Source organism: Ruminococcus sp. CAG:57, from assembly GCF_000435935.1.
Lineage (GTDB): Bacteria > Bacillota > Clostridia > Oscillospirales > Ruminococcaceae > Hominimerdicola > Hominimerdicola aceti.
The window spans coordinates 4,130-49,983 of sequence record NZ_FR890711.1 but is presented as its reverse complement, the minus strand read 5'-3'; the positions used below and the strand labels follow the sequence as shown (position 1 = coordinate 49,983).

Sequence of the window (45,854 nt, the reverse complement as noted above, 5' to 3'; positions counted from 1 at the left end):
GGATACGGCAGCCATACTTAGTTGCAACGCAGTCGAACCAACCCATTCTTCTAGGTCTGCCTGTTGTTGCACCAAACTCTCCGCCGTCGCCGCCTCTCTTTCTCAGCTCGTCAGCCTCATCGCCGAATATCTCAGAAATGAATGCACCTGCACCAACTGCGGAAGAATAAGCCTTAACAACAGTTACGATAGTCTTTATCTCATAAGGAGGTATACCTGCACCGATAGCACCGTATGCTGCCAGTGTAGATGAAGATGTTACCATTGGATAGATACCGTGGTCAGGATCCTTCAGTGAGCCAAGCTGACCCTCAAGAAGAACGTTCTTGCCCTCTTTGATAGCGTTCCAAAGGAAAGCAGATACGTCGCATACGTATGGTGCTACCATTTCCTTATACTCCATAAGAGTGTTGAAAAGCTCATCAGCGTCGATAGGAGGCTTGTGATAGAGATGTTCAAGAAGAATGTTCTTTGTTTCAAGAACTCTCTTGATCTTTACCTTGAGAGCCTCTTCGTCAAACAGCTCCTGTACCTGGAAACCTATCTTTGCATATTTATCAGAATAGAAAGGTGCGATACCCGATTTTGTTGAGCCGAAGCTTGCCTTTCCGAGTCTTTCCTCTTCGTACTGGTCAAACAGAACGTGATATGGCATTACCATCTGCGCTCTGTCGGAAATAAGTATCTTAGGCATTGGAACGCCTTCGGAAGTTACCTTTTTAAGCTCATTGAAAAATACAGGGATATTAAGTGCAACACCGTTGCCGATAATATTTGTTGTGTGATCATAGAATACGCCGGAAGGCAAAGTGTGCAAAGCGAACTTTCCGTAGTGATTTACAATAGTATGTCCTGCGTTAGCACCGCCCTGAAATCTTACTACTATATCAGACTTTTCAGCAAGCATATCGGTAAGCTTGCCCTTACCCTCGTCGCCCCAGTTTGCGCCGACAATCGCTCTAACCATTTAATTTTATCCTCCTTGCCATAAAACAGCAAAATTAGTAGCAGATATTTATTAAAATCAATACTGCCACTAGAATATTATAGCACAAAACATTCTATATGTAAAGGCACTTTTAAACATTTAACACTTTTATAACATTTAGCGTATTACCATACTGCTATGATAAAGAATAAAAAGTTTTAATATATCTTGCAAAAATCAGATTTGTGTATTATAATATAGTGTAACGGCTCGTGCTGTGAGATAACAAAATAAAATACGAGGGGATAACGATGACAAAAAGAAAACAATGTGCGGCTCTTGCGCTTGCATTGACGCTGACAATTTCTATGTTTGGCTGTGAAAAAGACAAAGAAACAACACAGTCGTCTGCGGTGTCGCAGATAAAGACAAGCGACTCAGCTCAACCAAGCAATGTGAAGGTCAAGGAATACAAATTTCCGGAGTTTCTGAATAAAATAAAAAGCCTTGACGAGCTTTCACGAAAGCTTTATACAAGCTTTGACAGCACTCAGTATGTTGCCGAGGTTGAGGAGCAGCCTTTTGAGGGATATAAATGTGAAAAGCTTCTTGCAGATCTTTTCTTCACTTATCGTGACGGCAGAGCAGTGGGACTTCTTGACAAGTCCGGAAACGTTGTGCTTGAAGCTGATGAGTACACTGAAATAACTGTGGTGAGCAATGGTATTTTACAGCTTTCTTATGATAAAGAGCGCAACGCTCCTATGCAGTATATGAAATATGACAGCGACGGAAATTTAAGTGACTATAAGCATAAGAAATTCTCCGCTGACAGCCTTTATACATATGAGTCGCAGGCTGATGACAGCGGCACGGACGCAGTTTATTCACTTATGATTCCTGACGGTAAAAATGTTGTGTCATCAGACGGCTCGGATAAGTGGGATTTTGTTGAGAAGATATCAGCCGACAGCATAGATACAAATAAGGCGTACAAAGGCTTTTATAAGCTCACAAAGAATGGCGGCATATACTATGCTTGCTTTGATGACTTTTATAATTATGATATCTACGAGGGCGCATATGCAAAGGTTTGTGTGAAAGTAGGCGGAGAATACGGAGAATGCTATCTTGCCGATCATGATGATTACAACGAGCTTGTGAAAATGATAGACAGCTTCGGCAACGCTTCATACAGGACGGCTCCGTCTAAAGATCCGGGACTTGATTTTATACAGATAACTCTAGGACTTAAAGAGAACACCAAAACAGAGATAACTATTTCCTCTGACGGCTATTGCCTGACGGACACCATAGAAGCTGCTGAGGGTGAGGCTGTGAACAAGTATTTCTCCTATCTTGACAAGGAAGATTTCGCAGATCTTATACTTTGGTGTGAACAGGTGCTTGCTGAGGAGTATCAAAAATAGATTTAAACTTTTTATAAATAATTTGCAGGATAGCGTAAATTTCCTGCAAAAATTGTTTTTTTAGCTCTTGCAAGTTGTTGACATTAGGTAGAACTTGTGCTATTATATTAAAGGTGTGGCGGTTTTCCTGCATATTTTTAATGAACACTGCAAATACTTCTCCTGTGACGAAAGTTACTAATGAAGAACGGGAGGTATCTGAGTGTCTGAACAAGAAGAAAATGTAGAGAGCGAAAAGCTTGCTGAGGATATAAGGCAGATAAAGGAAATGGGTTCTGTCACATTGCCAGACGCAAAGCACGTTATACACTGCCTGAACATTATCGGTCAGGTGGAGGGGCATTATATTTTGCCTGCACAAAACAAGACCACCAAGTATGAGCATATCATACCTGCCCTTGTTGCTATCGAGCAGGATAGGAGCATAGAGGGTCTTGTGATAATCCTCAACACTGTGGGCGGAGATGTGGAAGCAGGACTTGCCATTGCAGAGCTTATTGCTAGTATGAAAACGCCTACTGTGTCAATGGTTGTGGGCGGAGGTCACTCCATAGGCGTGCCGTTGGCGGTGTGTGCGAAAAAGTCATTTATAGTGCCAAGCGCCACAATGACTATACACCCTGTTAGAATGAACGGGCTTGTGCTGGGAGTACCCCAGACGCTTTCTTATTTTGACAAAATGCAGGAAAGGATAGTTCGCTTTGTGTGCGATAATTCAGCCATAAAGCCTGAGCGTTTCCGTGAGCTTATGATGTCAACGGGCGAGCTTGTAATGGACGTTGGTTCTGTTATCGACGGGGAGCAGGCTGTAAAAGAGGGGCTTATCGACAGGCTCGGAGGGCTTTCCGAGGCGATAGACTGCCTTTATGATATGATAGAAAACAGTTCTGAAAAGGAGAAAGCTGAAAATGTTTCAGACAATAATCGACCTTTATGACGTATTCAGGACTGACGTAGATATCGGAGAAGAGTTTGAGGATGATGATACTGCTGTGGACACAGACCCGGCACATTATCTCAGCCGTGACGGCTTTTATCTCTGACAAACAACAAAATTTCGGAGGACAGCAATGGGTATCATCAATGCGATTTTTCAGGCTATAATTCAGGGCTTGACGGAGTTTCTTCCAGTTTCAAGTTCAGGACATCTTTCACTGTATCAGCATTTTACAGGAAACAGCGGAGAGGGAGCTTTGTTTTTCTCGGCGATACTTCACCTTGGCACGCTGGTAGCAGTATTTGTGGCTTTCAGGAAGACAATATGGGATATGATAAAAGAGCTTGGCGTTATGATAAAGGATATTTTTACAGGCAAGTTCACTCTTAAAAATATGAATCCTCCAAGGCGTATGATAGTTATGATAATTGTTTCCTGCTTCTGCCTTGTGCCGTTCCTGCCATTTAAGGGCTGGTTTGAGGGCATTGCAGAGGATTCAAGCATTTTCGCAGAGGGTCTTTGTTTCCTTTATACATCGGCGATACTTTTTATGTCAGATCGTTGTGTAAAGGGTAAAAAGACTCAGGGCGATATAGCTTATAAAGACGCAATAACGGTCGGACTTTTTCAGGGAGTTGCACTGTTGCCTGGCGTTTCAAGATCAGGCTCGACTATCTCAGCGGGACTTTTCTCAGGCATGACCAGAGAAACATCGGTAAAGTATTCTTTCATTCTGGGCATACCTGTTATACTTATGAGCTGTCTGCTTGAAGTCAAGGACGCAGTTTCAACACGTGCTGATATAGATTGGGTTAGCTGTGCAGTTGGATTTGTAGTAGCCGCATTTGTGGGACTTTGTGCTATCAAGCTTGTAAACTGGCTCGTTAAAACGGATAAATTCAAGGTGTTTGCTTATTATACCCTTGTGCTTGGCGTCATAGTCCTTGTTATCTCATTTATCGAGATGTGCATGGGTCACCCTATATCCTTTGCAAAGTAATGACATAAGATAATACAGTTTCTGTGAAAAAGCTTGAAATTCTGTTTTCAGGCTTTTTTGTGGGTTATAAAGGCAAATAACATTTTGCCTTTATTTGCTTAAATAAGACAAATACCGAAAGGAATGGTAAAATAAATGGCAGCTCAAAAGAAAGGCTCAAAGCCTGCGCCAAAGCAGACAGCGGCAAAGAAAAAGCCCGCACAAAAGCCTGCGCAAGCTGCAAAAAAGAATACAAAACAGCAAAAGCCTCAGAGCAAGCCGCCACAGTCAAATTCCATGACAGCAGTGAGAGAAAGAGAGAACAGACGCTTCTGGTCTTACATACTTTTCTTTTTTGGCATACTTGAATTGCTTATCACGTTCGTGGAGGGGGACGGCTTGTGGAAATGGCTCCATGAGCTGAACCGAGGACTTTTCGGCGTGACAGTATTTCTGTTTGCACCTATGATAATCTATGTTGCACTTATGATAGCTTCAGATGTGACACACAACAAGGTCATAGCGAAGGTGGTGGAGGGAAGCGTTCTTATGCTTCTTATAAGCGGCATGGCTCAGATAATCCAAGTGGGCTCTGTGGACGGAAGTTCGTTCTGGCTCAAACTTGTGGGGCTTTTCAATGATGGAAAACAGCTCCGTGGCGGCGGACTTGCAAGCGCATTGCTTGGCTGGCCTTTGCTTTCGCTTTTCAAGAGAGTTGGCGCAGGTATCGTTATCGTGCTTGTGGCGTTCACTTTTATAATGCTGCTTACAAATGTTACGCTTCCGCAGCTTCTAAAGGCAGTTTCAAAGCCTTTTATAAAGAGCTATGAAGCGGTGAACGAGGAGCGTATCGAGCGTGCGGCTCAGCCTCCGAAGCCTCCAAGAGAGAAGAAGGAGCCAAGGCGTAATGGTAGGGTTGATATTGCAAAATTCTATCCTGATGATGGCCCTGATACTGCGGCGGAAGCCTTTGTGCCTGTTGCAGAGGCGGAAGAAGCTACCGACAAGGTAGACGCTTCAAAGATAGATATGCCGGTCCACCCTGTGAAAGCTCCTGTGATAACACATGAAAAGCTTGAAGAAACGGCTAAGACTACCGATAATGAGGAGCTTAAAAAGATAATAGAAAACGCCATAGGCGACAGCAGAGAAGAAAAGAAGTCCAAGGACGAGCCTGTTAAGCCACCAGTAGTGAATGTTGATAAGAACGGTCAGACAACGTTCTTTGAGAAAGATAATAAAATATCCGCTTACGTTTATCCGCCTGTGGATATACTCAAATATGCTAAAAATCCTGTGGCTTCCGAGATAGTCCAGCAGGAGATACAAGAGAAATCTGCGAAGCTTGTGGAAACGCTTGAAACATATGGCGCTAAAACAAGGATCGTGGGCATACATAGAGGTCCGTCCGTTACAAGATATGAGCTTCAGCCTGCAGCAGGCGTAAGAGTGTCGAAGATAACGGGTCTTGCAGACGATATCGCACTTAACCTCGCGGCAATGAGCGTTCGTATCGAAGCTCCTGTGCCGGGCAAGGCGTGCATAGGCATAGAAGTGCCGAACGATCATAGAGATACGGTTTCTCTCCGTGAGCTTATCGACAGCGAGGAATACAGAAAGGCAAAGGGCAAGCTTACCTTTGCAGTGGGCAAGGATATCGAGGGTAATATCATTATCGGCGATATCGCCAAAATGCCGCATATGCTCGTTGCAGGTACAACAGGTTCAGGTAAGTCTGTTTTTACAAACTCTATCATACTTTCTATACTTTACCATGCGTCGCCTGACGAAGTAAAGCTTATTCTTATCGACCCTAAGAAAGTCGAGTTTCCTATTTATAATAAGATACCTCATTTGCTTATCCCTGTTGTTACCGAGCCTTTAAAGGCGGCTGGTGCGCTTGGATGGGCGGTAAATGAAATGAACAAGCGTTATCTTATGTTCGAGGCGAACAATGTAAAGAACTTGCAGGAGTTTAACGACATGGTTCTTGAAGAACGCAATAAGCCTGCCGAGGAGCAGGACGAAGTCCGTGCAAAGATCGACCTGCTGCCACAGATAGTTATTGTGGTCGATGAGTTCGCCGATCTTATGATGGCTGCGAGAAGCGAGGTAGAGGATTCAGTTTTAAGACTTGCACAGCTCGCTCGTGCGGCAGGAATACATATGATAATCGCAACACAGTCCCCTAGGGCGGACGTGTTGACAGGACTTATCAAGTCAAATATCCCATCGAGAGTTTCTCTCAGTGTATCCAGCAACGTTGACTCACGAGTTATACTTGATGAAAGCGGTGCAGAGAAGCTTCTTGGAAACGGTGACCTGCTTTATAAGCCTGTTGGCGTTAAAAAGCCTATAAGAATGCAGAGCGGCTATGCAGCGACTTCTGAGATAAGAGAGGTTGTAAACTTCCTCAAGAACGAGCATACCGCAGAATATAGCGACGAAGTTATCGCAGAGGTGGAGGAGAATACTCCACAGCCAAAGGACAGCGGTTCGGCAGGCAGCGATAATGTTTCCGTAAATCCTGATGATGACCTTGTAAATCAGGCAATATCCATAATTGTGCAGACAAATAACGCTTCCACCGCGTTCTTGCAGAGAAAGCTAAAGCTCGGTTTCCCTAGAGCCGCCCGTATCATGGACGAGATAGAGGAAATGGGCATAATAGGACCACAGGAAGGCTCTAAGGCACGAAAGATAAACATAACAAAAGAAGAATGGGCTGAAATGCAGGCAAGAAGATAGCTCAGGCGGAAAGGGATAACATGGCAGGCAGATCTGCGAAAAAGAAAAATTCGACAGCACCGCTTAAAAAGGCGGTAACGCTCATAGCGGTTTTTGTGGTGCTGCTTTTTACAGTGCTTGACCTGACAGGGTTAGTTTCTTTCGACAACTTGCTTATCAAGGCAGGCGTTGAGGACAAGCCGGCGGAACACGCTCAGACAGAGGTGCATTTTATCGATGTTGGTCAGGGCGACAGCACCCTTGTGATATCACAAGGCGAGGCTATGCTCATTGACAGCGGCGATAAAGATGACAGCAATAAAATAGAAAAATATCTTGAAAAGCAGGGAGTGACAGAGTTAAAATATCTCATTGCCACCCACCCTCACGCTGACCATATTGGTGAAATGAGCGAGATAATAGACCAGTTTCAGGTGGATAAATTCATTATGCCGAAAGTCAAGGCTGATATGACGCCCACCACAACGATATATGAGAAAATGCTCAAAAGCATAAAGGCAAAGGGCTTGAAGATAACACAGGCAAAGCCTATGGAATTTGAGCTTGGAAGCTGTAAGGTGAAGCTTTTCACACCCAAAAAGGATTATGATGATCTTAATAACTATTCCACACTTGTGAAGATAACAGACGGTGAGAACAGCTTTCTTATCACGGGGGATTGCGAGACCACTGAGGAGAAAGATATACTTTCTCAGGGTTATGACGTTTCTGCAAAGGTGCTTAAAGCAGGTCATCATGGCAGTTCCACTTCTTCGGGGGTCGATTTTCTTAACAAGGTCATGCCGAGATATGCTGTTATATCCTGCGGTAAGGGCAACAAGTATGGTCACCCACACGAGGAAACTGTCACAAGGCTGAAAAAATATGCTTCCCATTTGTATGTCACTGCAGATGTGGGAACGATAGTTTTCAGCTCAGATGGCGAGGGGTTGAGCGTTTCTGCTGAAAAGGGAGAAAAGTGATATGGAAGAGATTTTTATAGTTGACAGGATAGAAAACGGCTATGCCGTGTGCGAAACTGAGCAGGGAGAAAAAAAGGATATACCGCTTTCTGGAACAAAAGACGTTCACGAGGGTGACGTGCTTATCTTAAAGGACGGCGTTTATATCCCAGATAAGGACAAAACAGAAGCAAGAAGAAAAAGGATACTCGCCCTACAGGAGGATCTGTGGGCTTAAATATATGCTGAAAGGTATAGATAGAAATGGAAAAAGATTTATTTACGCTTATCAATGAAAAGCTTTCAGGCTTATCAAAGGGACACAAGCTTATTGCGAACTACATTCTCTCCCACTATGACAAAGCGGCTTTTATGACGGCTCAGAAGCTTGGAAAAACCGTGGGCGTCAGCGAATCAACGGTGGTAAGATTTGCCTCGGAGCTTGGCTATGACGGCTATCCTGCCCTTCAAAAAGGCTTGCAGGAGCTTATGAGAAACAAGCTTACAACTGTTCAGAGAATAGAGGTCACTTCCGACCTTATGAGCAGTGACAACGTGCTTGAAAGGGTACTCAACCTCGACATCGACAAGATAAGGCGTACTTTGGAGGAAACCTCAAAGGAGGACTTTAACAATGCCGTTGACACTATCGTATCCTGCAATACCCTTTACATAATGGGTACGAGAAGTGCAGCTTCTATCGCTTCGTTCCTTGCTTATTATCTTGGACTTATTTTCCCACATGTAAAGCTTGTTCAGAGTACGACTACTTCCGAGCTTTTTGAAAAGATAATGAGAATAGACGAAAAGGACGCCATGATAGGCATATCTTTCCCGAGGTATTCAAAGCAGACTGTCAAGGCTTTGAAGTATGCAAAGAGCAACGGTGCGAACGTTATAGCTATAACAGACTCAAAGGCTTCGCCTATCGCAAAGTATGCAGACAGCCTGCTTCTTGCAAGAAGCGATATGGCTTCGTTCGTTGACTCTCTCGTTGCACCGCTGAGCCTTATAAATGCACTTATCGTTGCGGTATCCATAAGAAATATCGACAGAGTGTCCCAGACCTTTGAACGTCTTGAAAAGGTATGGGCTGAGTATGATGTTTACGCAAAAAGCGAGGAAGATACACAGTGAGAAGATTTGACGCAGTTATAGCAGGCGCAGGTGCGGCAGGAATGTTCTGCGCAGTTCAGCTTGGCTGGCGTGGAAAGAGCGTTGCTGTTATCGAGCATAGCGGCTGTCAGGGCAGAAAACTCATGATAACAGGCAAGGGCAGGTGTAACGTCACAAACAACTGTACCGCTGACACTGTTATGAAAAATATCCCACGCAACAGCAAGTTCATGTATTCAGCACTGAGCAGATTTGCACCTGAGGACGTTATGAGCTTTTTTGAGTGTCTTGGTGTGGAGCTTAAAACTGAGCGTGGCAACAGGGTGTTCCCTGTGAGCGACAACGCAAAGGATATCGTAAAAGCACTTGTGAAAGCCTGTGAGGACAGTGGTGTGCAGTTTATCGACGATGAGGTAAAAGAGCTTATCATAAAGGATGGCAGAGCAGAGGGCTTTAAATGCGAGCATGGGGATTATTACGCAGACAGCGTTATCGTTGCAACTGGCGGAAAGTCCTATCCACGGACAGGCTCAACAGGCGACGGCTATAAGCTTGCCAAGTCTGTGGGGCATAAGGTCACGGCAATAACTCCGTCACTTTGCCCTGTAGTCACTTATGAGCGTGAGGAATGTGCTTCTGCAATGGGGCTTTCCCTTAGAAACTGCACCTTGACGCTTCGTGAAGAGGACAGAGATAAACCACTTTTCCACGAGCTTGGGGAAATGCTTTTCACACACTTTGGTCTGAGCGGACCGCTTGTACTTTCGGCTTCGGCTCACCTTGGTGATATGAACAAGTCAAGGTATTATATGGATATCGACCTTAAACCTGCGCTGAGCCATGAACAGCTTGACAGCAGGATACTTCGTGATTTCGGTGATTTTCCAAACAGAGATTTTCAGAATTCACTGGGTAAGCTGCTGCCCTCGAAGATAATACCCCTTATAATAAAAAGGTGCGGCATCGATCCTGAGAAAAAGGTCAATCAGATAACCCGTGAGGAGCGTGAAAGGCTTGTTTCCACAGTGAAAAAGCTAACGTTCACAGTGAAGTGTATGCGTCCTGTGGAGGAGGCTATAATCACTCGTGGAGGAGTTGATGTTTCGCAGATAGACCCACGGTCAATGGAGTCAAAGCTGTGTAAAGGACTTTACTTTATCGGTGAGGTGCTTGACGTTGACGCTTATACAGGCGGTTTTAATTTGCAGATAGCGTTTTCCACGGCGTATAGCTGTGCGGATAAAATAGGATAAGGAGATTTTGATATGGGAATAAACGTGGCTCTCGACGGACCTTCCGGAGCAGGAAAGTCCACTATCGCAAAGGCGGTAGCGAAAAAGCTTGAATATGTATATGTAGACACAGGTGCGATGTACCGCTCTATAGCTTATTATGTTATAAGCAAGGGTGCAGACCTTTCTGACCCTGAGCAGATAAAACCCCTTCTTGGTGAGATATCCATAAAGCTTTGCTACACAGAAGCAGGGCAAAGAGTAATGCTCAATGACGAGGACGTTTCAGACAAAATAAGAACGCCTGAGATATCCATGGGTGCGTCAAAGGTGTCTGCTATACCTGAGGTAAGAGAATTTCTGCTTGAACTTCAGAAGAATATCGCAAAGGAAAACAACATCATCATGGACGGCAGAGATATCGGCACTGTGGTTTTGCCAAACGCTGAAGTGAAGATATTCCTCACAGCCGCTCCTGAGGCAAGAGCAGAAAGACGTTTCAAGGAACTTCAGGAAAAGGGCGACAAGTCTACATATGACGAGGTATTGCAGGATATAATCCAGCGTGACTATAACGATACTCACAGAGAGATAGCTCCTCTCAAAAAGGCTGAGGACGCCGTTGAGGTGGATTCTACTGAGTTGACTCTTGAAGAGTCTGTTGAGGCTATCTACAAGGTAATAACTGACAAGACTAAAAAAAAAGAGCGTAAGATAAAAGAGATAATGCCTGTCAGACCTGTGAAAAAAGAACACAGGCTTGGTCATTTCCATATGTTTTGGTACACAGTGCTGAGATATATCGTTATCGGACTTTATCATCTGTATTTTAACATCACTTTCGAGGGTACGGAAAATATCCCAAAGGACGGCGGGAATATATTCGCTTCAAACCACAGAAGCTATCAGGACCCTGTTTTTATCGCACTGCCAACAAAAGTGCCGCTGTCTTATATGGCTAAGGAGGAGCTTTTTCATCAGAATGTGTTCTTCACTCTGCTTATAAAAGCGTTCGGAGCATTCCCTGTTACAAGAGGAAAGGGCGACACTCAGGTAATAGATACATCTATCGAAAAGCTTGAAAAGGGCAGAAACCTTGTCATCTTCCCTGAGGGAACACGTTCAAAGGACGGCAAGGTAGGAAAGGGCAAAACAGGCGTTGCATTGGTGGCGGCTGTGGCTCAGGTGCCTGTGGTCCCTGTTGGTATCAATTTCGAGGGCAAGCTCAAATTCAGAAAGCGTGTAGTTGTAAGATTTGGCAAGCCTATAGTGCCTGGCGAGATAGGCGTTACAGCTACCGACCCTCATTCTCTTAGGACTATCAAGAACGAGATCATGAAAAATATCACGGAGCTGGTACATTAAATGTTAACAAAGTGTAAAATTTGCGTTGCAAAGACCGCAGGTTTCTGTTTTGGTGTAGACAGAGCCGTAAAAATAGTGTATAATGAATTAGATAACCGAAATAATGTTGTAACGTTAGGCCCAATCATTCACAATCCAAACGTAGTTTCTGACCTTGAAGCAAAAGGAGTTTACTCCACCGATGTGGATAAGGTCACGAAAGACCAGACAGTTGTTATCAGATCCCACGGAGTTGGACTGGACGTGTATGAAAAGCTTGCAAAGGTAGGTGCGGAAGTAATTGACGCTACCTGTCCCTTTGTGGCAAGGATACACAAGATAGCAGCCGAAAAATCGGGCGAGGGATACGTTATTCTTATCGCAGGTGATGAGGCTCACCCGGAAATAATGGGTATAAGAGGTCATTGCAGCGGAGAGAGTTATGTGTTCAGTTCATGTGACGATTTTGAAAATTTGGTGAAAGAGAAAGATTTTTCGTCAAAAAAGGTTGCAATTCTGGCTCAGACAACGTATAATAAGAATATGTGGAGAAAGTGCGAAGAGCTTTTTGAGAGGTATCTGCCTGAGGCTGTGGTGTATAACACCATATGCAGTGCCACTTCTGAAAGACAGAAGGAGGCGGCGGAGCTTGCGAAGGCTGCCGACATAATGATAATAGTCGGAGGGCTGCACAGCTCCAATACTCACAAGCTTAAAGCCATATGCGATGAATATTGCAAATGTTGGCTTGTGGAGGACGCCGAAGGACTGAGGGCATGTGATATTGACTTATCAGGTGCAAAATTTATCGGGATTTCTGCTGGTGCATCGACGCCGGCTTATATAATCAAGGAGGTACAACAGACCATGAGTGAAATGTTGAACAATGTTGACGAAGAATTTAATTTTGAGGAGGAACTGGAAAAGACTCTGAAAAAAATACATACGGGAATGAAGGTTGAGGGCGTTGTCACCGATATCAATAACGGTGAAGTAGCCGTAGATATCGGAACAAAGCACACAGGCTATATTCCTGCATCTGAACTTACAGATGATCCTACTAAGAAGCCAGAGGATATCGTAAAGGTAGGCGACAAGATCGATCTGATCGTTCTTAAGACAAATGACCAGGAGGGTATCGTTACACTTTCTAAGAAGAAGGTTGACGCAGTTCTTGGTTTCCAGAAGATAGTTGAGGCTAAGGAAGCTGACGCTACACTTACAGGTACAGTTACAAACGTTGTTAAGGGCGGTGTACTCGTATCAGCTAACGGTGTTAAGGTATTTATCCCTGCTTCACAGGCAGCTCCAAGAAGAGATTTCGATCTTAACGATCTGCTCAAGCAGTCAGTAAGCTTCAAGATCCTTGAGGTAAACGAGGCTAAGCAGAGAGCAGTTGGTTCTATCCGTGCAGTAGCAAGAGAGGAAAGAGCAGCAGCTCAGGCTAAGTTCTTTGAGACAGCTCAGATCGGTTCTGAGGTAGAGGGTACAGTTAAGTCTATCACAGATTACGGCGTATTCGTAGATCTCGGTGGTGTTGACGGCCTTATTAGAAGAATGGATCTTTCTTGGAACAGGATCAAGCACCCTTCAGACGTTGTTTCCGTTGGCGATAAGATCACTGTTACTATCAAGGATATCGACAGCGAAACAAAGAAGGTTTCATTGACATATAAGAAGGCTTCAGAGAATCCATGGGAGATCTTCAAGGCTAACTATGAGGTAGGTCAGGTAGTTAAGGCTACTGTTGTTTCTATCACAAGCTTTGGTGCTTTTGCACAGATCATTGACGGTATCGACGGTCTTATCCACATCTCTCAGATCGCTAACCAGAGAGTAAACAATGTTGCAGATATCCTTTCTGTAGGTCAGGTAGTTGATTGCCAGATCACAGAGATCGATCTCGACAAGAAGAGGATCAGCCTGTCTATGAGAGCTTTGCTTCCTGCTGATGACGAGGCTTCTGAGGACGCTGAATAAGCAATAAAATTCATGGGGGCGAGTGATCGCCCTCGTTTTTTATTTTCAATGAAATAACGGCAGCTTTGTTCTGCCAAAAAATCCTTAGAAAAAACTAAAGATTTACCGAAAAGACTTAACTTTTTGATTCGTATGTGGTATAATAATATCAGATCAAATAAAGACGAAAGGTTAAATTTATGGATGAAATAAAAAACACGGCAGTGAAAAAACGCAAAAAGAAAAGATCCACTAATCCTGCTGTCAGAGTTCTCAAAATATTAGGCACAGCTTTGCTGTCGATATTCCTGATACTCATTATCACCTGTTCTATATTTGCAACAGTTCTGACTATTTACGTTCTTAACTTTGCAGATACCACAACAACTATCAGTCTTGACAAGACGGAAACAAGCAACATTTCGAGATTTTTGTCTGTCAACCCTGACTATGATGAAGATGATGAGGATTCACAGGAGTATGACCTTTATTATGCTCTGAAAAACAGCAATAAGCACGTTGTATGGGCTGATCTTGAGGATATCCCTCAGTATGTTCAGGACGCTTTTGTGTACACCGAGGACGAGAGATTTTATTCTCATGACGGCGTTGACTTCAAGAGAACGTTCGCTTCATTTGTCAATGTATTCATACCGATATACGGCGGCAGACAGATAGGTGGTTCGACTATCACTCAGCAGACTATCAAGAACATCACGGGTGATGACTCCAGAGATTCTATCCATGGTATCGAGCGTAAGATACGAGAGATCTTCCGTTCTATCAACGTGGAAAAGACCTACACAAAGGAAGATATCCTCCAAAGCTATCTTAACCTTGTGCCACTGACAACTCAGGAGTATGATATCATCGGAGTTCAGGCTGCTGCAAACTTCTATTTTGGCAAGGACGTAAAGGATCTTAACCTTGCTGAGGCAGCTTCACTTGCGGGTATGACAAGCTGGCCTGCTGCAAACAACCCATATGATAATATGAAAAACAACAAGCTCAGACAGAAGTATACGCTTGATCATATGCTCGATAACGGTGCAATTTCTGAGCAGGAATATAACGAAGCCCTCAACTATGAGCTTAAAATAACAGGCGATATAACCTACACAAGCTCAACTATCTATGAGGACGAAACAAAAGATCAGGGTCCGACATCTTATTTCATGGACGCTGCTATCAATCAGACTATACAGATAATCGCTGACTATTATGGCATTTCATGGGATGACGCTTCCGCAAGACTTTATGACGGCGGATTTACTGCATATACCACTGTTGACAGAAGTATGCAGAAGAAGGTGGAAAAAGAAATGCAGAAGCAAAGTAATTTCACCACCTATGAAATGAACAAAAAGGACGATACTCTGTGGTCAGGCTTTATCGCTATGGACTACCAAGGCAACGTTAAGGCTATCGTCGGCGGACGTGATAAGAAAAAGGAGTCGAGAGTTTATAATATTGCTACTGATGCCAAACGTTCACCAGGTTCTTGTATCAAGCCTATTGCGTCATACGCTCCAGCGCTGGATCAGGATCTTATGACATGGTCAACCCTGTTCACTGATGAGCCTATCACTATTAAGGTAAAGGGCAAGGACCAAAAGTGGCCTGTAAACTATTCTGAAACAGGCGACAGTGCAAACTGGTCTTATCAGCAGCTTACAACTGTAGAAATGCTCACAAGGTCGCTTAATACGCTTCCTGCACAGCTTATCAAAAAAATGACACCTGCTTATTCCTATAACTTCCTTAAGGAAAAGCTTGACATCACTACGCTTGCAGACTCCGACGCTGACTATTCACCAGTAACTGTCGGCGGTCTTACAAATGGTACTAAGCTTGAGGAGCTTGTGGGTGCTTATATGATATTCGGCAATGGCGGTAAGAAGTATGACGTTACCTACGTTTCAAAGGTAGAGGACGCTGACGGAAACGCTATCTATGAAAAGAGCGACGGATACAAGCAGGCTATCAGCGAGTCTACCGCTTACGTTATGAACAGAATGATGCAGAATGTTATAACTCAGCAGGACGGTACTGGTAGATATGCTAAGCTAAACAATACTGACCTTGTCGGTAAGACAGGTACTTCATCTGACTGGTTTGACCTCTCATTTGTAGGCTGTACTCCTGACTACGTTTCAGGTATCTGGATAGGTTATGAAAACCCTGCCACTATCCCTACGAACGAGTATCAGAATATCGGTGCGATTTGGAAGAACGTTTTTGGTGATATCGCTGAGAATGAGAAGCATAAGTCATTTGACAAGACTTTCAAAATGCCTGATACAGTTGAAAAGCTCACCTACTGCACAAAGACAGGTAAGCTTGCGTCAAATTCATGCTATAGCACGGCAACTGGATATTACAAGAAATCCAACGAGCCTGAGTATTGTAGCGGAAATCATTAAAATTAAAGCCTCCATAACTCTATGGAGGCTTTTTTGAAAGGAAATCATTATGGAAAATAAACTGCGAATGTGCGTTCCATGCCATTTCGGGCTTGAAAGCGTGCTTGCATATGAGATAAAAAAGATAGGCGGTGAAAATCTTACCACAACTGACGGCAAGATAAGCTTTGAAGGTGGCTTTGACGTGCTTGCAAAGGCAAATCTTTGGATCGCCACAGGAGAGCGTGTACTTATCGAGCTTGGCAGCTTTAGAGCAGAAAGCTTTGAACAGCTTTTTGACGGTGTTATGAATCTTCCGCTGGAGAACTTTATCGGCAGGGAAGACGCTTTCCCTGTTAAGGGTCATGCCCTTAATTCAAAGCTTCATTCTATCCCTGATTGTCAGAAGATAATCAAAAAAGCCTGCGTTAAAAGACTTGAAAAAGCCTATGGCATAAGCTATTTTGAGGAAACTGCGGCGAAACATCAGATACAGTTTGCTATCCATAAGGACATTGCGACTATCTATCTTGATACATCAGGTGTAGGACTTCACAAGCGTGGCTACAGAAGAAATTCCAACGACGCACCTATCAAGGAAACACTTGCCGCAGGTATAGTTGACCTTGCAAGAGTTCGTGCGGACTCAGTTGTGGTGGATCCTATGTGTGGTTCAGGTACATTTCTTATTGAGTCGGCATACAAGGCACTGAAAGTTGCACCTGGTCTGAGAAGAAATTTTGCGGCAGAGCAGTGGTCACAGATACCTGAAACAGCGTGGCGCAATGCAAGAGCCGAGGCTATGGACGCTATTGACAGGCAGGGTGCATTCAAGGCATTTGGCTTTGATGTTGATGATATGGCGGTTGAGCTTACAAGAAACAACGCTAAAAAGGCAGGAGTAGGCTCAAAGCTTACAGTAAAACAGCAGGATATCTCAAAATACAGCCAGATAGAGGGTTCAATAACAATTGTTAATCCCCCATATGGCGAGCGTATGCTTGAAATAAAGGAAGCCGAGGAGCTTTATAAGAAAATGGGACAAAGACTTTGCCCGTCAAAGGAGAACCCATGCTATATAATCTCCCCACATGAGGAGTTTGAGGTGTTTTTCGGCAAAAAGGCTGACAAAAAGCGCAAGCTTTACAACGGCATGATAAAATGTAATCTGTATATGTATTTCAAGTGAGGTGCGTGGTGGGTTTGAAAATATCAGAACTTGACGGAATCGTATTCGATATGGACGGCGTTATTTTCGACAGCGAAGTAATAGGTCTTGAAAGCTGGGAGCGCCTTGGAAAGAAATATGGTCTGACCAACGTTCACGAAAATGCTATGAAGTGCATTGGCAGAAGCACTGTTGATACAATGGCTATCCTAGAAGCCGCATATGGTGACAAAGTGTCAATACCCGAACTTTATGATGAAGCAAAAGCCATTTGTGCAGATATTATCGCTGAGCGTGGTTTGCCTCTGAAAAGCGGAGCAAGGGAGTTGCTTTCTTACCTTAAAGAGCGTGATATAAAGGTAGGACTTGCTTCATCAACGTCTTACAAAGGGGTTATCAAAAATCTAAAGGGAGCAGGTCTGCTTGATTATTTCCATGTGATTATTGGCGGAGATATGATAAAACATTCAAAGCCACAGCCTGAGATATATTTACTTGCCTGTGAGAAGCTGGGAGTAAGGCCTGAGAAAACTGTTGCTGTAGAGGACTCTTACAATGGCATAAAGGCGGCTTACAATGCGAAAATGATACCAATAATGGTGCCAGATCTTATTGCACCGACAGATGAGATATTGTCAATGGTGTACAAGAAAATGGACAGTTTGGACGCTGTCCTTGAATATTTTAAAGCATAAACAAAACCCCTCGGCTTACCACCGAGGGGCTTTCATTTATGTCAGAAAGATTACTTTGTCATTGCTGCAACTTCGTCAGCGAAGTTCTCTTCCTTCTTCTCTACGCCTTCGCCTCTCTCGAAACGAACGTACTCAACAACGTCGATCTTGCCGCCAAGCTTCTTAGCTACAGACTCAACGTACTTGCCAACAGATACCTTATCATCCTTAACGAATGCCTGCTCAAGGAGGCAGTTCTCAGAATAGTATTTTCCGATCTTACCGTCAATGATCTTGTGCTTAACCTGCTCAGGCTTGTTAGCCATCTTAGGATCCTCAGCCATCTGAGCCAGCATGATCTCTCTCTCCTTGTCAAGAGCGTCAGCAGGAACAGCCTCTCTGTTCAGGTATGCAGGATTCATAGCAGCAACCTGAAGTGCACAGTCCTTACCAGCAGCAAGGAGCTCAGCATTGTCAGCTGCAATGTCAGAATCAAGCTTTACCATAACGCCGATGCTACCTGCACCGTGAACGTAAGGAACAAGAATGCCTTCCATTCTCTTGAATCTTCTGATTACCATGTTCTCTCTGATCTTGATGAACAGATCCTGAAGTGTCTCTTCAACTGTCTTGTCACCACCGCTGATCTTTGTTGCCTTAAGTGCGTCAACGTCAGCAGGGTTTGTCTCGATTACTGTATCAGCAACTGCTGCAACGAAAGCCTTGAACTCATCATTGTTAGCAGCAAAGTCTGTTTCGATGTTTACTTCAAGAACGCAGCCTACGTTGCCCTTAACTACAGCTGTGCAGATACCCTCTGCTGCAACTCTGCCGCTCTTCTTAGCCTGTGTAGCAAGTCCCTTTTCACGGAGAAGTGTTACTGCCTTTTCCATATCGCCGTCAGCTTCTACAAGAGCCTTCTTGCAGTCCATCATGCCAACGCCTGTTGCTGTCATAAGTTCTTTGATCTCTGCTACGGATACCTTACCCATTATTATTCCTCCTAGTGTTTTATATCGAAATAGGCAGACAAATATACTATAAATGCCTGCCTGAAATTTCAGCTCTTATTCAGCAGCCTCGTCAGCTTCTTCCACCTTATCTGCCTCTTCAGCGGACTCAGCGTCCTCACCCTGTCTGCCTTCGATTATAGCGTTAGCCATGCAACCAGCGATAAGCTTAACTGCTCTGATAGCGTCATCGTTACCTGGGATAACATAATCAACATCGTCAGGATCGCAGTTTGTGTCAACGATAGCTACTACAGGTATGCCAAGCTTCTTAGCCTCTGCTACAGCGATCTTTTCCTTTCTTGGGTCAACAACGAAAAGTGCGCCTGGAAGCTTCTTCATGTTCTTGATACCGCCCATGAACTTTTCAAGCTTTTCTATCTCAAGCTTCAGCTTAACAACTTCCTTCTTAGGGAGAAGGTCGAATGTGCCGTCCTTTTCCATTGTGTGGAGCTGCTCAAGTCTCTTGATTCTCTGCTGGATCGTCTTGTAGTTTGTCATCATACCGCCGAGCCATCTTGCATTTACATAATGTGCATTAGCTCTCAGTGCCTCTTCCTTGATAGAATCTCCAGCCTGCTTCTTTGTACCTACGAAAAGTACCTCTTCGCCATTAGCTGAGATGTCACGGATAAACATATAAGCTTCTTCAAGCTTCTTAACGGTCTTCTGAAGATCGATGATGTAAATTCCGTTTCTTTCTGTGAAAATGTATGGAGCCATTTTAGGGTTCCATCTTCTTGTCTGGTGACCAAAGTGTACACCAGCTTCAAGAAGCTGCTTCATTGATACTACTCCCATTGTAGTAACCTCCTGTTTGGTTTTAGATTTCTGCTTTTGCAGATGTTTTTATCCTCCGGACGGCTTTACTTGCTTTCACCTGTCTTACGGCAGGACCAACGGCAAAAACCTGTCCGTGCGAATTGCTTTAATATTATATCATATTTTCTATTTCATTTCAAGAGCTTCCGACAATTTATTTTAACAAATTTTCGATTTTTACAGTTCTGCTCTTTGTGCATACTGCACTATCGTTGAATTTTACAAGTATGGTATCTTCGCCGATAAGCTCGATATCCGAGCATTTTATGATAATATCCTCATCTCTGCCCATGATACCGAAAGCCCTTGGTTTGCCATAGACGATCAGTGAAACTATATTCGCTCTCTGAGTATCCATTTCTATATCATCAACATAGCCTATTTTCAGTCCTGTTCGCATATTGACGACCTCTTTATTTCGTAAGCTTGAAAAACTACATATCATGAAACCTTCCCCTTTCAAAAAAAGTGCATACCCTTTATAATAGGTATGCACTTTGGGGATCGTCCTATGTATGATCGTTTTTGTTTTTGTAATACATCTCCAACTGATCGTTATACAAATGCTTTATATATAAAGCTATGGTGTTTATGTACATTGCATTTGTAGGCTTTGTTCCGTTAGCAAGGCAACTTTCAAAAAGCATTTGCTTATCCACAGGCTTCATTTTTTCCCAGCCTGAAACTATAGCACTTCTTGTTGAGCGTTCAATAGCCGCAGTGCTTTTTCCATATTGTTTTTCAATGTCCTTATAAAGTTCGCCTATTTGTACTTTATTACCGCTATATTTGAATATAAGAAGAAATATCATGTAGTAGATATGGTCATATCCTGAATGCTTGCGGTTTATGCCCGTTGATGTTATGATCCTATGTATCTCCTTTGAAATATTCTGTCTAAGGATATCAGGATCGACAGGTATCCTTTTTAGCTTGTCAAGCATATAGTGGCATACGTTCTTAGCGTCGTATGGCATAAGTATGTGCAGAATATCATCATAATCGAGAAGAATACGGATCGTTTCTGTGTCATCATAAGTGTAGATGTTATATATTATGGGATAAATGTCATTTTCGTGAAGTATCTCACGAAAATGCAGAAGCTTTTTATATCCCAGCTTACAGCAGTCAATAACGATAACGTCAGGAGTATATTTTACTGCACCTATCTCAAGCTCTATTTCAGTATCACCGCATATATGGATCTTTGTACCATTGCGTTTAAGTTCCTCGGTCAACAGTTTATGCTGGCCGTCATATGACTCGGAAATAAGGACCGAATAATCAGTCAGCATACACTTCAACTCCCTTATGACGATTTAACATAATAACTCCTATATTATTATATCAAATTTTTTGACTACAAGCAACTTTAACGGCACATTATTAATCAAATTGTTTCAAAAAAGTGACCTTAATGTAATCGTATATAACAAAAATATTCATAAATGTCGATTTAACGTATTACGACAGACGTTAGATACTTTTCTTGATGTGTTCCAATGCACCTTTTTCAAGCCGTGATACCTGTGCCTGAGAGATGCCAATATTTTTTGCTACCTCCACCTGAGTTTGTCCTTTGAAAAAGCGCAGGAAGAGTATATTACGTTCACGAGGCGGAAGCTCGCTCATGGCTTGCTTCAATGAAAGCTCTTCAAGCCAGCTTTTATCGTCACAGGAGTCGCTCACCTGATCCAATACATAAAGAGCATCGCCGTTGTCAGAATACACAGGCTCATAGAGTGAAACCGGGTCGGTTATGGCTTCAAGGGCAATGACCACCTGACTAGGCTTTTCGGTGATAGTGTCTGCTATCTGCTCAACAGTAGGCTCTTTCTGGTTTTCGCATATGAGCTGTTCTTTCGCCTGCATTGCTTTATAAGCAAGGTCACGGAGAGAACGGCTCACCCTCATGGGCTGAAAATCACGAAGAAATCTTCTAAGCTCTCCTGCTATCATAGGCACAGCGTAGGTAGAAAACTTCACATCAAGAGAGGTATCGAAATTATCTATCGCCTTGATAAGCCCCACAACACCCACCTGAAAAAGGTCGTCAGGGGAGTCGCTTCGGCTCACAAACTTCTGCAAAACGCTCAGCACGAGCCTGAGATTACCGTTTATAAGCTCCTCACGGGCTTTCTTGTCACCTGAATGGGCTTTTTTCAAAAGCTCCAGCTTTTCCGACTCTTTCAGCGTTTTAAGCTCATTGGTATTCACTCCGCTTATCTCAACTTTATTGTACTGCATCGCACGCTCCTGTTAAAAAGCAGCATTTTATACTGCCGTGATAATATAATTATTACCTTTCAATCAGGAACTATACAGATATTTTTCAGGAAAATCTGACCATAAAAAATGCAGAGCCGTGTGACTCTGCATTAGTTCTATTCTTTTCTGTCGCTCTTGCGCTGATAGTAGACCGCTAGTATCGCTGTTATTGTGGCTGATATGCAAAATGCCAGCAGAAGCTTGTTGGATATTTTTCTGTTTATGAAATTCATTGTAGGGTTGAGTATATCCAATATCCAGAATACAATGAACATTCCCGCAAGTATTATCGTAATATGTGGGAGAATTTTGCTTAGTCTTTTCATTTTTATCCTCCTATATAGATAATGTCGCTGAGGTCACGTCCACCGCCGTCAGGAGCGTTCACAATGCTTTTGTTGAAGTACATCATAGCGGACTTTCCACCGTCAAGATTGAACGCAGACATACAGCCCTCATCGCTCATGATAGCCGCAAGCTCGCTGAGAGTTGCGCCCTTTGAGTAGCCTTCGTTTCTGCCGTCAACTGTCACGAAAATATAGTGGCCTGCCGACACACAGCCGATAGCTGAACGTGGATTTGCACTGTTGAGATATTTTGTTGTGTTGAACGTTTCAAGAACGTTTCCACTTCCGTCAAGAAGTGCAGGACCAAAGTTCCAAGCCTGCCATGCACCTTTTGCTATAACAGCGTCGCTGTCATATTCAGACGGGGAGTAGGTCTGCATTGTGCCGTCTGTGAACAGCACGCACACGTCTGCGTCGTTGACATAATCACGGTATTTTACACCGTTTCTTATAACGATACTGCGTTCTGAATTACCATAGAAATCACCGTTTATGGCGAAAAGAGCTTTGTTTTCCACCGCCATACTGAATACCGAGTCCTTGATGTTCTTACCGAATTCTCCGTCTGCAAAGGCGGCTTTTACCTCGCTTGCGCTTGTGACATAAACATCAGCTACAAAATAGGTTATCTTGTTGCTGCCCTCACCGATAGATTTTTTGTATACTGTCACCTGAGCATTGTCAGTTGAATCCGAGCCAAGCTCCTCAGAGGTTATGGCACCGTTTGTTATACTGCTTATAGCGTTCTGGTCTGAACGATAGTCGGCAGTGTCCTGATTGCCCCAGTTTCTGTGGTTCGTCTGCTCAGTACGCAGTGTGGTCGTAGCCTTTTCTGCCTGCGGAGCTGTTGTGGTAACTGCAGGCTCGCTATCGTCCTGCGCAGTGCTTTCTGCCTGCGAACTGTCAGCCGCATTTGGCAGGGTGAAGCTACCCTCTGCGGAGCTGTCAACTGTTGCGATCACTTCTCCCTTTACTCCTGAACTTTGCGGCATAACGTAGTCAAAAAGCATGAACACGCCTATCGCTGCCGCTGTAAGCACAACGTCCGTTATGATCATTGCCCAGACAGGCATTGGCTTTTTTGTCTTATTCGTCAATTTTTCTTTCCCTCTTTCTGAAAACGAAACTTTTTTGTGCCGCCCAGCTTATAAAGAAAAGCAGCACTTCTATAAGTATTTTGCTGATATATTTGTTGTGTATGAGATATTTCACACATAGCTCTAGCATTATTGTGTTTGCAGCTAGTATGAATGCGGCAAGCAGAAAGTATTTTGCGGCTGTCTTTGCAATGCCTTCCTTATTTTTAAAGACGAATTTTTTGTTCATGGAAAAGTTGAAAATGGAGCTTATCACTCTTGCACATATGTTAGAAAACGCTACGTTCCCGCTTATCATTGCGAAAATGCTGTAGCAAATATAGTCCACGCAGAAGCTAAGAAGTGATGAGCATGAGAATTTCAGTATATCCTTGTATATTCTCCATGAGTCTTTGATAGGATTAAAATGTGATGACTCGTTTTTGCCAAGGTAAACTGTTTCGATAGGCACTTCATAGAATATTATGCCTTCTCTTGCACATTCAAGTAGCATATTCATCTCAAACTCATATCTGTCACCGCTTACCGACAGCATAAAAGGTATGAGCTTTGAGGAAAAGCCACGCAAACCCGTCTGCGTGTCGCTTACCTTTACTCCTGCGGCAAATGAGAAAACGAATTTTGTGATGTTGTTGCCGAATTTGCTTCGCAGTGGTATCTTTCCCGAAAATCTGCGACAACCCATAATAAGCTTGTCAGGGGAGCTTTTCAGGGCTTCCGACACCCTTATTATATCCTCCACCTTGTGTTGTCCGTCTGCGTCCGCAATGACGATGCCCACAGTATCGGCTTCATGTTCTTTTATGTATTCAAGTGCGGTTTTTATGCCACGCCCCTTGCCTTTGTTTATCTCATGGGTGAGAACTATGGCTTTTTTTGCGGCTTCGGCAAAAATCGGCAGCTTATCCTTGCCGCTGCCGTCATTAATGACAATTATATGAAAATCGGTCAATGAAGATATATCGTCAATAACAGCCAGCATTTTTTCATCAGGCTCATAAGCGGGTATCACCGCATAAAATCTATCTATCGCCAAGATATCTTCTCCTTTCATTTATCGTATGGTCTAAGTATATCACATATGCTTTAAAATTACAATAAAACTTCTGAAGAATTTATACATAGTTTATCTGTCGAAATTTTGCGAAAATGAAATTGTGTCAGTATTATTGACAAAATAATAAAAATGTCGTATAATAAAAGAAACAATAAAAAATGTACAAATTAATTCAGCAAACGGAGGATTTGATTTCATGGAATATAGAGTTCTTGAAACACGTTCAGCCGATATTCTCACTAAGTACTACAATAACGAGATAGACAGCTTTCTTAATGCCTGCCATGAAGACATTCTGTGGATAGGTCCTGCTGAGAAGCATGTGATACGCACCAGAAAGGCGCTTGTTGATGCTTTTTCGCAAGAAGAACACAAGCTTGAATTTGTGCTCAGCGACCTAAAGGTGTTTTCCATAGGTCTTACGGAATGTTCCTGCGAGGTCATAATGTTTTTCATTTTGGATACGATTTGGCCTGACAGCAGTGTTGGGAGAGCAGATCAAAGGATACAGTTTACATGGGTGAGCGAGAACGGCGAAGAAAAAATAAAGCTTTGTCACATTTCCAATGCCATTAAATATGATGAACGTGACAGGATATATCCTGTACATTATGAAGAAATATACAAGAAAAATGTCTGTTCAGGTGAAAGGCGTACAAAGAGAGTGATAGTAAATGGCGTAGACAGGTCGCTTGTTTTTCTGGATAGGTCATGGATAGCTTATGTGGAAAGCAGCGGCAGTCACTGCGTCATATATACCATTGACGGCTCATTTGAATCAGTGCAGAGCCTTAAGGTGTTTGAAAGACGATATAGGGATATGTTTGTGCGCTGTCATGAAAATTATCTTGTAAATCCTGAATATGTAAGTCGCATAAGCCGTTACAGAATAGAGCTTACATATGGCAAGGTGATCCCTATTTCTGAGAAGAATTACACTGCTGTGAAAACAAAATTATCCCATATAACATAAAAACTGGTGAACATTTTGCGTGTTCGCCAGTTTTTTAGTCAGCATATTTTTTCTAAATTTCGCCGTATGGATTTTATTATCCGCTTTTCAAGTCTTGATATGTAGGATTGGGATATACCGACTTCATCAGCGACCTGCTTTTGGGTCATTTCTTTTTTGCCTGAAAGCCCAAATCGCATTTTCATTATCTGCTTTTCACGAGGGCAGAGCTTTTCGATCTCCTCCAGAAGAAGCTGTTTCTCAACTTCGCTTTCTATGCCCTTGTTCACGGTGTCGTCATCGGTGCCTAGAATATCGGATAAAAGCAGTTCGTTGCCGTCCCAGTCAACATTCAGCGGTTCGTCTATGGATATTTCATTTTTATACTGATTTGATTTTCTAAGAAACATAAGTATCTCGTTTTCTATGCACCGTGAAGCATAGGTCGCGAGCTTGATGTTTTTATCAGGACAGAAGGTGTTTACCGCCTTGATCAGCCCTATAGAGCCTATTGAGATAAGATCCTCTATGCCTGTGCCTGTTGACTCAAACTTCTTTGCTATGTATACCACAAGCCTGAGATTATGCACGATAAGCAGTTCTCGGGCTTTTTTCGGGTCTGTTTTAAGAAGCTCAAAGGCTTTTTTCTCTTCCTCTTTGTTTAGGGGCGGCGGTAACGAATCTGCACCGTTTAGGTAATCTATAGTTTCGGGGTCGTCTGAAAACAAACGGCTCAGAAATCTGTTCAGCCCTAGAGCGAGTGTTTTAAGTGTGGTCATTTGTATTCCTCCTGTATTATCCCAGCAATGCGGGGTTGAATATAGCCCGTGATTTTCCGTTCAGCGAGGGCTTTATGCCCACATAGCACCTGACGTTGTGTACACGGTCTTTATCGTCGATTATCTTTACGCTCCCTGCGGCTGTTATGTGGATAATTCCCTCACCGCTGACAGTAGAGCAGGGGATAAGCCTGAAACCGCTTAGAGGGTCAGGCTCGTCACGGTCAAGGTCGTAGTGATAGAAAAGCCTGTCACAGCAGAAAACCACCACTGGCGTTCCTGTGAAGCTGTCGCAAAGCCTGTTCCCGCTGTCGCATATGGCAGGGACTTTCACTATACAGCCACCATTTTCGTATATGGCTTCGTATTTTGCGACCCTGTTGAAACACCTGCGTGTGATGTTCTCATAAAGACAGAGCAGACCATATGCTATACCGCAGGCAAGGGCAAGCTTAAATAGAGAGATGTCAAAATACACAGTGAGGTTTCTGAAAAAAATCACCTTGCTCCCTGATATCTGCCAAAGGGTCACCACTATACCCGTGAAAACTGCGTCCACTGCACAGTATATGATAAAGTATCGAAGTAGTTGCCAAGGGTCTTTACACCCAAAGGCTATAAGCACTGTGAATACCGCACTGACAAGCTTTATCACCACAATAAGAACTGCAGTGAAATATCCTCTGCTGTCTATAGCCATAACAAGCGACGAAAGTCCTCCCACTGAGCAAGCTGTCAACAGCCGCAGCGGACTTATGACCTTGTGACATATCCTGCCTGCCGCTTCCAGCATGATAAGCGTCATAATGGCGTTTGTCACAAGGAGTATATCTATGTAAATTTTCATGGCGTTCCTCCCTTTGATATTATGATAGCACTGCTTGGATGGAAAAATTGTCGCAATGGGGACAAAAAAAGATCCGCCCTCCCGAAATGGGAAAGCGGATAGCTTATTTGATATCAAATTAGTCAGCAAAGAAAACTGAGAAAGCCTTATATGCCATATAAGTGTCTATCTTCGAGGTTATCTCAAATGGTGCGTGCATTGAAAGCACTGGTACGCCAACGTCGATAACGTTCATGTCAAGGTTTGCGATATACTGTGCGACAGTTCCTCCACCGCCGCCGTCTACCTTGCCAAGCTCGCCTGTCTGCCAAACGATGTTGTGTTCGTCAAAGAGCTTTCTTACTCTGCCCACAAACTCAGCAGAAGCATCGGAAGTGCCTGACTTGCCTCTTGCGCCTGTGAACTTTGTGGCAACAACGCCGTAGTTTATCTGTGATGAGTTTCTTATCTCGAACGGCTCTGAGAATGTTGGGTCATATGCCGCATTTACGTCTGCTGAAAGGCACTCGGAAGCAGAGATAACGTTTCTGCCCTCAAGTCCGTATACCTTTGCAAGGTCAGCAATGAAGTATGGCAGATATGAGCTGTTAAGTCCTGTGTTGCCGTCACTTCCTGTTTCTTCTTTGTCTGTGAGTATGGTCATGCAGGTCTTTTTAGGGTCTTTGCATTTGAGGATAGCCTGCAAAGCTGTGTATGCACAAACTCTGTCGTCCTGACCATAAGAGCCTACCATGCTTCTGTCAAAGCCAACGTCCTGTGCCTTGAATGCAGGAACAGCTTCAAGCTCTGCGGAAACGAAATCGTCCTCTACGATGCCGTATTTCTCGTTAAGGATAGCCATTATGTTGAGTTTTACCTTGTTTGAAACAGCGTCATCTCTGAATGGTCTGGAGCCTATGAGCAGATTAAGCTCCTCGCCCTTGATGAGCTGTGGAGCAGGTCTTTTCATCTGAGCGTCTGCAAGGTGCGGCAGGATATCAGTTACACAGAAAACAGGGTCGTCCTTGTCCTCGCCGATATTTACTGTAACGCTTTCGCCGTCAGCCTTTATAACAACGCCATGAAGTGACATTGGAACAGTTGTCCACTGATATTTCTTTATGCCGCCGTAATAGTGTGTTTTGAACAGGCAAAGCTCCTTGTCCTCGTAAAGTGGGTTCTGCTTAAGGTCAAGTCGTGGTGAGTCGATATGAGCGGCAGCAAGTCTGATACCCTTGTCAAGACCGTCCTTGCCCATAACTGTAAGTATGATAGCCTTTCCTCTGTTTACAAAATAGAACTTGTCGCCGGCGTCATACTTCTTGCCCTTTTCATAAGGCTTGAAGCCTGCTTTTTCAGCCTGAGCCACTGCCTCGATAACAGCCTCACGCTCTGTCTTTGCAGTGTTCAGAAAGCTTTTATAGCCCTCGCAGAACTTGTCTGCCTTTTTGAGTTTTTCTTCGCTAAGGCGAAGTCCACCGTTTTTCTTATCCGAAAGAAGCTTTTCTGCAAGCTTTTCGCCCTCGGACTTTTCTTTCTTCTTGTTATCCATTGTAAAGTCCTCCTTTTAATGTATTCTTATTGAAACTGCGTTACAATGGGCGGACACTGTTCGCCCCTGCGCATGGTTTTGCTTAACTGTTTTCTGTAATATCCCCATGACTGCTGAGTATATCCTTATAATTGTCATAGGCTTTGCGTATCTTGCGCACATAGTTTGAAGTCTGGTCATTTTCGTCAGGTATGTCGCTGACTTTGAAATTGTCAGGGTCAACAGTGCCGTTTTCTATCCAACTGTCAACAAGATTCATTCCGCAGTGATATGCTGCCGCTGTCAGCTCTACAGAGCCGTCATACTTTTCCATAAGATAGCTGAGATAATATGTGCCATATTGGATATTAAGTTCAGGGTCGAACATATCGTCATAGGTGTTGTCACGCTGATCGTCAAGGCGATATTTTATCCAATCGTATGCGTCCTCCATAAGCTGCATAAGACCTCTTGCACCCACTGATGAAACAGCGTCCTTATTAAAGCCGCTTTCCACTTTTATTACAGAGAACACAAGCACAGGGTCGCACTTGTACTTGGTGCTGTATCTTATTACATACTCCTCATAATCTGTAGGATATGAAAAAGAGTTCGGAATATCCTTTGCCTTGTTGATTATCTGCTCGTGATAAAGGTATGTGAGCCAGCCTATACCGCACAGCAGAAGTATGACTGCTATGAGTACGGGACCTTTTTTTATGTGCCTTTTCTTTTTACGCCTGCTGTTTTTTCCATTAGCCGCCATTATATCTTTCCTTTATTGTTTCTATGACCTCACAGGTCTTTTGGAATGTGTCATTCACAGAGCCGTTGTTCTCAATGACGAAATCGCTGTGAGCCTTGAAAAATTCCATAGTATGCTGAGAAGAAAAACGCTTTTTTGCAAGCTCCGCCGAAATGCCGTCCCTTTTGGTTATCCTTTCAAGCCTTATGCCAAAGTCTGCCACAACGCTTACGATAACACTGCAAAGCTTATCCGCACCTGCTTCAAAAAGGGTCGGTGCGTCAAGAAGAACAAAATCGCTCTCTGTAGCGTTTATCTTTTCGTCAATAAGCTTGTTTATAAAAGGGTATATGGTATCATTGAGCATTTGAAGCTTATTCTTATCTGAAAAAACTATCTCTCCAAGCTTTCGCCTGTCAAGAGAATAGTTCTCGTCAAAGCAGCTTGGGAAAAGCTTTGCAAGCTCTTTACAGCATTCGCTCCCTGCCTGTGTGACTTCTCTTGCGACTATATCGCAGTTTATTATCTCAAAGTCATTTTTTCTGAAAGCGTCCGATATAGTTGTCTTGCCTGCACCGCTTTGACCTGTAAGCCCTACTACTGTTTTTTTCACAGTTTCACCACCTGAAAGCCTGCGGCTCTTAAAAGTCGGTTATACACTGCAAGCCCCACGCCGTCCTTATTAGGGCAGCGTGCAAAAACTTTCTTTGCACCTATATCGTCAAGCTCTCTGAGAACGTCAAAAAGCTCTTTTGCCTGTTCCTCGTCATTTGCGCCATAGCAGATATGGGGTATATCAAGCCCCTCGCAATCGCTGTCAGTGAACACCATAAGTGTGGTGTCATTGTCAGCGTGAGTTTTCACATATTCTCTGAAAGCTTCAAGACTGCTGTCAATGATAGTCACATCAGCCTTTGGGGCATAGTGCTTGTATTTCATACCAGGTGAGCGAACTTTTACGTTCTCTCCCAGCTTTTCCAAAACGCCCTTGTCGATAAGAACGTTCGGGGTGATCTCCATAAGATCCTCGGCTGAGATAAATCCTGGTCTGAGAAGTCTTATTCCGTCCTCACCCTCAAAGCTTATAACAGTTGACTCAACGCCAACTCCGCAAGCTCCGCCGTCTATTATGGCAGGTATCCTGCCGTGCATATCGTTAAGGACGTGCTGTGCTGTTGTAGGCGACGGGCTTCCTGAAAGGTTTGCCGACGGTGCGGCGATAGGGAAGCCGCAGGCTGAGATAAGCGCTCTTGCCACCTTATGTGACGGCATTCTTATGCCCACCGTGTCAAGTCCTCCGCTCGTTACCATTGGTATCTTTTCAGACTTTGGCATTATCATGGTGAGAGGTCCTGCCCAAAATTTTTCTGCGCACTTTACAGCAAGGGGCGGTATCTTATCCACAAGTCCCTCAAGCTGAGAAATGTCAGATATATGCACTATTAGAGGATTGTCGGCAGGTCTGCCCTTTGCGGCGAATATTTTTCTTACAGCCGCTTCATCAAAAGCGTTCGCCGCAAGACCATATACAGTTTCCGTCGGCATACCAACGACTTCACCCTGTGAGAGCAGCTTTGCGGCATATGCTATGCTGTCCTCGTCAGTGCCCAGTATTTTTGTGTCAAACATTTTTTATTCTTCTTCCTGACTTGCAAGCTTGGCAGCCTGATCGGCTGTTGCAAGTGCGTCGATTATTTCATCAAGTGCGCCGTTAAGCACCTGTTCAAGTCTATAGATAGTAAGACCGATTCTGTGGTCGGAAATTCTTCCCTCAGGATAGTTGTAAGTTCTTATTCTTTCGGAACGGTCACCTGTTCCCACTTGTGAACGTCTGTTGTCTGCGATCTCCTTATTCTGTGCCTGAACTTTCTGGTCAAGCAGTCTTGAACGGAGAACTTTCAGAGCCTTTTCCTTGTTCTTGAACTGTGAACGCTCGTCCTGACACTCAACTACCATGCCTGTAGGCAGGTGAGTTATTCTGATAGCGGAAGATGTCTTGTTGATGTGCTGTCCGCCTGCTCCTGATGAACGGAAAACGTCTATTTTCAGATCTTTTTCTTCGTTAAGGTCAAGCTCCACCTCATCAGCCTCAGGGAGCACGGCAACTGTAACAGTAGATGTGTGAACTCTGCCCTGTGACTCTGTTTCAGGTACACGCTGAACTCTGTGTACTCCGCTTTCGTATTTCAGTCTTGAATAAGCTCCCTCGCCTGAAACGCTGAAAGTTATTTCCTTATAGCCACCAAGCTCTGTTTCGTTGGCGTTCATGACTTCTATGGTCCAGCCCTTTGAAGCGGCATACATTGAATACATTCTATAAAGAGAGCCTGCAAACAGTGCAGCTTCCTCACCGCCTGCTCCGCCTCTTATCTCTATGATAACGTTACGCTCATCGTTAGGGTCTTTCGGCAGCAGGAGAAGCTTAAGCTCTTCTTCAAGCTTAGCCATATCTTCCTTGGATTCTTCAAGCTGCATCTGCACCATTTCCTTGAAGTCCTTATCCATTCCGCCTGCGTCAAGAAGCTCGATGGCTTCGTCATTGGCAGCCTTTGCCTTTTTGTATTCACCGAACTTTTCAACTATCGGCGTAAGTGTCTTGTATTCTTTCATAAGGCTCGTATACAGTGAAGTGTTGTTTACAGTTTCAGGCTGCATGAGCTTTTCGTTTATTTCATTGAATTTATCTTCGAGTGCTTTGAGTTTTTCAAACATAGTTATATTCTCCTGTCATTTTTATTTCATATCATACATTTGTTATATATCATAAATTGTGAGAATAGCTATGACTCAGCCTCTCTGATAATAGTTTTTACGTTCTTTTCGGCTTTGCTGCGTACTATCATGAACTCTCGTCCGCAGCCCTCGCAGCGCAGCTTGAAATCCATGCCTGAGCGCAGAACTATCATTCTGTTACTGCCGCAGGGGTGACTTTTCTTCATTACAAGAATATCGCCTTTTACAATATCCATTTTGCACCACTTTCCTTTCATAAAAGGTGAAGCAGAGCGAATACTCTGCCCATACATCGTTATTATAACACATTTCTCCCTTTATTGCAATAGCGGAGAGGGCGGTTTTATTGCTGTACAAATATTATAGTCCATATATTTGATTTTTGTTGCATTGTTACAAAAATGACATTATAAGAAGCTGAATTTACAAAATGTTCATTGAATAGCTTTTGGAAAAGTGTTAATATTAGATTGTTCAAATTTGAAATATCTAATATTGGAGGTTTGACAATGAACGATAATATGACAACAGCAACGCATATGTTTGATCATTCAAAGAAGCTTGCGGAAGCATATGAAAAAGTCATGCAGCCCCTTTGTAAAAAGCTCGATATGCCAAAGACGGCGCTTGACGTGCTCATGTTCCTTGCGAACAATCCTGAGTTCAACACAGCGGGTGATGTGTGCAGATACAGGAATATCAAGGCGGCACTTGTGTCTTTCCATGTAGAAAAGCTTGTGGAAGCAGGCTTTGTTGAAAGGCAGGCGGTAAAGGGCGACAGAAGAAAATGCCGTCTGGTTTGCACAGAAAAGGCCCAGCCTGTTATAAAAGAGGGCAGGGAGCTACAAAAAAAGTTTGCACAAAAGCTTATCGCTGGCTTTTCGGACGATGACATGGCACATTTCAGAAAATGCCTGCATATCGTTAGCGACAATATAGACAGCATTCTTAAAGAATGTTTGTAGAAGGAGGTAGCAACTATGATAAAACTGCTTAAAAAGATGGGCAAGCGTGAGGTGCTTATGGCTGTTCTCTGTACGATCCTTGTGCTGGGACAGGTGTATTTTGACCTGACACTGCCTGACTATATGACAGACCTGACCATGATGCTCAACACGGCAGGCAGTGAAACTTCCGATATCCTGAACGTCGGACTTAAAATGCTGGGCTGCACCCTTGCAAGTGCCGCTCTTGCTATCGGCTGCGGCTATCTTTCCGCAAAGACTGCCTCAGGCTTCAGCTACACTGTAAGAGAAAAGCTTTTTAACCACGTTATGGATATGGGAAGCGAGGAGATGCAGGACTTTTCCATACCTAGTCTTATAACAAGGACAACAAACGACATTACACAGATACAGATGATAATATCAATGGGCTTGCAGATGATAATAAAATCTCCTATCATGGCGGTTTGGGCTGTTATAAAGATACTTGGCAAGAGCTGGGAGCTTTCAGCGGTGACTGCGGCGTTCGTTGTGGTGATATGCGTATTCGTTCTTGCAGTTATGGCGACCTGCATACCGAGATTCCGTATCGTTCAGAAGCTAACTGATAAAATAAACCGTGTGGCAAGAGAAAATCTCACAGGCATAAACGTTGTCCATGCTTTCAATGCTGAGAAATATCAGAACGACAAGTTCGATGTTCCAAGCAAGGATATGATGAACACACAGCTCAAAAACCAGAGAATGTTCGCACTTATGATGCCAGTTATGAATATCGGAATGAATGGTCTGACCCTTGCTATCTACTGGCTTGGAGCAGTGCTTATCCAGCAGATAGCCCTGACGGCTGTTCAGGACAGGATAACGTTTTTCAGCAACGTGGTGGTATTCAGCACATATGCCACATACGTTGTAATGTCATTTATGATGCTCGTTATGATATTCATGATGCTCCCTGCGGCTCAGGTATCTGCAGAGCGTATCAACGAAGTGCTTGAGCGTGACGTGAACATAAAAGAGGGAAGCGTCGGCGAGGGAAGAGAGCAGGGTACTGTTGAGTTCAAAAACGTTTCTTTCAGATATCCTCATGCCTCTGAGGACGAGCTGAGCAACATAAGTTTCAAGATAGAAAAGGGTCAGACCCTTGCCATAATCGGCGCAACAGGAAGCGGCAAGACAACGCTTATAAGCCTTATACCAAGATTTTATGACGCAACAGAGGGCGAAGTCCTCGTGGACGGCGTAAACGTAAAAAACTACAAGTTTGACACCCTTTATGACAAGCTTGGATATGTCACACAGAAGGCTGTGCTTTTTGCAGGAAGCATAAGAGAAAATGTTTTCTTTGGAGAGAGTGCCGCTCCTGAAACTGACGAGGAGCTTAAAAACGCTATCGAGCTTTCTCAGGCGGAGGAGTTTGTGAATAAGCTTCCTGACGGCACAGAGCATATGATATCTCAAATGGGCAGGAACGTTTCAGGCGGACAGAAACAGCGTTTGTCTATTGCAAGAGCGCTTTCAAGAAAGCCTGAGATACTTGTATTTGATGATTCTTTCTCAGCCCTTGATTACAAGACAGACGCAAAGCTCAGAGAGGGTCTTAACGAGAAACTTAAAGACACAACAAAGATAATCGTCGCACAGAGAATAAGCACTATCCGTCACGCAGACAAGATAATAGTCCTTGACCGTGGCGAAGCCGTGGGCATGGGTACTCATGATGAGCTTATGAAAAATTGCGACGTATACAAAGAGATAGCACTTTCACAGCTTAGTGCGGCAGAGCTTGCATAGAAAGGGGGACTGCACAATGAGAAAATACGAAAAGTCTAGTAAGGGCGAAATGGCGTCCGCTATGAAAAAAATAATAGAGTATATGAAAGGCAGTGTAGGTATCGTTGCCGTGGCATTGGTTCTTGCGGCGCTTGGTGCGGTGCTGACTATTATAGGGCCTGACAAGGTGGGCGAGATAACCGACCTTATAGCAGACGGACTTATGACAGGCATTGACCTTAAAGCGGTGGCAAGGGTAGGAATTTTCCTTGGAGCGATATATATTTCAAGCTCGCTTTTTACCTTTATTCAGCAGTATATAATGGCGACAGTCACCCTGAAAATGTCATACAGAATGAGAAGCGACCTTTCAAGAAAGATAAACTGCGTTCCACAGAAGTATTTCAACTCACATTCACAGGGTGATATACTCAGCCGTATCACAAATGATGTATCAACTTTACAACAGGGTCTTACAAACAGTCTTCCGACCATAATCAGTGCAGCGGCACAGTTTGTGGGCTGTCTTATAATGATGTTCGTTACAGAATGGCGACTTGCACTCATCTCACTGTTCATCACATTTTTGGGACTTTTCCTGATAGTTTTCATAATGTCAAAGTCACAGAAATTCTTCCTTGACAGACAGGAAAGCCTTGGCAAGCTCAACGGCTATGTTGAGGAGATGTATTCAGGTCACGAGGTAGTAAGGATATCCCGTGGAGCAGATAATGTAAAGAAACATTTTGGTGGACTTAACGAAGCTGTATACAACGCAAACTGGAAGTCACAGTTTCTGTCAGGCATCATGCAGCCGCTTATGAACGTTATCGGCAATCTTGCATACGTTGCAGTATGCGTTTTCGGCTCAATGCTCGCCCTTAACGGCACTATCACATTCGGCGTAATAATATCGTTCATTCTTTATGTAAGACTTTTCACATCACCTCTTGGTCAGATAGCTCAGGGCATGACAAATATGCAGACAGCTTCCGCCTCAGCTCAGAGAATATTTGACTTTATCGAAAGCGAGGAACTTCCAGACGAGAGCGACAAGAGCAGTGAAATGCCTGAGGTAAAGGGCAACGTAAGCTTTGAAAATGTTCGTTTCAGCTATCCTGATACTCCTGACAAGGTGATAATAAAGAACTTTTCCGCAGAGGTAAAGGCAGGTCAGAAGGTGGCTATCGTCGGACCGACCGGTGCAGGTAAGACCACAATGGTAAATCTGCTTATGAGATTTTTTGAGATAAACAGTGGAAGTATCTCCATAGACGGCACTCCTATCTCACAGCTCAGCCGTGAAACTGTCCACAATATGTTCAGCATGGTTTTGCAGGACACATGGCTTTTTGAGGGCACTGTAAGAGAAAACCTTGTATACAACATGGAGGGCATAAGCGACGAGTCCCTTGAAAGAGTGTGCAAAGCCTGCGGTCTTGATAAGTTCGTTCATACGCTCCCTGAGGGCTTTGATACTGTGCTTTCTGAAAGCGTGGCAATATCCGCAGGACAGAAACAGCTTCTCACTATCGCAAGGGCAATGCTCCAGAATGCGCCTATGCTCATACTTGATGAAGCAACATCTTCTGTCGATACGAGAACGGAGCTTCTTATCCAAAGGGCAATGGATAAGCTTACAAAGGGCAGAACGAGCTTTGTTATCGCACACAGACTTTCGACTATCAAAAACGCAGACCTGATACTTGTTATGCGTGACGGCGACGTTATCGAAAGCGGAAACCATGAAACTCTTATGGCAAAGGGTGGATTTTATGCCGAGCTTTATAACAGCCAGTTTGATCAGGCTTCATAAAGCAGGCTTTTATATGCAAAGCACACGGCTTTTACGGCTGTGTGCTTTGTGCTTTTTTTACTAAAATGGGTGTGACAGTGGTGTGGCTGTATTGAAAAATGACAATAAAGTGTATTTTATTTCTTAAAATCAGATATTTCACTTGACTAATCCGTATTAAAATGGTATGATAAATATGTATTTTTATAAAATATATTATTTGCAGAAGGATTGATATATAATGAAAACACCATTTATAACCAAGGAAAAGGCTGAGGAGATAATCAAGCAGTATCCTACACCTTTTCATATCTACGACGAAAAGGGTATCAGACAGAGAGCCAGAGATCTTTACAAGGCATTTAGCTGGAACAAAGGCTTCAAAGAGTATTTCGCTGTAAAGGCTACTCCTAACCCATTCATTTTGAAAATACTCAAGGAAGAGGGCTGCGGCGTTGACTGTTCTTCTCTTACTGAGCTTATGATGAGCGACTGCTGCGGATTCAGCGGAAGCGACATCATGTTTTCTTCAAACGTTACTCCAAAGGCGGATTTTCTCAAGGCAAGAGAGCTTGGCGCTTATATCAACCTTGACGATTTCACTCACATAGATTATCTTGACGACCTTTGCGGTATTCCTGAAACTATCTGCTGCCGTTTCAATCCGGGCGGACATTTCGAGATAGAAACTCAGATAATGGACAACCCTGGTGAAGCTAAGTACGGCTTCACAAGAGAGCAGCTTTTTGAGGGCTTCAAGATACTTCAGCAGAAAGGCGCAAAGCATTTCGGACTTCACGCTTTCCTTGCTTCAAACACTGTTTCAAACGCTTATTATCCAAAGCTTGCAAGAATACTTTTTGAGCTTGCTGTTGAGCTTCATGAAAAGACGGGTGCAGACATCAAGTTCGTAAACCTTTCAGGCGGTGTTGGCATAGCATATGAACCTGACAAGCCACAGAACGATATCTTCGCTATCGGCGAGGGCGTTCGCAAGGCATTTGAGGATATAATGGTTCCTGCTGGTCTTGGTGACGTTGCTATCTTCACAGAGCTTGGCAGATATATGCTCGCTCCATTCGGTCATCTCGTTGCTACCTGCACACATCACAAGCATACTTATAAGGAGTATGTTGGACTTGATGCTTGTGCCTGCAACCTTATGCGTCCTGCTATGTACGGTTCATATCATCACATTACAGTTCTTGGCAAGGAGAACGCTCCATGCGACCACAAGTATGATGTGACCGGCGGCCTTTGCGAGAACAACGATAAGTTCGCAATCGACAGAATGTTGCCTGAGATAGACACTGGCGATATAATCGTTATCCACGATACAGGCGCACACGGCTTCTCAATGGGTTATAACTACAACGGAAAGCTCCGCTCAGCAGAGATACTTCTCCACGAGGACGGCTCATTCGATATGATAAGACGTGCCGAAACTCCTGCTGACTATTTCGCAACATTTGATTTCACTGATATTTTCGATAAATATACAAAGAATAACAAGTAATGACGCTTAGATCCACAGGGAATTTCTCTGTGGGTCTTGCTGTTTTTGGGCGTTTGGTGAGCAAATATTAAAAAAATCGGAATTTATGTGATTTTTGCTTGCAAAATAGTATGAGATGTAGTATAATATTAAATTGAATTGGTGTATTTTTGCACCTAAGGCGTTGCCTTAATATTAAGAAAGGTCAGGGATTATATATGGATTTGAACATGGTCAAGTATCTGGCAGAGCTTAGCAAGCTGGAATATTCCGATAAAGAGCTTGCAGCCACAGCCGAGCAGATGACTGATATTATTGATCTTATGGATACCGTAAAGGAAATCTACATTACCTATGACGATCTCAAGGACAATCATGATGTTTACCTCAACGATCTGAGAAAAGACGAGGTCATCGAATCTATGCCTACTTCAAAGGTCCTTTCAAATGCAGTGAATACAAACAACTGCTTTGTAGTGCCTAAGGTCGTAGAGTAAATTTAACAGGAAGGTAGTGTGAAATTTGGACGTTTCTTCAATGAAAATCCGTGATATGCGTAAGGCTCTTGACAGTAAGGAAATTTCCGCTAAAGAGCTTGCACAGACATATTTTGAGAGAATAAAGAAATATGACGATAAGGTAAAGAGCTTTATCACTGTTACTGAGGAAAAGGCTCTGGAGCAGGCTGAAAAGGCTCAGGGCGTTATCGATAAGGGCGAGGCAAAGGCTCTCACAGGTATACCTGTGGCAGTAAAGGACAATATTTGTACAGAGGGCGTAAAGACCACTTGTGCGTCAAAAATGCTTGAAAACTTTGTTCCGCCTTATAATGCGACCGTTATGGAAAAGCTCGACGCTGAGAATATCGTAATGCTCGGCAAGACTTCCATGGACGAGTTCGCAATGGGAGGCTCTACACAGACCTCCGCTTTTGCAAAGACAAAGAATCCTTATGATCTTGACCGTGTACCTGGCGGCTCATCCGGCGGATCTGCTGCGGCTGTCGCTGCGGGACTTGCTCCTGTTGCTCTTGGTACTGATACAGGCGGATCTATCAGACAGCCTGCTGCTTTTTGCGGCGTAACAGGTATCAAGCCAACATACAGCAGAGTTTCAAGATTTGGTCTTGTGGCTTTCGCATCATCTCTTGACCAGATAGGCTCTATCGGTCTTGACGCTCATGACTGCGCTATCCTTCTTAACGAGATATGCGGCTATGACTTCCATGACGGCACAAGCTCAAAGCTTGAAGTGCCTGACTTCACCGCAAAGATAGGCGAGTCAATGAAGGGCATGAAGATAGCACTCCCTAAGGAGTTCTATGCAGAGGGCATCAATGATGAGGTAAAGGCTGCCGTTTTAAAGGCTGCTGAGGAATATAAGGCAATGGGCGCTGAGCTTATCGAGTGTTCTATGCCGTCGCTTAAGTATGCTGTTCCTTGTTATTATCTTCTTGCCTGCGCTGAGGCGGCTTCAAACCTGTCAAGATATGACGGTATCAAGTATGGTCACAGAACGCTCACAGCCGACAGCTATGAGGAGCTTATAATCAAGTCACGTTCAGAGGGCTTCGGCGAGGAAGTAAATAGAAGAATACTTCTTGGAAACTACTGCCTGTCAAGCGGATATTATGACGCTTATTATAGAAAAGCAATGGCTCTCAGACAGCTTATAAGAAAAGAATACAACGATATATTCGAGAAGTGCGACGTTATTCTTACGCCGACAACTCCTGCTGTTGCATACAGCCCTGAGATGACTTCCGACCCTGTTCAGATGTATCAGGCTGATATATGCACAGTTACAGTAAATATTGCAGGTCTGCCTGCAATATCAACTCCTTGCGGCTATGACAGCAAGGGTATGCCTATCGGTATGTCTGTTATAGGCAGAAAGTTCGACGAGGCAACTATCATCAAGACTGCCGACGCATATGAAAAGGGCTTCAAGCCTGTTGCGCCAAAGCTTTAAGGGAGGTAAGACAAATGGAAAAATGGAGAACGGTCATCGGCCTTGAGATCCACGCCGAGCTGCTTACCAAAACTAAGATCTTTTGTAACTGCTCCGCTGAGTTCGGAGGTGCGCCAAATACAAGATGCTGTCCTGTATGTACAGGTATGCCTGGTACTCTGCCTATCATCAATCAGCAGGCTGTAGAGTATGCTGTAAAGGCAGGATATGCGCTCAACTGCGGCATCAATAAGTTTTCAGTATTCGACAGAAAGAACTACTTCTATCCTGACCTGCCAAAGGCATATCAGATATCACAGCTTTACAGACCTATCGTAGGTCCTGGATATGTGCCTATCGAGGTGAACGGTCAGAAGAAGAACATCAGAATAAACCATATCCACCTTGAGGAAGACGCCGGTAAGCTCGTTCATGACGCTTTCAACGGAATCTCAATGGCTGACTATAACAGATGCGGTATCCCGCTTATCGAGATAGTTACTGAGCCTGATATAGCTTCAGCAGAAGAAGCAATGGCTTTCGTTGAGCAGATATCTCTGCTTTTACAGTATGCAGGCGTTTGCGACTGTAAAATGGAGCAGGGCTCACTGAGATGTGACGTTAATATCTCTCTTATGCGTCCTGACGCTACTGAGTTCGGCACTCGTGCGGAGATAAAGAACATCAACTCTATCAAGTCTGTTGGCAGAGCTATCAAGTATGAGGAAAAAAGACAGGCGCTTCTTCTTGAAGCAGGCAAAAAGGTCGTTCAGGAAACAAGACGTTACAACGCAAACAGAGATAAGACAACTTCAATGCGTACAAAGGAAAACGCTAACGATTATCGTTATTTCCCAGAGCCTGATATTCTTCAGGTAAACCTTACAGACGCTCAGCTTGATGAGATAAAGGCTAAGCTGCCTGAAATGCCAAGCAGCAGATTCAAGAGATACACTGAGGAATACGGTATTTCTGAGATAGACGCAAAAACGCTTATCCAAACAAAGATAATCTCAGATTTCTTTGAGAATGCACTTAAGAGATATAACAATCCTAAGAGCGTGGCTGTGTTCATTCTCGGCGAGTTTATGAGAAGAGTAAATCTGGGCGAGATAGATATAAACAATATCAGCTTCACACCTGAGGAGTTCGCTGAGCTTGTTGAAATGGCTGATACAGAGAAGGTATCAAAGAACGACGCTAAGACCGTGTTCAGAGCAATGGTAGAAGAGGGCGGCAAGCCTATGGACATTGCAAAGAGCAAGGGTATGATAATCACTGTAGATACTGCAAAGGTTGAGGCAGGCGTTGACGAGATACTCGCTGCAAATGCCGCACAGGTAGAGCAGTATAAGAACGGTGAAACAAAGGTATTCGGCTTTATCATGGGTCAGTGTACAAAGGCTCTCAAGGGCGTTGCTACACCTAAGATAATCAAGGAAATTCTTGAAAGCAAGCTGAAAGCTGCCGCTGCAAGCGTTGCTTCTGACGCAGAGAAGAAAGAGGACGTAAAGGACAACGTTATCGACACTTCAAAGCTCACGAAGTATGAGAACGCTGATAAGTATGTACCTGAAAATGACGGCAAAATGCTTATGATAGATACGGCTGACGTCAAGAAAGAGTTTATGCTTGCTGACGCTAAGGCTAACATGGGCAAGGAAGTTGAGTTCTCAGGCTGTGTTCATAGAATAAAGAACATGGGCAGCATTGCGTTTATCGTTGTAAGAACCTCAAGAGATGTTATACAGACAGTTTACTCTGCCGACAACTGCAAGGATTCTATAGAGGGTCTGAGAGAGGGCTTCTTTGTAAACGTAAAGGGTATCGTCAAGGAAAACCCTAAGGATTTCAATGGTCTTGAAATAGAGCTTAATTCTATCAAGCTTATCTCCACAAACGCCGCTGAACTGCCTTTGAAGATATCACAGGGCAGACTTAACTGCACAATAGAAGTAAATCTTGACAACCGTGCCGCATCGCTGAGAAACCCTTATGAGAGAGCTATATTCAAGCTCCAGGAGGGTCTTGTTCAGGGTATGCACAAGTTCATGCAGGCAAACAACTTCACTGAGATACACTCGCCAAAGATTGTTGCTCAGGGTGCTGAGGGCGGCGCTAACATTTTCCGCCTTGACTATTTCGGCAAGTCTGCGTTCCTTAACCAGTCACCGCAGTTCTATAAGCAAATGGCTGTGGCATTCTTTGACAGAGTTTATGAGATAGCACCTGTTTACAGAGCTGAAAAGCACGCTACTTCACGTCATATCAACGAGTATATCGGTCTTGATTTTGAAATGGGCTATATCGACAGTATGTATGACGTTATGAAAATGGAGATCGCAATGCTCAAGTCCATTTTCGAGTATATCAAGGAGAACTATCAGAACGAGTTGAAGATACTTGACGCTGATGTTCCTGAGATAAAGGAAGTTCCGTCTATCAAGTTCGCTGACGCTATCGAACTGCTGAGAGGCGGCGAGGGAAGCGGCAAGAAGTTCGACCTTGACCCGGAGGACGAGGTAAACCTCGGCAAGTATGCCAAGGAAAAGTACGATTCAGACTTTATCTTTGTTACACACTTCCCATCATCGAAGCCTCCGTTCTATGCAATGAACTCCAGAGAAGACCCAAGAGAAGCATACAAGTTTGATCTGTTGTTCAGAGGACTTGAAATTACTTCGGGCGGTCAGAGAATACACGATTATAACGAGCAGGTAGAGAAGATGAAGGCTCAGGGACTTGACCCTGCTGACTTCAAGAACTATCTTGAGGCTCACAAGTATGGTCTGCCACCTCACGGTGGACTTGGTATCGGTCTTGAAAGACTTCTCATGAAGCTTCTTAACAAGAACAACATCAGGGAAACATCACTGTTCCCAAGAGATATCAACAGACTTCTTCCATAGTCTGCAAATATGTTTACCAAGAACGGACGGTTTTTCTGTCCGTTCTTTTTTTTCTTTTGAATACTGATTGAATATTTGTCCAATAAGAATAGTATAATTCATTGATGACTTATTCGGAGGACTGATATTCTTGAAAAAAATTCTTACTTTACTTATGTGCTTTGTGACCCTTTGCTCCTGCGGAGGTGAGGTAAATTCTCAGAGGGACAGGCTTGTGACTATGGAAAAAGCATCGGTGATACCTGTGTGCGGAGAGAAAAACTACACTGATGCGGAAACGTCACACAAGCTTAATTATACTGTGCAGAAAGCTATATGGATATCCTATATTGACCTTGCTGATATGCTCACCGGGAAAAGTGCCGAGGAGTTTCGTGAGAACTTTTCTCAGGCGTGTGAAAATGCTTTGAGCATAGGTTGTAATACGCTGTATGTTCACGTCAGACCTTTCGGGGACGCTATATATGACTCGGAACTTTATCCTGCATCAAGATATATAACAGGCATGGCAGGGGAGCAGGGCGGCTTTGACCCACTTGAAGTCATGATACAGACCGCACATGACAAGGGACTGTCTTTTCACGCATGGATAAACCCTCTCAGGTGTGAGAATGAGGAGTGTTTTCAGAATTATGACGATAGCTTTCTTCTGAAAAAGTGGTATGACGAGGGCGACGGCTACCTGGAACAGGTTGATGACGACAGCCATTTGTGGCTCGATCCTGCTTATGATGAGGTAAGACAGCTTATAGCAGAGGGTGCAGCGGAGCTTGCAGAAAATTATGATATTGACGGCTTGCACTTCGACGATTATTTTTATCCCACAACGGCTGAGGACTTTGACGCACAGTGCTTTTCTGCCCAGACGGAGTTTGATGATCTTTCACAGTGGCGGCTGAACAATATCTCCCTTATGGTGGGGGAGATATACAGTGCGGTAAAAGCAGTGGATAAGGATATCCTCGTGGGAGTTTCACCTCAGGGAAATATGGAAAATAACTATGAGTATATGTACGCTGATGTGAAAAAGTGGTGTAGTGAGGAGGGGTATATAGACTACATTTGTCCGCAGATATACTTCGGTTATGAAAATTCTGTCAAGCCTTATGAGGACACCCTACAGCAGTGGGCTGATATCTGCACAACTGATGTTACGCTGGTGGCAGGTCTGGGAGTATATAAGATAGACAGCGAGAGTGAATTTTCTGAAAATATCGGCATTATCGGCAGGCAGATAAATGACGCTGTAGTTAGTTATAACTACGCAGGAGCGGCGGTCTACGGCTATGCAAGCTTGTTTGGTGGCAGTGATAGAGGTGTTCAGGAGCAGGAGTGTATCGAAATTGCTTTTGATAAACTTGATACATCTGTAAAATGATATGTGATATATAAATTATGGTATGTTAAATGTAAACAAATTGTGATATATTATTATAAAATTTATGGAAGTAAACAAAAAACTATTGAAATTTCTTTTTAAATATAGTATAATGTTATATGCTGTAAGGCGATAATAGAAAATGTTTTTGTATTATTTGCCTAAAACAATATTATTTTGCTAATTATTCAGGGAGGGATTTTAGTGTACAAAATCGTAACAAGAAGACAGCTCAACGACGCTGTTGTTCTTATGGAGATCGACGCACCTTACATTGCCGCTAAGGCTGAGGCTGGTCAGTTCATCATCTACAGAGTTGATGAGAAGGGCGAGCGTGTTCCGCTTACTATCGCTGACTATGATAGAGAAAAGGGCACGATCACAATTATTTTCCAGGTAGTAGGTGCATCTACAACTGAGCTTGCAAGACTTAATGAGGGCGACTATATCCATGACGTTGTTGGTCCTCTCGGCGTTGCTACAGAGTATGACGAGGGTATCAAGAGAGTTGCAGTAGTAGGCGGAGGCGTTGGTTGTGCTATCGCTTATCCACAGGCTAAGAAGCTCCATAACATGGGCGTTGAAGTTGATCTTATCGCAGGCTTCAGAAGCAAGGATATCGTTATCCTCGAGGACGAAATGGGCAAGGCTTCTTCACATCTTCATATCTGTACAGACGACGGTTCATACGGCTATCACGGATTTGTTACAAACAAGCTTCAGGAGCTTATTGACGGTGGTGCTAAGTTTGACGAGGTTATCGCTATCGGACCAGTTCCAATGATGAAGTTCGTTTGCAAGGTAACAAAGCCTTATGATATCAAGACTCTCGTTTCACTCAACCCTATCATGATCGACGGCACAGGAATGTGCGGCGGATGTCGTGTAACTGTTGACGGCAAGATCAAGTATGCTTGCGTTGACGGTCCTGACTTTGACGGTCAGAAGGTAGATTTCGACGAGCTTATGAGAAGAAACTCAACTTATAAGGAGCAGGAAAAGGCTCACTTGTGCAGACTTACTGGAGGTGTAAGATAATGGCTAATATGAGTTTGACAAAGACTCCTATCGCAGAGCAGGAGCCAAAGGTAAGAGCTAGAAACTTCAAGGAAGTTACTTTGGGTTACACCCCTGAGCAGGCTATAGAAGAAGCTCAGAGATGTCTTAACTGCAAGCACAAGCCTTGTATGACAGGATGTCCTGTAAGCGTTAGGATTCCTGAGTTTATCGCAAAGGTAGCAGAGGGCAAGTTTGAAGAAGCTTATGCTATCATCAAAACAACAAATGCTCTGCCGGCTGTTTGCGGACGTGTATGTCCACAGGAGCATCAGTGTGAGGGCAAGTGCGTAAGAGGTATCAAGGGTGAGCCTGTTGGTATAGGCAGACTTGAGAGATTCTGTGCAGACTATATGATGGACAAGGCAGTTGCAGTTGAAAAGGCTGAGCCAAACGGTCATAAGGTAGCTGTTGTCGGCGGTGGTCCTTCAAGCCTTACAGTTGCAGGCGACCTTGCTAAGCTTGGTTATGACGTAACTATCTATGAGGCATTCCATACAGCAGGCGGCGTTCTTATGTATGGTATCCC

42 protein-coding genes are annotated in these 45,854 nt (G+C 43.7%); 25 read left to right on the top strand and 17 right to left on the bottom strand.

Annotated features, from left to right (window positions below):
- A partial coding sequence (locus QVO88_RS04400; RefSeq protein WP_288177774.1) for an adenylosuccinate synthetase occupies positions 1-967 on the bottom strand: 967 nt, incomplete at its 3' end.
- A gap of 272 nt (positions 968-1,239) precedes the next feature.
- Between QVO88_RS04400 and QVO88_RS04395 the strand changes: the two genes are divergently transcribed.
- The 14 genes from QVO88_RS04395 (at position 1,240) to QVO88_RS04325 (ending at position 17,879) form a co-directional block, all read left to right on the top strand.
- Complete coding sequence (locus tag QVO88_RS04395) at positions 1,240-2,358, top strand: hypothetical protein (protein ID WP_022287313.1); 1,119 nt, start codon at positions 1,240-1,242, stop codon at positions 2,356-2,358.
- 268 nt (positions 2,359-2,626) lie between these two features.
- On the top strand, positions 2,627-3,295 hold the full coding sequence (locus QVO88_RS04390) for a ClpP family protease (RefSeq protein WP_081856029.1): 669 nt from the start codon (positions 2,627-2,629) through the stop codon (positions 3,293-3,295).
- Positions 3,267-3,401: a hypothetical protein gene (locus QVO88_RS04385; protein ID WP_022287311.1), complete on the top strand. Its 135-nt coding sequence runs from the start codon at positions 3,267-3,269 to the stop codon at positions 3,399-3,401. The genes QVO88_RS04390 and QVO88_RS04385 overlap by 29 nt, the downstream gene beginning before the upstream one ends.
- A 27-nt stretch (positions 3,402-3,428) precedes the next feature.
- Positions 3,429-4,295, top strand: coding sequence for an undecaprenyl-diphosphate phosphatase (locus QVO88_RS04380; RefSeq protein WP_022287310.1), 867 nt, complete (start codon positions 3,429-3,431; stop codon positions 4,293-4,295).
- Positions 4,296-4,430: 135 nt separating this feature from the next.
- Positions 4,431-7,022, top strand: a complete 2,592-nt coding sequence (locus QVO88_RS04375; RefSeq protein WP_022287309.1) for a DNA translocase FtsK — start codon at positions 4,431-4,433, stop codon at positions 7,020-7,022.
- A gap of 20 nt (positions 7,023-7,042) precedes the next feature.
- Positions 7,043-7,984, top strand: a complete 942-nt coding sequence (locus tag QVO88_RS04370) for a ComEC/Rec2 family competence protein (protein ID WP_022287308.1) — start codon at positions 7,043-7,045, stop codon at positions 7,982-7,984.
- 1 nt (position 7,985) lies between these two features.
- Complete coding sequence (locus QVO88_RS04365; RefSeq protein ID WP_022287307.1) at positions 7,986-8,201, top strand: DUF3006 domain-containing protein; 216 nt, start codon at positions 7,986-7,988, stop codon at positions 8,199-8,201.
- Positions 8,202-8,227: 26 nt separating this feature from the next.
- Complete coding sequence (locus tag QVO88_RS04360) at positions 8,228-9,100, top strand: MurR/RpiR family transcriptional regulator (RefSeq protein ID WP_022287306.1); 873 nt, start codon at positions 8,228-8,230, stop codon at positions 9,098-9,100.
- The gene (locus QVO88_RS04355; RefSeq protein ID WP_022287305.1) at positions 9,097-10,332 is read left to right on the top strand and encodes an NAD(P)/FAD-dependent oxidoreductase; all 1,236 of its coding nucleotides are present in this window, start codon (positions 9,097-9,099) and stop codon (positions 10,330-10,332) included. The genes QVO88_RS04360 and QVO88_RS04355 overlap by 4 nt, the downstream gene beginning before the upstream one ends.
- A 12-nt stretch (positions 10,333-10,344) precedes the next feature.
- On the top strand, positions 10,345-11,676 hold the full coding sequence (cmk, locus tag QVO88_RS12295) for a (d)CMP kinase (RefSeq protein WP_022287304.1): 1,332 nt from the start codon (positions 10,345-10,347) through the stop codon (positions 11,674-11,676).
- On the top strand, positions 11,677-13,635 hold the full coding sequence (locus tag QVO88_RS04340; RefSeq protein ID WP_022287303.1) for a bifunctional 4-hydroxy-3-methylbut-2-enyl diphosphate reductase/30S ribosomal protein S1: 1,959 nt from the start codon (positions 11,677-11,679) through the stop codon (positions 13,633-13,635).
- A gap of 179 nt (positions 13,636-13,814) precedes the next feature.
- Positions 13,815-16,037: a transglycosylase domain-containing protein gene (locus QVO88_RS04335; RefSeq protein ID WP_022287302.1), complete on the top strand. Its 2,223-nt coding sequence runs from the start codon at positions 13,815-13,817 to the stop codon at positions 16,035-16,037.
- A gap of 49 nt (positions 16,038-16,086) precedes the next feature.
- Positions 16,087-17,205 carry a class I SAM-dependent RNA methyltransferase gene (locus QVO88_RS04330; RefSeq protein WP_022287301.1) on the top strand — a complete coding sequence of 373 codons (1,119 nt, stop codon included), beginning with the start codon at positions 16,087-16,089 and terminating at the stop codon, positions 17,203-17,205.
- A gap of 14 nt (positions 17,206-17,219) precedes the next feature.
- The gene (locus QVO88_RS04325; RefSeq protein WP_265290443.1) at positions 17,220-17,879 is read left to right on the top strand and encodes an HAD family phosphatase; all 660 of its coding nucleotides are present in this window, start codon (positions 17,220-17,222) and stop codon (positions 17,877-17,879) included.
- A 50-nt stretch (positions 17,880-17,929) separates the two neighbouring features.
- On the opposite strand, the gene tsf is transcribed toward QVO88_RS04325, so the two are convergent.
- From tsf to QVO88_RS04285, 8 genes are all read right to left on the bottom strand, one after another.
- Positions 17,930-18,850 carry a translation elongation factor Ts gene (gene tsf, locus QVO88_RS04320; RefSeq protein WP_022287299.1) on the bottom strand — a complete coding sequence of 307 codons (921 nt, stop codon included), beginning with the start codon at positions 18,848-18,850 and terminating at the stop codon, positions 17,930-17,932.
- Between the two features lie 75 nt (positions 18,851-18,925).
- Positions 18,926-19,669, bottom strand: coding sequence for a 30S ribosomal protein S2 (gene rpsB / locus QVO88_RS04315; RefSeq protein WP_022287298.1), 744 nt, complete (start codon positions 19,667-19,669; stop codon positions 18,926-18,928).
- Positions 19,670-19,844: 175 nt separating this feature from the next.
- Complete coding sequence (locus QVO88_RS04310) at positions 19,845-20,135, bottom strand: YlmC/YmxH family sporulation protein (RefSeq protein WP_138337087.1); 291 nt, start codon at positions 20,133-20,135, stop codon at positions 19,845-19,847.
- 64 nt (positions 20,136-20,199) lie between these two features.
- Entirely contained in the window at positions 20,200-20,985 is a 786-nt protein-coding gene (locus QVO88_RS04305) for a sporulation initiation factor Spo0A C-terminal domain-containing protein (RefSeq protein WP_022287296.1), read from the bottom strand.
- Positions 20,986-21,166: 181 nt separating this feature from the next.
- Complete coding sequence (gene sigG, locus QVO88_RS04300) at positions 21,167-21,937, bottom strand: RNA polymerase sporulation sigma factor SigG (protein WP_022287295.1); 771 nt, start codon at positions 21,935-21,937, stop codon at positions 21,167-21,169.
- A 137-nt stretch (positions 21,938-22,074) separates the two neighbouring features.
- Positions 22,075-22,284 (bottom strand): hypothetical protein, encoded by a 210-nt coding sequence (locus tag QVO88_RS04295; protein ID WP_022287294.1) that lies wholly within the window; start codon positions 22,282-22,284, stop codon positions 22,075-22,077.
- A gap of 2 nt (positions 22,285-22,286) precedes the next feature.
- Positions 22,287-23,402 (bottom strand): phosphodiester glycosidase family protein, encoded by a 1,116-nt coding sequence (locus QVO88_RS04290; protein WP_022287293.1) that lies wholly within the window; start codon positions 23,400-23,402, stop codon positions 22,287-22,289.
- Positions 23,392-24,438: a bifunctional glycosyltransferase family 2/GtrA family protein gene (locus QVO88_RS04285; RefSeq protein ID WP_022287292.1), complete on the bottom strand. Its 1,047-nt coding sequence runs from the start codon at positions 24,436-24,438 to the stop codon at positions 23,392-23,394. The genes QVO88_RS04290 and QVO88_RS04285 overlap by 11 nt, the downstream gene beginning before the upstream one ends.
- A 217-nt stretch (positions 24,439-24,655) precedes the next feature.
- Between QVO88_RS04285 and QVO88_RS04280 the strand changes: the two genes are divergently transcribed.
- Positions 24,656-25,432 carry a LytTR family DNA-binding domain-containing protein gene (locus QVO88_RS04280; protein ID WP_022287291.1) on the top strand — a complete coding sequence of 259 codons (777 nt, stop codon included), beginning with the start codon at positions 24,656-24,658 and terminating at the stop codon, positions 25,430-25,432.
- Positions 25,433-25,470: 38 nt separating this feature from the next.
- On the opposite strand, the gene sigE is transcribed toward QVO88_RS04280, so the two are convergent.
- From sigE to QVO88_RS04240, 8 genes are all read right to left on the bottom strand, one after another.
- Positions 25,471-26,190, bottom strand: coding sequence for an RNA polymerase sporulation sigma factor SigE (gene sigE, locus QVO88_RS04275; protein ID WP_022287290.1), 720 nt, complete (start codon positions 26,188-26,190; stop codon positions 25,471-25,473).
- A gap of 16 nt (positions 26,191-26,206) precedes the next feature.
- Positions 26,207-27,037, bottom strand: coding sequence for a sigma-E processing peptidase SpoIIGA (locus QVO88_RS04270; RefSeq protein WP_022287289.1), 831 nt, complete (start codon positions 27,035-27,037; stop codon positions 26,207-26,209).
- Positions 27,038-27,155: 118 nt separating this feature from the next.
- Positions 27,156-28,568 carry an aminopeptidase gene (locus QVO88_RS04265; protein ID WP_022287288.1) on the bottom strand — a complete coding sequence of 471 codons (1,413 nt, stop codon included), beginning with the start codon at positions 28,566-28,568 and terminating at the stop codon, positions 27,156-27,158.
- Positions 28,569-28,650: 82 nt separating this feature from the next.
- Positions 28,651-29,313, bottom strand: a complete 663-nt coding sequence (locus QVO88_RS04260) for a lytic transglycosylase domain-containing protein (RefSeq protein WP_022287287.1) — start codon at positions 29,311-29,313, stop codon at positions 28,651-28,653.
- Positions 29,303-29,905: a dephospho-CoA kinase gene (coaE, locus tag QVO88_RS04255; RefSeq protein WP_022287286.1), complete on the bottom strand. Its 603-nt coding sequence runs from the start codon at positions 29,903-29,905 to the stop codon at positions 29,303-29,305. Before coaE ends, QVO88_RS04260 begins: the two co-directional genes overlap by 11 nt.
- A complete protein-coding gene (locus QVO88_RS04250) occupies positions 29,902-30,921 on the bottom strand; it encodes an L-threonylcarbamoyladenylate synthase (RefSeq protein WP_022287285.1) in 1,020 nt (339 codons plus the stop codon). The genes coaE and QVO88_RS04250 overlap by 4 nt, the downstream gene beginning before the upstream one ends.
- Positions 30,922-30,924: 3 nt before the next feature.
- Entirely contained in the window at positions 30,925-32,004 is a 1,080-nt protein-coding gene (prfA, locus tag QVO88_RS04245) for a peptide chain release factor 1 (protein ID WP_022287284.1), read from the bottom strand.
- A gap of 68 nt (positions 32,005-32,072) precedes the next feature.
- Positions 32,073-32,261, bottom strand: coding sequence for a DUF951 domain-containing protein (locus QVO88_RS04240; protein ID WP_022287283.1), 189 nt, complete (start codon positions 32,259-32,261; stop codon positions 32,073-32,075).
- A 273-nt stretch (positions 32,262-32,534) separates the two neighbouring features.
- Between QVO88_RS04240 and QVO88_RS04235 the strand changes: the two genes are divergently transcribed.
- The 10 genes from QVO88_RS04235 to QVO88_RS04185 form a co-directional block, all read left to right on the top strand.
- The gene (locus QVO88_RS04235; RefSeq protein WP_022287282.1) at positions 32,535-32,990 is read left to right on the top strand and encodes a MarR family winged helix-turn-helix transcriptional regulator; all 456 of its coding nucleotides are present in this window, start codon (positions 32,535-32,537) and stop codon (positions 32,988-32,990) included.
- A gap of 15 nt (positions 32,991-33,005) precedes the next feature.
- Positions 33,006-34,763, top strand: a complete 1,758-nt coding sequence (locus tag QVO88_RS04230) for an ABC transporter ATP-binding protein (RefSeq protein WP_022287281.1) — start codon at positions 33,006-33,008, stop codon at positions 34,761-34,763.
- A 16-nt stretch (positions 34,764-34,779) separates the two neighbouring features.
- On the top strand, positions 34,780-36,558 hold the full coding sequence (locus QVO88_RS04225) for an ABC transporter ATP-binding protein (protein ID WP_022287280.1): 1,779 nt from the start codon (positions 34,780-34,782) through the stop codon (positions 36,556-36,558).
- A gap of 220 nt (positions 36,559-36,778) precedes the next feature.
- Positions 36,779-38,053, top strand: coding sequence for a diaminopimelate decarboxylase (locus tag QVO88_RS04220; protein ID WP_022287279.1), 1,275 nt, complete (start codon positions 36,779-36,781; stop codon positions 38,051-38,053).
- Between the two features lie 197 nt (positions 38,054-38,250).
- Complete coding sequence (gene gatC, locus QVO88_RS04215) at positions 38,251-38,529, top strand: Asp-tRNA(Asn)/Glu-tRNA(Gln) amidotransferase subunit GatC (RefSeq protein WP_022287278.1); 279 nt, start codon at positions 38,251-38,253, stop codon at positions 38,527-38,529.
- A 40-nt stretch (positions 38,530-38,569) separates the two neighbouring features.
- Positions 38,570-40,003 (top strand): Asp-tRNA(Asn)/Glu-tRNA(Gln) amidotransferase subunit GatA, encoded by a 1,434-nt coding sequence (gatA, locus tag QVO88_RS04210; RefSeq protein ID WP_022287277.1) that lies wholly within the window; start codon positions 38,570-38,572, stop codon positions 40,001-40,003.
- Between the two features lie 14 nt (positions 40,004-40,017).
- Positions 40,018-42,891, top strand: coding sequence for an Asp-tRNA(Asn)/Glu-tRNA(Gln) amidotransferase subunit GatB (gene gatB, locus QVO88_RS12290; protein WP_022287276.1), 2,874 nt, complete (start codon positions 40,018-40,020; stop codon positions 42,889-42,891).
- Positions 42,892-43,021: 130 nt separating this feature from the next.
- Entirely contained in the window at positions 43,022-44,269 is a 1,248-nt protein-coding gene (locus QVO88_RS04195) for a glycoside hydrolase family 10 protein (protein WP_022287275.1), read from the top strand.
- 204 nt (positions 44,270-44,473) lie between these two features.
- Positions 44,474-45,307 carry a sulfide/dihydroorotate dehydrogenase-like FAD/NAD-binding protein gene (locus QVO88_RS04190; RefSeq protein ID WP_022287274.1) on the top strand — a complete coding sequence of 278 codons (834 nt, stop codon included), beginning with the start codon at positions 44,474-44,476 and terminating at the stop codon, positions 45,305-45,307.
- Positions 45,307-45,854 (top strand): NAD(P)-binding protein (locus tag QVO88_RS04185; protein ID WP_288177769.1); only part of this gene is annotated, 548 nt, incomplete at its 3' end. The genes QVO88_RS04190 and QVO88_RS04185, both read left to right, overlap by 1 nt.

Excerpts from the sequence above, each read along its gene's own strand:
- QVO88_RS04295 (WP_022287294.1), bottom strand. The coding sequence starts at position 22,284 with ATGAAAAGACTAAGCAAAATTCTCCCACATATTACGATAATACTTGCG.
- rpsB (WP_022287298.1), bottom strand. The coding sequence starts at position 19,669 with ATGGGAGTAGTATCAATGAAGCAGCTTCTTGAAGCTGGTGTACACTTT.
- QVO88_RS04225 (WP_022287280.1), top strand. The coding sequence starts at position 34,780 with ATGAGAAAATACGAAAAGTCTAGTAAGGGCGAAATGGCGTCCGCTATG.
- cmk (WP_022287304.1), top strand. The coding sequence starts at position 10,345 with ATGGGAATAAACGTGGCTCTCGACGGACCTTCCGGAGCAGGAAAGTCC.
- QVO88_RS04265 (WP_022287288.1), bottom strand. The coding sequence starts at position 28,568 with ATGGATAACAAGAAGAAAGAAAAGTCCGAGGGCGAAAAGCTTGCAGAA.
- QVO88_RS04240 (WP_022287283.1), bottom strand. The coding sequence starts at position 32,261 with ATGGATATTGTAAAAGGCGATATTCTTGTAATGAAGAAAAGTCACCCC.
- QVO88_RS04220 (WP_022287279.1), top strand. The coding sequence starts at position 36,779 with ATGAAAACACCATTTATAACCAAGGAAAAGGCTGAGGAGATAATCAAG.
- QVO88_RS04365 (WP_022287307.1), top strand. The coding sequence starts at position 7,986 with ATGGAAGAGATTTTTATAGTTGACAGGATAGAAAACGGCTATGCCGTG.
- QVO88_RS04390 (WP_081856029.1), top strand. The coding sequence starts at position 2,627 with ATGGGTTCTGTCACATTGCCAGACGCAAAGCACGTTATACACTGCCTG.
- QVO88_RS04340 (WP_022287303.1), top strand. The coding sequence starts at position 11,677 with ATGTTAACAAAGTGTAAAATTTGCGTTGCAAAGACCGCAGGTTTCTGT.
- QVO88_RS04250 (WP_022287285.1), bottom strand. The coding sequence starts at position 30,921 with ATGTTTGACACAAAAATACTGGGCACTGACGAGGACAGCATAGCATAT.
- QVO88_RS04330 (WP_022287301.1), top strand. The coding sequence starts at position 16,087 with ATGGAAAATAAACTGCGAATGTGCGTTCCATGCCATTTCGGGCTTGAA.
- QVO88_RS04260 (WP_022287287.1), bottom strand. The coding sequence starts at position 29,313 with ATGGCGGCTAATGGAAAAAACAGCAGGCGTAAAAAGAAAAGGCACATA.
- QVO88_RS04375 (WP_022287309.1), top strand. The coding sequence starts at position 4,431 with ATGGCAGCTCAAAAGAAAGGCTCAAAGCCTGCGCCAAAGCAGACAGCG.
- QVO88_RS04305 (WP_022287296.1), bottom strand. The coding sequence starts at position 20,985 with ATGCTGACTGATTATTCGGTCCTTATTTCCGAGTCATATGACGGCCAG.
- QVO88_RS04280 (WP_022287291.1), top strand. The coding sequence starts at position 24,656 with ATGGAATATAGAGTTCTTGAAACACGTTCAGCCGATATTCTCACTAAG.
- QVO88_RS04385 (WP_022287311.1), top strand. The coding sequence starts at position 3,267 with ATGTTTCAGACAATAATCGACCTTTATGACGTATTCAGGACTGACGTA.
- gatB (WP_022287276.1), top strand. The coding sequence starts at position 40,018 with ATGGAAAAATGGAGAACGGTCATCGGCCTTGAGATCCACGCCGAGCTG.
- QVO88_RS04230 (WP_022287281.1), top strand. The coding sequence starts at position 33,006 with ATGATAAAACTGCTTAAAAAGATGGGCAAGCGTGAGGTGCTTATGGCT.
- QVO88_RS04235 (WP_022287282.1), top strand. The coding sequence starts at position 32,535 with ATGAACGATAATATGACAACAGCAACGCATATGTTTGATCATTCAAAG.
- QVO88_RS04380 (WP_022287310.1), top strand. The coding sequence starts at position 3,429 with ATGGGTATCATCAATGCGATTTTTCAGGCTATAATTCAGGGCTTGACG.
- sigG (WP_022287295.1), bottom strand. The coding sequence starts at position 21,937 with ATGCAGTACAATAAAGTTGAGATAAGCGGAGTGAATACCAATGAGCTT.
- QVO88_RS04310 (WP_138337087.1), bottom strand. The coding sequence starts at position 20,135 with ATGATATGTAGTTTTTCAAGCTTACGAAATAAAGAGGTCGTCAATATG.
- prfA (WP_022287284.1), bottom strand. The coding sequence starts at position 32,004 with ATGTTTGAAAAACTCAAAGCACTCGAAGATAAATTCAATGAAATAAAC.
- gatA (WP_022287277.1), top strand. The coding sequence starts at position 38,570 with ATGAAAATCCGTGATATGCGTAAGGCTCTTGACAGTAAGGAAATTTCC.
- QVO88_RS04370 (WP_022287308.1), top strand. The coding sequence starts at position 7,043 with ATGGCAGGCAGATCTGCGAAAAAGAAAAATTCGACAGCACCGCTTAAA.
- sigE (WP_022287290.1), bottom strand. The coding sequence starts at position 26,190 with ATGACCACACTTAAAACACTCGCTCTAGGGCTGAACAGATTTCTGAGC.
- tsf (WP_022287299.1), bottom strand. The coding sequence starts at position 18,850 with ATGGGTAAGGTATCCGTAGCAGAGATCAAAGAACTTATGACAGCAACA.
- QVO88_RS04360 (WP_022287306.1), top strand. The coding sequence starts at position 8,228 with ATGGAAAAAGATTTATTTACGCTTATCAATGAAAAGCTTTCAGGCTTA.
- gatC (WP_022287278.1), top strand. The coding sequence starts at position 38,251 with ATGGATTTGAACATGGTCAAGTATCTGGCAGAGCTTAGCAAGCTGGAA.
- QVO88_RS04270 (WP_022287289.1), bottom strand. The coding sequence starts at position 27,037 with ATGAAAATTTACATAGATATACTCCTTGTGACAAACGCCATTATGACG.
- QVO88_RS04395 (WP_022287313.1), top strand. The coding sequence starts at position 1,240 with ATGACAAAAAGAAAACAATGTGCGGCTCTTGCGCTTGCATTGACGCTG.
- QVO88_RS04335 (WP_022287302.1), top strand. The coding sequence starts at position 13,815 with ATGGATGAAATAAAAAACACGGCAGTGAAAAAACGCAAAAAGAAAAGA.